This window comes from Rhizobium binxianense, assembly GCF_028994275.1.
Taxonomy (GTDB): domain Bacteria; phylum Pseudomonadota; class Alphaproteobacteria; order Rhizobiales; family Rhizobiaceae; genus Rhizobium; species Rhizobium binxianense.
Genome location: NZ_CP118713.1, coordinates 3,480,841 through 3,538,511 on the forward strand (window position 1 = coordinate 3,480,841; position 57,671 = coordinate 3,538,511).

Here is a 57,671-nt window from a genome sequence, read left to right on the forward strand (position 1 = left end):
CATCTGCTCGACACGACGGTCGATGAAGTTCTTCTCCATCTTGAAATCGGGAATGCCGTAGCGGAGCAGGCCGCCGGGCTTGGTCTCGCGCTCGTAGAGATGAACGTCATGGCCGGCGCGGCCGAGCTGCTGGGCAGCCGCCATGCCGGCAGGGCCGGAGCCGATGACGGCAACCTTCTTGCCGGTATGGACCGTGGCCGGCTGCGGCCGGATGAAGCCGAGCTCATAGGCCTTGTCGGCGATCGCCTGTTCGACCGTCTTGATGGCGACCGGCGCGTCCTCGAGATTCAAAGTGCAGGCTTCCTCGCAAGGAGCCGGGCAGACGCGGCCGGTGAACTCGGGGAAGTTGTTGGTCGAATGCAGGTTCTGGATCGCCGCTTCCCAATTGTTGTTGTAGACGAGGTCGTTCCAGTCGGGAATCTGGTTGTGAACCGGGCAGCCGGTCGGGCCGTGGCAATAGGGAATGCCACAGTCCATGCAGCGTGCGGCCTGTTTCTGCACTTCCGGGTCCGACATCGGGATCGTGAACTCGCGGAAATGCCGGATGCGATCCGACGCCGGCTGGTACTTCGCCACCTGCCGGTCGATTTCCAGAAACCCTGTTACCTTGCCCATGTCTTCGTCCCTTACCCTCATGACCGCCTCACCGCGGCCAGTTGTCTGTCGTCAGTCCCCGGTGTTCCGGGCGGGTTGCTTGTCTTGACCGTCATTGGAACAGATCTCCTGAAGGACACCGCGCGATCCGGACGGTCCATCGCCGTCGTCATGTTCGTCACGAGTCATCGAGATGTTTCCGTCATCCGCCATCTGCGGTCGGCAGATGGCGAATGCTCCGGTTCAAATCATTCCGCGGCGATGCCCATCCGGCTGCGCTCCATTTCCTCAAGCGCACGCCGGTATTCCACCGGCATGACCTTGCGGAACTTCGGACGATAATCGGCCCAGTTGTCCAGAATCTGCTTGGCACGGGCCGAACCCGTATAGTGCAGATGGTTGGAAATCAGCTGGTAGAGACGCTCCTCGTCATGACGCGTCATGTCACCCGAGACGTCGACGCGTCCCTTGTGCATGAGATCGCCGCCGTGATGATGCAGCTTCTCCAGCATGTCGTCCTCTTCGGGCACCGGCTCGAGCTCGACCATCGCCATGTTGCAGCGGCTGGCGAAATCGCCGGTTTCGTCGAGCACGTAGGCGACGCCGCCGGACATGCCGGCCGCGAAGTTACGGCCCGTGGCGCCAAGCACGACGACAACACCGCCGGTCATATATTCGCAGCCATGGTCGCCGACACCTTCGACGATGGCGATCGCACCCGAATTGCGCACGGCGAACCGTTCGCCCGCCACGCCGCGGAAATAGCATTCGCCCTCGGTCGCACCGTAAAGCACGGTGTTGCCGACGATGATCGAGTTTTCGGCGACGATCCGCGAATTCTCCGGCGGCCGGATGATGATCTTGCCGCCCGAAAGCCCCTTGCCGACATAGTCGTTACCATCGCCGATCAGGTTGAAGGTGACGCCGCGCGCCAGGAAGGCGCCGAAGCTCTGACCTGCCGTGCCGCGAAGCGTCACATTGATCGTGTCTTCCTTCAGCCCGCGATGACGGTAACGCTTGGCGACCTCGCCGGACAGCATCGCGCCCGCCGAACGGTCGACGTTCTTGATGTCGACCTCGAAGGCGACGGGCGTCTTGGCGGTCAGCGCCGGCTGTGCCTGCTCGATCAGCACGCGGTCGAGAATATCGTCGATCGGGTGCTGCTGCCGGCTCGTCCAGAAGGTCTCCTCCTTGGGAGCGTCGACCTTGTGGAAGATGCGGCTGAAGTCGAGGCCCTTGGCCTTCCAATGCGCCAGCATTTCATCCTTCTCCAGCAGCTCGGAAGCGCCGATGATCTCGTCGAGCCGGGTGAATCCGAGCGAGGCGAGGATTTCGCGCACTTCGTTGGCCACGAAGAAGAAGTAGTTGATGACGTGCTCCGGTGTGCCCTTGAAGCGCTTGCGCAGCACCGGATCCTGCGTCGCCACGCCGACCGGACAGGTGTTGAGATGGCACTTGCGCATCATGATGCAGCCGGCCGCGATCAGCGGTGCGGTGGCGAAACCGAACTCGTCGGCGCCGAGCAGCGCCCCGATGATGACGTCACGGCCGGTCTTCAGACCACCATCCACCTGCAGCGCGACGCGCGAACGCAAGCCGTTCAGCACCAGCGTCTGCTGGGTTTCGGCGAGGCCGATCTCCCAGGGGCTGCCGGCATGCTTGAGCGAGGTCAGCGGCGACGCGCCCGTGCCGCCGTCGAAGCCGGCAACCGTGATGTGGTCGGCGCGCGCCTTGGCGACACCGGCGGCAACCGTGCCGACGCCGACTTCGGAGACCAGCTTGACCGACACATCCGAGGTCGGGTTGACGTTCTTCAGATCGTAGATCAGCTGCGCCAGATCTTCGATCGAATAGATGTCGTGGTGCGGCGGCGGCGAAATCAGGCCGACGCCCGGCGTCGAGTGGCGGGTCTTGGCGACCGTCGCGTCGACCTTGTGTCCGGGCAGCTGGCCGCCTTCGCCGGGCTTTGCGCCCTGCGCCACCTTGATCTGCAGCACGTCGGCATTGACGAGATATTCGGTGGTGACGCCGAAACGGCCCGACGCGATCTGCTTGATCGCCGAACGTTCCGGGTTCATCGAACCATCGGCGAGCGGCATGTAGCGGTCGGATTCCTCGCCGCCCTCGCCGGTGTTCGACTTGCCGCCGATCCGGTTCATGGCGATCGCCAGCGTCGTATGCGCCTCGCGGGAGATCGAGCCGAAGGACATTGCCCCCGTCGAGAAACGCCTGACGATATCGGCCGCCGGCTCGACCTCGTCGATCGATACCGGCTTGCGGCCGAGCGCCTCGGCGCTTTTGACGTTGAACAGCCCGCGGATGGTGTTCATGCGCAGCGCCGAATTGTTCACCATCTCGGCGAATTCGCGGTAGCGATCCTCGGCATTGCCGCGCACGGCGTGCTGAAGCGCCGCAACCGCATCCGGCGTCCAGGCATGGCTTTCGCCGCGCATGCGGTAGGCATATTCGCCGCCGATATCGAGCGTCGTCGCCAGCAGCGGATCCGTGCCGAAGGCCGCATTATGGCGGGCAACGGTCTCTTCGGCGATTGCTTCGAGGCCGATGCCTTCGATCATCGTCGCGGTCCCGAAGAAATACTTGTCGATGAGTTCGGACGACAGGCCGATCGCATCGAAAATCTGTGCCCCGCAATAGGACTGGTAGGTCGAGATGCCCATCTTCGACATGACCTTGAGGATGCCTTTGCCGACCGCCTTGATGTAGCGGTAGACGACTTCGGAAGCATCCACTTCCTTGGGGAATTCGCCCTTGGCATGCATGTCGAGCAGCGTATCGAAGGCGAGATAGGGGTTGATCGCCTCGGCGCCATAGCCGGCGAGCAGGCAGAAATGGTGCACTTCGCGCGGTTCGCCGGTCTCGACGACGAGACCGACCGAGGTGCGAAGCCCCTTGCGGATCAGGTGATGGTGGACGGCGGCCGTCGCCAGCAACGCGGGAATGGCGATTCTATCCGGCCCGATCTGGCGGTCGGAGAGCACGATGATGTTGTAGCCGCCCTTGACGGCCGCTTCCGCACGGTCGCAGAGCCGGTCGAGCATTTCGGGCATGCCTTCGGCGCCGCGCTCGATATCATAGGTGAAATCGAGCGTCTTGGTGTCGAAACGGTCCTCCGTATGGCCAATCGAACGGATCTTTTCGAGATCGCCGTTGGTCAGGATCGGCTGGCGAACCTCGAGCCGCTTGGCGTTTGCCGCGCCCTCATGATCGAGAATGTTCGGCCGCGGCCCGATGAAGGAAACGAGGCTCATGACCAGTTCCTCGCGGATCGGGTCGATCGGCGGGTTCGTCACCTGCGCGAAGTTCTGCTTGAAATAGGTATAGAGCAGCTTCGGCTTTTCCGACATGGCCGAGATCGGCGTATCCGTGCCCATCGAGCCGATCGCTTCCTGGCCGGTCGTCGCCATCGGCGACATCAGGATACGCGTATCCTCGAGCGTATAGCCGAAGGCCTGCTGGCGGTCGAGCAGCGACACGTCGCGGCGCAGCGCCCGCGGCTCCACCGGCTTCAGCTCTTCGAGGATAAGCTGGGTACGGTCGAGCCAGCTGCGATAGGGATGCGCCGTCGCTAGCTGTGACTTCACCTCGTCGTCGGAGATGATGCGGCCTTCTTCCATGTCGATCAGCAGCATTTTTCCTGGCTGCAAACGCCACTTCTGGATGATCCTCTCCTCCGGGACCGGCAGCACGCCGGCTTCCGACGCCATGATAACCCGGTCGTCATCGGTGACGAGGTAGCGCGCCGGCCTGAGGCCGTTGCGGTCGAGCGTCGCGCCGATCTGCTTGCCATCGGTAAAGGCAACGGCAGCCGGCCCGTCCCACGGCTCCATCAGCGCCGCATGATATTCGTAGAAGGCCTTGCGTTCGGCCGCCATCGACTGGTTGCCGGCCCAGGCTTCCGGGATCAGCATCATCACCGCATGCGCCATTGAATAACCGCCGCGCACTAGGAATTCGAGTGCGTTGTCGAAGCAGGCCGTATCCGACTGGCCCTCATAGGAAATCGGCCAGAGCTTGGAGATGTCCTCGCCGAACAGCGGCGAGGAGACCGACGCCTGCCGCGCCGCCATCCAGTTGACGTTGCCTCGCAGCGTGTTGATCTCGCCGTTATGGGCGACCATGCGATAGGGATGCGCGAGCTTCCACGACGGGAAGGTATTGGTCGAAAAGCGCTGGTGTACGAGAGCGACCGCACTTTCGAAACGCGGATCCGACAGGTCCTTGTAATAGACGCCGACCTGATAGGCCAGGAACATGCCCTTGTAGACCACCGTCGCAGACGACAGCGACACCGGATAGAAATTGCTCTCCTCGCCGTCGAACTCGTCATAGATGCGGTTGGAGATCACCTTGCGCAGCGTGAACAGCCGGCGCTCGAACTCGTCGTTGTTTTCGGCATCCTCGCCGGCGCCGATAAAGACCTGCACGTGATGCGGCTCGGTGGCAGCGATGTCAGGCGCTTTGGAGAGCGACGAATTATCGACCGGCACGTCGCGGAAACCGATGAAGACCTGGCCCTCTTCGGTGATGACGTCGCTGATCACCTTCTTGAAATGCTCGATCTGCTTTTCATCGCGCGGCATGAAGATATGGCCGACGCCATATTCGCCGGCCGGCGGCAGGGTAATGCCCTGCTTGGCCATTTCCTCGCGGAAGAAGCGGTCGGGGATCTGCACCAGGATGCCGGCGCCGTCACCCATCAGCGGATCGGCGCCGACGGCGCCGCGATGCGTCAGGTTCTCGAGTATGAAGAGGCCGTCCTTGACGATCTGGTGCGACTTTTGGCCCTTCATATGCGCGACGAAGCCGACGCCGCAGGCATCATGCTCGTTGCGAGGATCGTAGAGGCCCTGTTTTTTCGGCAGGCCGGAGGCGGATTTGGACGTATTGGCCGTGGCGCGCACCTTAGCAGCAGCAAACCGGTCAAATTCCATGGATGGCGTCTTCGTCATCATCTTTCCTCCTGTCGAAGCCCGCGGGGCCGCGGGCGGCTTTTCGTCTCGCGCCGCAACCAGAATAGGTTCGGCGCATGACAGCGCTGTTGCATTGTGAAGATCGGCCGCAGACATCTGCTTCTTCGGGAAAGCAAACCGTCGCGTTCCGCGCCTGCCATTTGCCCCCGCACGCCGCCCGTCCACGGGGTTCGACGCTCGCAAGAACTATAGCGTGAAAGCCCGTCTGTTCCAGGGTTTTCGGCACCTCTTCGGCCGCAAGGGCCAAAATAGGACAGCAACGCTGTCCTAATTCATCTGTTCTATGCCAGAAAGCATTCGGCTCCGCAAGAGCGCGCCTTCAAAAAACGACAATTTGCGACGGAAGATTACGGGATCGGTCGCCGCCGCGAAATAAAATTACGCACCAAGGCATTATTTTGTTTATTGATTGCGTAGTTCAATTTTTGTGATGCGTCAGGGGCAGCAGCCTTGATCCTGTGAAGCTTTGGCGTAATCTCCCGCCTCGGCCCTGCCAAACCCTTCCTTCCCAGGTTCCCTCATGTTCTTTGCTTCCGATAACTGGGCCGGCGCCCATAGATCCATTGCCGAACGTCTGCTGGCGGAATCGGCCGGTTTTGCTCCAGCCTATGGCGCCGGCGATCTCGACAAGAAGGTCGAGGCCCGCTTCTCCGAGATCTTCGAGCGTGAGGTTTCGGTTTTCTTCGTCGCCACCGGCACCGCCGCCAACTCCCTGGCGCTGGCGAGCGTCCAGCGCCCCGGCGGCATTACCTTCTGCCATTCGGAAGCCCATGTAATCGAGGATGAATGCGGCGCGCCGGAATTCTTCTCCGGCTCCGCCCGCCTCGTTGCCGTCGACGGCGAAGCCGGCAAGATCGATCCCGCCGGACTCTCGGCAAAGATCGCGCATTATCCCGAAGACGCCCTCCGTCATGGCCGCGCCAGCGCGGTGACGATCACCCAGGCAACCGAGATCGGCACCGTCTATTCGCTGCCGGAGATCGGCGAGATCGCCGCCATATCAAAAAAACGCAATCTGCCGCTCCATATGGATGGCGCCCGCTTCGCCAATGCGCTGATCGCGCTCGACGCCACTCCGGCCGAAATGACCTGGAAGCGCGGCGTCGACATGCTCTCCTTCGGCGGCACCAAGAACGGCTGCTGGTGTGCGGAGGCGATCGTCTTCTTCAATCCTGATCAGGCTCGGGAAATGCCCTTCATCCGCAAGCGCGCCGCCCAGCTCTTCTCCAAGTCGCGTTTCATCGCCGCCCAGTTCGATGCCTATTTCGAAAACGGCCTCTGGCTCGATCTCGCCCGCCATTCGAACGGCATGGCCGACCGCCTGCGCGCCGGGATCAGAGACAATGCCGCCGCCCGCCTCGCCTGGCCGACCGCCTCCAACGAAGTCTTCGCCGTCGTCGGCAAGAATGCAGCAAAGGCCGCGGAGGAAAGGGGCGCAAAATTCTACGAATGGCCGGTGCCGGCGGCAACGCCCGAGCTCGTTTCCGAAAACGAGATCCTGATCCGCCTCGTCACCAGCTTTGCGACGACGGAAGCGGAGGTGGATGGTTTCCTGAAGTGCCTGGCCGCCTGAGCGCGGGAAGGCCGGCCTCCGGCGGGCCTTTTGGTGACGGCCGTGGCTTACGCCGACCTCAGCCTCCTCACCTTTTGCAGAATATCGTCCGAAAGGGCGGCGACCAGCGCCTGATCCGCGCCCTTGCGCGGCACCAGCACGAATTCCACATCTTCCAGCACCGGAAGTTTTGTCACGGCGATCTCTTTCAGCCCCGAGGGCGCCATGCTGCGCGGCTGCACCAGCACGCCCATCCCGGCCCGCGCCGCCGCCGTCAATCCGCTGAGGCTCCCGCAGGTGCAGACGATCCGCCACGCCACGCCGTTCCGTGCCAGCGCCTCGAGCGCGATCGCCCGCGTGACGCTCGGCGGCGGAAAGGCGATCAGCGGCAAGAGGCCGGAGGCGAGCACATGCTCCGGATCGCGCGCCAGCCAGACGAGCGGTTCGCGATAGACGAGTTTTCCGCGTGCATCGCCGAGCCGCCGCTTGGCGAGCACCAGATCGACTTCGCCATTGTCCTGCATCTCGTAGAGAACGCCCGATAATGCCACCGTCAGCTCCAAGTCGACGGAGGGATGTGACCGAACGAAATCCTCCAGCACCGCCGGTAACTGGCTGGTGACGAAATCCTCCGACACCCCAAGCCGGAGGCTGCCGCGCAGGCTGTTGCTCCGAAACAGTGACTGTACCTGCCCCTCGATCGACAGCATGCTGCGCGCATGCGACAGCAACGCCTCGCCATCGCCGGTCAGTATGACCTTATGCGTATCACGCGCCAGCAGCTTGCGCCCGAGGGCCGCCTCCAGCCGCTGGATGTGCTGGCTGACCGTCGACTGGCCGAGGCCGAGTCTTTCCGCGGCGAGCGTGAAACTGCCCATCTGCTCGACGGCAACGAAGCTACGCAATTGCGAGAGGTCCAGCATGAAGATCCAGTTTCTTAATAACTGTTATTCCTTGCATCCTGGATCATAATGCACGACAAAACAACGACTGTTTTATCACGCCGCGAGACTGCCATGCGTAAATTTCTGCCTGACACCTTCACGATCCTGCTCGTCTGCACCGTCATTCTCGCCTCGCTGCTGCCGGCGCGCGGCACCTTCGCGGGGTATTTCGGCATCGCCACCGATCTTGCCATCGCGCTGTTGTTCTTTCTGCATGGCGCCCGGCTCTCGCGCGACGTCGTCGTCGCCGGCCTGTTGCACTGGCGCCTGCATCTCGCCATCCTGCTGACGACCTTCGGCATCTTCCCCTTGCTTGGCCTGGGGCTCGGAATGATCCCCGACACGATCCTGCCGCAGCCGCTTTATCTCGGCATCCTCTTCCTCTGCGTGCTGCCGTCGACGGTGCAGTCGTCGATCGCCTTCACCTCGATGGCGGGCGGCAACGTGCCTGCCGCCATCTGCTCGGCCTCGGCGTCCAACATCTTCGGCATGTTCCTGACGCCGCTGCTCGTCGGCCTGCTGTTTTCCGTCGGCGGCCATGGCGGCTTCTCCTTCGACGCGCTGGAGCAAATCCTGCTGCAGCTGCTGGCCCCCTTCATCATCGGCCAGATCCTGCAGCCCTGGATCGGCGACTGGATCCGCGCCAAGAAGAAGATCCTGATGCCGGTCGACCGCGGCTCGATCCTGATGGTCGTCTATCTGGCCTTTTCGACGGCTGTGGTCGAGGGCCTGTGGCATACCTTCTCGATCGCCGATATCGCCGTCGTCATCGTCGCCGATATGGTCCTTCTGGGCATCGTGCTTGTTTCGACGATGTTCGGCAGCCGCTGGCTGGGCTTCGACAAGGCCGATGAGATCACCATCACCTTCTGCGGCTCGAAGAAGAGCCTGGCAAGCGGCGTGCCGATGGCAAACGTCATCTTCGCCGGCCAGTCGATCGGTGCGATCGTTCTGCCGCTGATGCTCTTCCACCAGATCCAGCTGATGGTTTGCGCCGTCATCGCCCAGAAATACGCCGCCGCCGCGGCCCGCCGCGCAACAGAAAAAGAGATAGAGGAAGCCGCCAGCCCGGCCTGAGCCGCAAAAAAACGGCGCCCCGATCGGAGCGCCGTCCATTTACCCATAAGGGATCAATCAGCCGTTGATGATCTGCGCCTCGATGGCCTTCGGAGCCTCGACCGGTTCTGCCGCAATCGCGATCTTGCGGGGCTTCATGGCCTCGGGAATATTGCGCAGAAGGTCGATATGCAGCAGGCCGTTCTTCAGCGAAGCGGCAGTTACCTCGACATGGTCGGCAAGCTGGAAGCGGCGCTCGAAGGCACGCTTGGCAATGCCGCGGTAGAGGAATTCGCCGCCTTCGGCAGGCTCTTCGTTCTTTTCACCCTTCACGGACAGCACATGGGCATGGGCTTCGATCGAAAGTTCGGTCTCGTCGAAACCGGCAACCGCCATGGTGATGCGATAGGTGTTTTCACCCGTGCGCTCGATATTATAGGGCGGATAGGTCGGCGCCTGCTCCGGCTGGGCAAGGCTGTCGAGCATGGTGAAGAGCCGGTCGAAACCGACGGTGGAACGATAAAGGGGAGAGAAGTCTACGTGACGCATGATGTCCTCCTGTGGAAGCGACGTGTTGCGATGGAATGCCCCTGAAACCCCATTTTTGGCGGCCTCGGGACGGTTGCGCGGGCCCTTTTCGGCGCCCGCAAAAAGGAGATGGTGATGGGATTTGACGAGTTCAAGACCTTTCCGGAATCGCCTTGATCGGCCCGTGAACCCCGCATGAACGACCGGTTCGGAGCGCGTTCAGGCGCATCCGCTAGAGATTGCAGCGTCGGGTGAATCTGGTCCCGATGGCTGAAGTGCATCGTCCCTTCTTCTTCAGTCTCAACTTCGGCCGGCCGCGAGCACCCTCATGCTCCTGCCGGCCCTTTTCCCCACCGCTTTCCAATCCGGATGCCGTGCGCTATCCCTGAAGGCGAAGCAGTCAACAGCGGCGCATTGGCAAAGTCATGGATCAGGTTCTCTATTCGACGCCCGACAATCCCGCCCCGGAAAACCGCTCGGCGGGGTTCTTTGAAACCCATGACGGCCACCAGTTGCGTTACGCCGTCTTCCGCTCGAGTGCTCAGGTTGCCAGAGGCACGGTCGTCATCCTGCATGGCCGCAACGAATATATCGAGAAATACTTCGAAACGATCCGCGACCTGACGGCCAGAGGCCTCTGGGTCGCCACCTTCGACATGCGCGGCCAGGGCGGTTCGCCGCGGCTCCTGAAGCGCCGCAACCACGGCCACATCCGCCGCTTTGCCGATTACGAACGCGACCTCGACACCTTCCTCGAAAAGGTGGTGCTGCCGGATACCCGCCTGCCATTCTACCTGCTCGCCCATTCCACAGGCGGGCTGATCGCGTTGTCCGCCGCTCCCTATCTCACCACCCGTATTGATCGCATGGTGCTGTCGGCGCCCTTCATCGGCCTGACCGGCCAGGCGGCTTCGCCCCGCGTCATCCGCGCTCTGGCAGGCACGCTGACGGCCCTCGGCCTCGGCTTCCTGCCGCTGACGTCGAAACTGAAGGAGCCGGATTTCCTCGACAACCCGCTGACCTCGGACGAACACCGCTTCGAGCGCAATGTCGCGATGATGAAGGCCCATCCGGAACTGACGCTTGGGCCGCCGACAGCCCGCTGGCTGATCGAGGCTTTTCGGACGATGGACCGGGTCACCTCGCCCTACCATCTCTTCTCGATCACCATCCCGACCATCGTCATCGCCCCGACGCGAGACGGTGTCGTGCCCTACACGGCGCAGGAACGGCTCTCGCGTTATTTCCGCGCAGGCCAGCTGGTGCCGATCAACGGCGCCCGCCATGAGATCTTCCAGGAACGGGATACCTACCGCGCCGCCGCCCTTGCCGCCTTCCACGCCTTCATTCCCGGCAGCGATGCCGAGGAGAACCAGGACGTCGCCGCCCTCGGCACGTGATATCGGAGCAGATTGCTGACCGAGGGATCGCTGGTGGCCGAGGGATTAGCGTTGCAGGACGGCGATCGCCTGCTCGTAGACCGCCCGGCTGCCGGCGGCGATAATCGAGCCGCCGTTTTCCGGCCGCCCTCCGTCCCAGGTGGTGATGATGCCACCCGCCCCCTCGATGACGGGAATGATCCCGCCGACATCATAGGGCTTCAAGCTGTTTTCGATGACGAGATCGATATGGCCGGCGGCAAGCAGCGCATAGGCGTAGCAGTCGCAGCCGTAGCGGAAGAGCCGCACTTGGCTCTCGATCTCACGGTATTTCTCCATCTCCTCGCCGACGAAGAGATGTGGTGAAGTGGTGAACAGGATGGCGTTCGAAAGCGCGTCGCATTGCCGTGTCTTAAGCCGCCGTTCCCCCTCCGGCCCGGTATAGATCGAGCCGTTCTGGTCGGCGAAATAGCGCTCGCCGGTAAAGGGCTGCTCGATCATGCCCATGATCGCCCTGCCCTCTTTCTGCAGGCCGATCAACGTTCCCCACACCGGCACGCCGGAGATGAAGGCGCGCGTGCCGTCGATCGGATCGATCACCCAGACATAGTCCCGGTCGAGCCCGACATTGCCGTGTTCCTCGCCGAGAATGCCATGGCCGGGGAAACTCTCCTCGATCAGCGCCCGGATGGCGAGTTCGGCGGCCCGGTCACCCTCCGTCACCGGGTCGAAACCGGAGGAAAGCTTGTTGGTGACATCGAGGCCGGAGCGGAAGCGCGGCAGCGTCTCGGCCCTGGCGGCCTCCGCCAGACGATTGAAGAACGAGCGGTCAGGAAGCATGATCAATCCGTTTGGCTGGCGAGAATGGTGCTTTTCATAGCGAAAAGCAGCGGGAATGCAAACGCAGCAGGCAATTCCAGCGACGCTGCCCAAAGATGTCGCAGCGCAATATATTGCTTGACATTTGTGCAATGCAATAGTAGCGTCCTTCTTACAGTCTTCTGACTGTAAATACCCTCCTTGGGTGTTTCCTCCCTAGACTTAGGCCGCCTCACGGCGGTCTTTTTTTGGCCGGGAAGACGACGGCCAGGCGTCAGCGAAATCGAAAAAGAGATTTATTCGGCTGCCAGCGCTCGATCGCCGGAGAATTTCTCGACGTAATCCGCCATCTGCTGCATGAAGGCGGTGACGGCATCGGCCACCGCGGCAAAATCCGCGCGTTTGTCCAGCGTCACTTCATCGACATAGATCGCCCGGTTCACCTCGATCTGCAGCGCATGCAGGCCGCGCGAAGGCCGACCGTAATGTTCGGTGATGAAGCCGCCGGCATAGGGCTTGTTGCGGATCGCCGCGAAGCCCATTTCCTCGAGGATGGCGATGGCCGCCCGAGACAGTTCGGCCGACGCGCTGGTGCCGTAGCGATCGCCGATGATGAAATCGGGCCGCGCGGTGCTGCCGGCGACGCGCACATTGCCGGGCATCGAATGGCAGTCGATCAGCACGCCGAAGCCGAACTGCACATGCGTTCGCGCGATCAGCCGGCGCAGCGTCGCATGATAGGGCTTGTAGACCGCTTCGACCCGATCGAGTCCCTCCTGCACCGGCAGGCGCCGCGCATAGATCTCCATGTTCTCGGCAACGATGCGCGGAATGGTGCCGAGCCCGCCTGCCACCCTCAGCGAATTGACATTGGCATAGGGCGGCAGCAACCCGTCGAACATGCGCGGGTCGAGCTCGTAGGGCTCGCGATTGACGTCGAGATAGGCGCGCGGAAAGTTGGCCGCCAAGAGCGGTGCGCCGAGTGCGACCGCCGAACCGAAGAGCTCGTCGACGTAATGATCCTCCGAACGGCGGATGGCGATGCCCTCGAGCCTGGACTGGGCGATAAATTCCGGTGGATAAATGCGGCCGCTATGAGGGGAGTTGTAGACGAAGGGAATGGTCTGCGACACGGGCTCATGAACCTCAAAAAGCTCGTATTCGCGTATTTCCGGCACTTTCGGCCCTCTTTACCATGTCATGAACTGGCTGCTTTGCACATGTTGCCAGTTGCCCGGCCTCAAGTCCATACTATGTGGAAGGGATGGCGGTCGCGTACAGGCAATTCACCGGTTGTTTACCGGGTAAAGACTAGTGTAAACGGCGGGCAGCCCACCAAAAACTTATTGATCAGCGGTCTGGATTGATGACTCAGAAGATACTTCTCGCCGAAGACGACAACGACATGCGCCGCTTCCTGGTGAAAGCGCTCGAAAAGGCCGGTTACAAGGTCCTTTCCTATGACAATGGCGCCAGCGCCTATGACCGGCTGCGCGAGGAACCGTTTTCCCTGCTGCTGACCGATATCGTCATGCCCGAGATGGACGGCATCGAGCTGGCGCGCCGCGCCACCGAGCTCGACCCCGACCTGAAGGTGATGTTCATCACCGGTTTCGCCGCCGTGGCGCTGAACCCTGATTCGAAGGCGCCGAAGGATGCCAAGGTCCTTTCCAAGCCTTTCCACCTGCGTGATCTCGTCGACGAGGTCAACAAAATGCTTGCCGCGTAAGGCTTGCCGGGCGGCATGTCACAAAACTGAAAAAAGCCTATTGACGGCTCCAAAGGTTTTGTGATCTATGCGCCGCCATCGGATGGGCGTGTAGCTCAGCGGGAGAGCACTACGTTGACATCGTAGGGGTCACAGGTTCAATCCCTGTCACGCCCACCATCCGATCCCCCTGGCATCGTTGATAAATCCCCGACCTGGGGTTTTCGTTTGCCGAGATGGGCACGCGCCGCGATATTCGCGGTTGGCGTAGCGATCCTCTGGGACGATTTCAAAAATCCGGGATCAAACACCTAGCGAGGCGATTGCTGTTCCCGTTTGAGCGTGTCGCCATCGGTCAGCATGTCCGGGCAACCTGGTTGCCTCGCCCTCTCCGACTCGTGCAGATGGCAGCTACGGCGTGTTTGCATATGAGGACGCACTCATTCGAGCGTCAATTGCATCCCTCCTGCTAAGCGCTCAGCCCCTCGTTGCACACCCATTCGGAAGCGCGTTTTTGTGACGAACAGATGACGGGTTTATGACAAAACGCGTGTTATTTCAGCAACATAGCTGCGCCAGCCTGCTGTCATGGTCGAGATCATTATTGCGGCGCAACATCCCCTGTGTAAGTTCCGCGGCGAGGCAGGCACCGAGCCAAAAAGGTGCCGCTTCGGTCACACGGGTTGAAGATCGTAGGGACTGCCGATGGCAACGGTCTTCATCCTCTTGCATCTGAACTGGAGGTTATTCCATGAACATCAAGAGCCTTCTTCTCGGCTCCGCTGCTGCTCTCGCAGCAGTATCCGGCGCCCAGGCTGCTGACGCTATCGTTGCTGCCGAGCCGGAACCGGTTGAATACGTCCGCGTCTGCGACGCCTACGGCACCGGCTACTTCTACATCCCGGGCACCGAAACCTGCCTCAAGATCAACGGTTACATCCGTTTCCAGGTTGACGTTGCTCCGAACGCCAGCTCGATCGGCGCTGCCGGCGGCGGTTCTGTCGCCAACGACTCGGATTGGGACGCACGTACGCGCGGCCAGGTTCAGTTCACCGCCAAGAGCGACACCGAGTACGGTCCGCTGACCGGCGTCATCGTCATGCAGTTCAATGCTGACAACGCTACGGCTCAAAAGGCCCAGCTCGACTCGGCTTACATCGACATCGCCGGCTTCCGCGCTGGTCTGTTCTACAGCTGGTGGGACGACGGCCTCTCCGGCGAAACCGACGATATCGGTTCTCCGGTCACGCTGCATAACTCGCTGCGTTATCAGTACGAAACCGACGCCTTCTACGCCGGCATCAGCGTTGACGAGCTGGAAGACAGCCCGTTCTTCAATGGCGAAACCGCCAACAACGTCGGCGTTGCCGTCGGCCTCGGCGGCAAGGCTGGTGCATTCAGCTACCAGATCACTGGCGGTTACGACACCGACAACGAAGAAGGCGCCGTCCGTGCTATGGGTACGGTTGCTGTTGGTCCGGGCACGCTCGGCCTCGCAGTTGTCTACGCCAGCAACCCGAACGCCTACTACAACAAGGCTGAATGGGCGATTGCTGCTGAATACGCCATCAAGGCGACCGACAAGCTGAAGATCACCCCGGCTGTTCAGTACTACGACAACTTCGGCATCACTGCCGGCGAGTTCAACGATGACGTCAACGCCTGGAAGGCCGGCGTGACGATCGACTACCAGATCGTTGACAACTTCTCCGCAAAGGTTTCGGTTCAGTACCTCGATCCGGACAATGCGACAGACGTAACCTCGGGCTACTTCCGCCTGCAGCGCTCGTTCTAATAAGAGGCTGCCGGCAATCAAATACCACAGCGCCCTTTGTGCATCTGAAGAGACGCGCGGCGCCGTGGGCCGGCGGCCACAAATTCCTGATCTGACTTGACCTCCGATCGGGAAAGAATGGGCCTGGACTTCCCTGCCTGGGCCCATTCCCCTTGACCAGAAGTGCGTCGAACCCGGAACTACGTTCAAGACGGCAGGCGCTCGATGAGCGCCTGCCGCCGTCATGTCACATCGGTTCGTTGTCGATGTCGGCATCCCAAGCCATCCGGGCCTTGTATCCAGTCAGTTCAAAAAACCTTCCGCTCATTCGCCACCGATCGCCGATCCGGCCGTCGACGAAATCGTGATGCCGTCGATAACAGAGCCAAATTCGGACACAGAACCATGCCATGGCGAACCGAGGCTGAGGCACTGATTCGCTTCGCCAGAATATGGCGCCAGGACGTGGCGTCACGACATGGGGTTTGAGATCGAAATGAAATTATCCGCGCTTGTTGCCGCCGCAATTTTTTCCACCGCCCTTGCCTTGCCGGCCTCGGCAGCGCCGGCTGCTCCTGCCGAGACGTTCCCCGGCGCGCCGGGCGTCATTACGCTTTCCGGCAAATGCGCCAAGCTTGTTGTCGCCAAGTTCGACGCCACCAAGGGCTGCAAGAACGAGCTTGCCAGCGTCACGCTGGCCAACGGCCTGGTCACCTTCATCTTCACCTCGGATGGCAAGGCGCTCGGCTTCCAGGGCGATGGCAGCGGCATCAAGCCCGCTTCCAACGGCAATGCCCGCCTGCCGCTCAGCCTCGTCACCACGGGTGTCGGCAACAAGATGACCGGGGAGGTCAAGGTCGCCGGCTTCTGCACCTTCGGCAATCCCTATTCCGGCAAGCCGATCGCGATCGAATGCACGGCCGAAAGCAAGGATTCCTCCTTTACCGGCAGCTTCCGCACCGGCGGCAAGCTGGTGAAAAAGGGCAAATAGCCACCGTCCCTCAGGCGCACCAGGCGCCGCCGGCAGCCCCCGGTTTGCGTGCCAGCCCCTCATTGATCAGCTGCGCGCCGAAAGAGCGCCCGTCACGCGAGACGACGCGCGGTGCGCCCGAGGAATCGGTCTTGCCCGCCGCATTCATGGTGAAGGGGCCGGCGTTCAGAAGCCCGAGCAGACGCGACTTGGCGGCAAAGGCGACCCGGCGCTCGCCGTCACAGCGCGCCTGGTCGACGACAGGGCTTGCCATATCGGCGATGACGATCTTCTCGCCTTTGTACCAGAAGACGCCGCCGTCGCCGACGCAATTGATATGCGCGCCCTGCCCGCAATAGCCGAAGGCCGCCGTCCCCGTTTCCGCAGCGCCTGTGGAGGCCGGAGCCACCGCCTTGACCGGCTGGATGGTCGGCGTCGGGATCGTCGCCGGCGGCAGCAGCTGCGACTGTGGCACCGGCTGTACGGCTTTCGGCATGGGTGTGGCCAGCGCCACCTGCTCCGTCGGCACGTCCTTCCTGAGGGGAGGTTTCGGCTCCGCCGTTTCCTGCATGACCGGCGCCGATTGCCTTGCAAGCATCGGCTGGATCTTCTTCCAGTTGTCGTGGGCAACGATGCCGCCGATTGCGGCAATGCCGATCACCGCCCAGGGCAATAATCCACCACCGCTGCTGCGGGCTTTGCTCTTTCCTCTCGCCGGCGCCTTGCGGCGGCCGCGTGTCGCTGTCTTGGCCATCTGTCCGATTCCCGTGAGGCCGCAATTATCGCCGCCCAATCCTTTCTGAAAGGTTGGCGCCGCAACAGGATGATGCTTGATCCCCGATCTTTGGTTCGATGACATGCAATCGCCGGGGCTGCGTCGAAAAAGTCGCGCAACGCTGGAGCGCAACGACCCACGTCCTTGAGTGAAAAAAGCTGAACAAATTCCGCGCCCATACGTTAGCCAGCGAAAAATTCCGTATGTTCTGGGGAGAAATCCATGGATCTGATCATCGCCGACATGATACCGGCGTCGCGTATCCACTATCCCGTCATCTTCGCCCGCCTGCTCGGCGCCATCGTCTTCGGCGGGCTGATCGGCTTCGAGCGTGAGGCCCGCGACCGCCCGGCAGGCTTCCGGACCCATATCCTGATCAGTCTTGCCGCGGCCCTCTTCGCCATCATTTCGATCGAGGCCGTGCACATGCCGGGTTTTTCCGATGACGAGCAGGTGCGCATCGATCCGCTGCGCGTCATCGAAGCCGTAACCGCCGGCGTCGCCTTCCTTGCTGCCGGCATGATCGTCTTTGCAAGAGGCCGGGTGCACGGGCTGACGACGGGGGCCGGCATGTGGCTTTCCGGCGCGATCGGCCTCGCCATGGGCTTCGGTTATTGGCCGATCGCCTTCTTCACGACGCTGGCGGCCATCTGCGTGCTCTTCGCCTTCGGTAAGCTCGAACAACGGTTCGGCTACAATTCCGGACAGCGTGTCGATCGGGACAAAGGCCAATAAAACGGCGCCCGGCATCGTGCCGGGCGCCCCTATCGGCGTTAATCTCTGTTGCTCACTCGGAGCATGCGACCGAAGGATCGCTTCTTCCAGCCGCTGCCGTGCCGTCCATGGACGCGGCAAGCGGTTTCTGGCGTTTGCCGATATTGATGCGCTCGTCCGCCGCCTCGCGGACCGCCTGCCATTCATTTTCGTGCCGGATGAAAATCTCGCGGGGCACAAAGTTGATCGTCATATGTTTCTCACCCTTCAAATTTAGCGTCGGCGCGTCAAAGAGGCTTCCCGAATGCTGGTCATTTCTTGGTCTCTGTATTGCCTTTGATGTCGGGACCACCCTTGGAAAGATCTGCACCGCTAACGTGGGCCGGCACGTGAATGTCGTGATAGACGCCGGGCGTCAGCGTCAGGTCGACATGATGCGGCGGCAGTACCTGCGCCTTCTGCATGCGGTTCGGCTTTGCCCGCTTCATGCGGTCGGACGCCTCCGTGCGTTTGTCGGGAATATGGGTCGAAGTGTGCATCATCGGCCTCCTTTTTTAAGCTCAACCAGAGCCTAACGGGCAGGCACCGAGATGGTTCCCAAAAAAATCACCTGATGTCGAAGGGCGGCCGGCCTTGACTGGCTGGGGAAGTTCATTACCTAGGGCCTATCCCGCAGCCTTCCAGACATCGGCTGACGGGGAACTTTGGTGCCGGGCCCCTCTGGCGAGAGTTTTAACGGCGCTCTCGTGATGTCGGTACCGCCTGCAGCTTAGCCGGCGGATTTTTCATCGATGAACAAGCTCACCATGCCTGACCCGCATGCCCGTGGTGGCGTGCCGCGTCTTTCCAGCATAGCCACCCTCGTCAACACGATTTGCGGCCGCGAGGTGCGGCCATGAACCAGCCCGCGACCCCATCCTCGCTCAGCTATTTCCGCTGGGCCTTCATCGTCACTGCCCTCGGCCTCGTTCTTGGCGCCGTGCTCGGTTGGCAGACCACAGGCACGATCGGCGGGATGGCGACCGTCTTCTTCATCTGCACCGTGCTTGCGGTGCTGGAGATTTCGCTGTCCTTCGACAATGCCATCGTCAATGCCAACAAGCTGAAGGAGATGACGCCGGTCTGGCAGAAGCGCTTCCTCACCTGGGGCATCATCATCGCCGTCTTCGGCATGCGCATCGTCTTCCCGCTGGCGATCGTCGCCATTGCGGCACAGATCGGCCCCTGGGATGCTCTGGTGCTTGCCGCCCGCGAGCCGGCCGAATATGCCCGCATCATGAACGATGCGCATCTGCCGATCGCAGCCTTCGGCGGCACCTTCCTGATGATGGTCGGCCTCAACTACTTCTTCGACCACAAGAAGGAAATCCACTGGCTTCCGGGCCTGGAAAGGGTGATGGCGCGTTCGGCCACCATCAAGGGCATCGAGATCGCCTTCGTGCTGGCGCTGATGCTGGTTTTCTCCTGGCTGATCGGCGGTGAGGAAGCCACCGTCTTCGTCCATTGCGCCATCTACGGCCTGCTCACCTTCCTCGCGGTCGAAGTGGTCGGCGGACTGCTCGATGCCTCGCAAAAGACGATGAGCGCTGCCGCCAAGGGCGGTCTCGGCGCCTTCATCTATCTCGAGGTGCTGGATGCCAGCTTCTCCTTCGACGGCGTCATCGGCGCCTTTGCGCTGACACAGAACCTCTTCGTCATCGCCATCGGCCTCGGCATCGGCGCCATGTATGTGCGCTCGATGACGATCATGCTGGTGGAAAAGGGAACGCTTGCCGAATACCGCTATCTCGAGCATGGCGCCTTCTACGCCATCCTGATCCTCTCGGTGATCATGTATGCGCAGACCCTGGTGCACATCCCCGAGGTGATCACCGGCCTCGGCGGCGCGGCGCTGATCGGCTTGTCGCTCTGGTCGTCCATCCGCCACAACAAGCGTGAGCGGGTGGAAGATCAAGCCGCCGGACAGGAAGAGCTTCACGCCTGATTTTACGGGCCGCGGTGCTCGGCACTACGGCACCCTTTCAGAAAAATAAAGCCCGCGACCATCCGGTTGCGGGCTAATTCATTCATGCATGGCTGGAAGGTCTAGCGGATGACCTGACCGAAGGAGACCGGATCAATGCCGAGTTCCTTAAGGTCGCGGGCACGCGGACGGCGGCCGGCTTCGACGGCGGCGCTGACGGCATTTGCGGCGCCGAGCGCAGCAAATGCGCGGCCAAGGAAACCGGTATGGATTGAACTGCGGGTAGCGGACATTGTCTTCTTCTCTCACTCTATGATTGACCATTCATAGGTGGGCACCCGAGCGCGCCGCAACAATGCACGTAAAATCACCGCAGCCATGCAAAAAGAAGAGGCCGGCGCATGTCTCCATGGCCGGCCGCGAGGCAGGGGTAAGGTCGTCTTTTTAGTCTTCGTTTGCCGCCAGCTGCGACAGCACCTGGCCGCGGCCGCGCAGCCGCAGGATCAGCGGGATGAGGAAGGCCGCCGCCGCAACGATGAGCAGACCCGCCGCGATCGGCGACATGACAAGCATCGTCACATCGCCCTGGCTGATCGCCAGCGCCCGGCGCAGCTGCTGCTCGGCAAGCGGCCCGAGGATCAGGCCGACGACGGTGGGAGCGATCGGATAGCCGAAGAGCCGCATCACATAGCCGAGCAAGCCAAAGGTGAGCAGCATGCCGAGCTCGAACACCGATGGATTGGCACCGATCGTTCCAAGCGTCGCAAACAGCAGGATGCCCGCATAGAGCCATGGCTTGGGAATGGTCAGCAACCGCACCCAGAGCCCGATCATCGGCAGGTTCAGCACCAACAGCATCGCATTGGCGATGAGCAGGCTGGCGATCAGTCCCCAGACGAGTTGCGGATTGGTGGCAAACAGCAGCGGCCCCGGCTGCAAGCCGTATTGCTGGAAGCCGGCCAGCATGATCGCCGCCGTCGCCGTCGTCGGCAGGCCAAGTGTCAGAAGCGGCACCAGCGTGCCGGCGGCCGACGCGTTGTTCGCTGCCTCGGGACCGGCCACGCCTTCGATCGCGCCATGGCCGAATTCCTCCGGGTTCTTCGCCAGCCGCTTTTCGGTCGCATAGGAGAGGAAGGTGCCGATTTCGGCGCCGCCCGCCGGCATCGCGCCGATCGGGAAACCGATCAGCGTGCCGCGCAGCCAGGGCTTCCACGAGCGCGCCCAGTCCTCAGCGGTCATCCAGAGCGAACCCTTGACCGCCTCGACCTTCTCGGCGATCCGGTTGCCCTGCGCGGCGATATAAAGCGTCTCGCCGATCGCAAACATCGCCACGGCAAGCGTCGTCACCTCGACACCGTCGAGCAGGTCGGGAATACCGAAGGACAGCCGCGCCTGCCCGGTCTGCTGGTCGATGCCGACCATGGCGAGCGCAAAACCGATAAACAGCGAGGTCAGCCCTCTCAATGCCGAATCGCCGAAGGCCGAGGAAACGGTGACGAAAGCAAGCACCATCAGCGCGAAATATTCGCGCGGCCCGAAGACCAGCGCCAGCTTGACGATATAGGGAGCGATGAAGGCAAGCCCGAGCGTGGCGATCAGGCCGGCGACGAAGGAGCCGATCGCCGCTGTCGCCAGGGCCGGTCCGCCACGCCCGGCGCGCGCCATCTTGTTGCCCTCGAGCGCGGTGACGATCGAGGCGCTTTCACCCGGCGTGTTGAGCAGGATCGAGGTCGTCGAACCGCCATACATGCCGCCGTAATAGATGCCGGCGAACATGATCAGCGAACCGCCGGGATCGAGCTTGTAGGTGACCGGCAACAGCAGCGCCACGGTGAGTGCCGGGCCGATGCCGGGAAGCACGCCGACGGCGGTGCCGAGCGTCACGCCGACCAGCGCATAAACCAGGTTCATCGGCTGCATCGCAACCAGGATACCCTGCCATAGGAATTCGAATGTGCTCATCTTGGTGTCCCAAGCGGCGTTCCCGACCATCCGATTTCGGGGTCAGGCGCCGCGCAAAATCAAAAGAGCTGACAGCGCGTCCGCGCGGTCAGAAGAACAGATGTTCGAGCGGGCCGGCGGGCAGCGTCAGTTGCAACAGCTGCGAGAAGATTGCCCAGACGGCGAAGCTGAAGACGATGCCAAGCGGCAGCGAGATCCAGAGCTTGCGTTTGCCGAAGCCGCGTGCCGTCAGCGCGAAGAGGATGCCGGTCGCGATCGAGAAGCCGGCGACGCGCAAAAGCAGCATCTGGCCGGCAAGACCGGCGACGATCCAGATGACGGGTGCGACTTCCTGGCGGTCACGTTCCGGAAAATCGCCGCGCCAGGCTTCGAAGGCGGTCCAGATCCCGAGACAGAAGAGGCCGAACGCCACCACTTGCGGCACGGTCGCCGGACCGATGCGGTCGTACTGCGCAATGGTTTTCAGATGCAGGGCATCCCAGGCCATCACGCCGGCGACGACGAAGAGGAAAACGGCAATGATGAACGCCGCCCAATCAGGGCGGCGCTCGGTTGCCGAGGATGTGTTATCCTCGCTCATTGAACAAGTCCGATATCTTTGAGAATGCCTTCAGTGGCGGAGACATCCTTCTCGAGCTGCGCCTTGAAGGCGTCGCCGGACAGATAGGTGTCGGCCCAGCCCTTGGTCTTCAAGGTTTCCTGCCAGGTGGCGGAGCTATGCAGCTTCTCGAAATCGGCGGTGATGCTTGCCACCTGCTCGGCCGACAGGCCGGGCGCAGCGGCAACCATGCGCCAGTTCTGGATGGTGACGTCGGTGCCGGCTTCCTTCAGCGTCGGGGCATCGACGCCGTCGATACGCTTGTCGCTCGATACGGCGAGAAGACGGAGCGTGCCGGATTTCACCTGCGATTCGAACTCGCTGTAGCTCGAGACGCCTGCTGTGACCTGGCCGCCGAGAATGGCGGCGAGCGCCTCACCGCCGCCGGAGAAGGCGACATAGTTGATCTTCGTCGGATCGACGCCGGAGGCCTTGGCGATCAGGCCGACCGTGATGTGGTCGGTACCGCCGGCCGAACCGCCGCCCCAGGAAACCGAACCCGGATCCTTCTTCAGCGCCGCGACCAGATCGGCCATGGTCTTGATCTCGGAAGAAGCGGGAACGACGACGGCTTCATATTCGCCGGTCAGGCGGGCGATCGGCGTAACGTCCTTGAGCGTCACCGGCGATTTGTTGGTGAGAATTGCGCCGACCATGACATAGCCGCCGACGATCAGCGAGTTCGGATTGCCGGCAGCCTGGCTGCTGAACTGTGCAAGGCCGATGGTGCCGCCGGCGCCCGGAACGTTCTGGACCTGCACGTTGCCGGAGATTTTCTCCTGCTGCAATGCGGTCTGCAGCGAACGGGCCGTCTGGTCCCAGCCGCCGCCCGGAGCGGCAGGCGCGATGATGGTGTAGTCGGCCGCATAGGCCGGCAGCGCGATGGTCGCGGCAAGAAGGGTTGCGATGAATGTATGCTTCACGATGTGTCCTCCGTGGGCGGCTGAGCAAACCGCCTGTTATTCTCCAGGGAATCGGGAGGAATGGCTGATCAGCGGACACAAATGTCCTGAATGACGAGCGGAAAACCTCCCAAAGCTTCAGCTCTCCGCCTCCACGGAGAAGAAGTAGCCAAAGCGACCACAACAAGCTGTCATTTAGCTGACATCGGCGAGATATCCAGAAGCACAGGACACTTTTTTGCCGTAATTGGGGGGTGGCGGTCCAATTTCCGGTTTAAAGTAAACGGTTGCAAGCTGACATCTTCACTGCGCCCGCAGGACCTCGTTCCAGTGCGCAATCAGCCGTGCCCGTTTAACCTGGTCGAGATAGACCATCAGCCCGGGGCTGACCGGCACCGGCCGAAGTTGGGCGCCGAGCAGTTCCTGCAGCGTATTGGCGGTATTTTCCCCCGCCACCTCGGGACTGACGGCCGGGATCTGCAGCTCGCGGGCCATGATCGTCTGCCCTTCCCTCGACATGAAGAAGGCGAGATAACGCCGCCCGAGTTCCGGCTCGGCGGCCGCCTGCGGCACCAGGCCGATCCGCGACATCACCACCGTATAATCCTTCGGCAGCACGATGCCGACATCCGGATAGCGTGATGCCCAGTCGGCCGCATAGGAGCCGAGAATATTGTAGCCGAGCACGAAGCGCCCGTCGGCAACACGCTCGAGGATCGCCGAACTCGTCGAATAGAGCTTGACGCCGGCAGCCCCCATCGCCCCGATCACCGACCAGATGTCGCCGAATTGCTCCTGGTCACGCGCCATGAACAGAAAGCCGACCCCGGAGCGCTCGATATCGTAGGTGCTGATCCGGCCATAAACCGCATTGCCCTTGCGTTTCAGATAGTCGACGAATTCCGCCCGCGAACGCGGCACCGGCTCATGCGCAAAGCTCGGCTTGTGATAGACGAACACCGCCGGCTCGAAGGTCAGCGCATAGGCGGTGTTGCGCCAGTTCGCCCATTTCGGCCATGCCGCACTCATCGGCAGATTGCTGACCTGCGCATACCCATCGTTGGACAGCTTCACCTGCAGATCCATCGCCGAGGAAAAGGCGAAATCCGCCGTCTTGTTGCCGGCATCCGTCTCCTTGACGATCCGGTCGTAGATATCGCCAGTCAGCATGTCTTCGTATTTGACCGCGATGTCGGGATTGGCCTCCTGGAAACCCCGGATCATCGGCTGCGCCAACGGTTCGTCAAGCGAGGAATAAACCGTCAGCACCGCCGCATCGGCATTGCCCGACTTTGCCGGATAAAAGGTCTGATCGGCGAGCGCAAAGCCCGGCCAGAACGCCAGCAGCAAGATGAAAACTCTCCTCATGTCGCAACAATGCCTGAGCATGCCGGGAGGAGCAACCGGATCTAGAGCCTTTCCGGGTTAGATTGCGGCATTCTGCCGGAGCAGGTTTTCGTCAGGGCAGAGGCGATTGGCGAAGGGCATACCCCCAGGTACGTCCGAGCCGATCGCCTTTGATCCTGGCGGAAAGATGCCCGGCCCTTCGGGTTGGCTGAAACGGGCCGGCTGATCGACCGGCCGGCTTGGCCGTAGAACTGGGCTACGACGCGCGCCGGCCGGTCGACCATCCGACTCCGTTTGAGCCAACAGAATGCTGCAATCTAACCCGGAAAGGCTCTAGGCAATGACCCACTCCATCAGCGCATTTTGCGCATGGAGCAGAAAGGCCTTGGCGGCGCGGCTTTGGCAGCACGGATGCTCCATCGCTTCGGCCGTCACCTCCTCGCCGCGCCTGACCGGCGGGCATGGCAGGAAGATCGCATCCTCCGACAAACGATCGAGCACATCGGCGCCGATCCGGTAGCTGGCAAGCGCCTCCGAGGCGGCATCGCCCGGCCATGAATCGGTGATGACGATGTCGGCATCCAGTAACTCGCCCATATCGGTGCTCACGCGAAAACGCCTGTTGCGCAGCGCGGCGTCACTGATATGCCAGCTTTCGGGAAAGACTTGCACCACCTCGATCGGCAATGCGATCGACGCTTCGACCCAGGAGCGCAGGATATTTGCGTCCGCCGCCACGCCAACGACCTTCAACCTGTCGATCGAGCCCCGCCGGCTGTTGATATAGGCAAGGTCGCCGAGCGTCTCGCAAGGGTGGTTGGAGCGTGTGCGCGCATTGATGACAGGCACCGGCGAGGCTGCCGCCACTGCCTTCAATGTCGCAAGCTCTTTCGTGCGGATCACCAGCATGTCGAACCAGTTGCCGAGATAACCCGCAAGATCACCGGTCTCCTCCCTGACATTGAAGCCGATCGGCACATGCGCGCAGATACCGCCCATCGCCTGGATGCCGAGATCGAAGGCGCTCGTATTGCGCCAGCCACCATCGTCGGCAATCAGCGCGACGCGTTTGCCCGCAAGGCTCTGCGGCATGGCGCGCTCATCCCAGGCTTTGGCAAGCGCACCGGCACGCGCGACAATCGATCGAAGCCCGGCCTCCGAAATATCGTGAAACTCCAGAAAATTGCGGGCCGAACCGGTCATCCAAAATCTCCTTGGCGCATGAACGTCGCCACGATAACCGGCGCCGGCCTGACAGCAACCGCGAATCACCCTCCATACGGTGCTGCATATCCCTCACGATCGTCTTCCAAGCGATGCATTGGGTCCGGTTCACGCCCCAACCGATCGACAGCTACTTCTCTAATGCCGATCTTGAAGCATCTCCGAAGAAGATCCCTTCTCTTTCTCCGATTAGAATCGTCATTTCATCACAAAGGATTAGCGCTGAAGGCCATCCTTCACCCATTCAGAGTATTGATGAAGATCGGCGACGATATATGGTCGCGCTGCCGTGTCATAACGTCGAATCCTCCAGAATTTTTATTCAGGGGGCGACTCTACACGACAAAAACTCTATAAAAAGCTGGACTAAACTGGGAAGATCCTGGGAGGGGTCATGGAACGACGACTGAGCGCTATTCTTGCTGCGGATGTCGTCGGCTACAGCCGACTGATGGGCATCGATGAGTCAGGCACGCTGCAGGCTCTGAACCGTCATCGCTGCGAGCTGGTCGACATTCGTATCTCGGATTACAAGGGCCGGATCGTCAAACTCACCGGCGACGGCATCCTTGCCGAATTCCAGAGTGTGGTGAACGCGGTCGCCTGCGCCGCCGAAATCCAGCGCAGCATGGCGGCCCGCAACGAGAGCGTGCCCAAGGACGAGCGCGTCGAATTCCGCATCGGCATCAATCTCGGCGACGTCGTGGTCGAGAATGGAGACATATTCGGCGATGGCGTCAATCTCGCCGCCAGACTCGAGCGTATCGCAGCGCCCGGCGGCATCGCCGTGTCCGCCTCGGTGCGCGATCAGGTCGGCTCGCGCCTCAATCTCGGCTTCGAATTCATCGGCGAACATACGTTGAAGAACATCCGGCAGCCGGTACAGGTCTATACCGTCACCCTGGCGCCGCCCTCCTCAGCCAGGTTGGTCGCACAGAACCGCAATACCTGCTTCATCGCGGTGCTGCCCTTCACCAATATGAGCGGCGATGCCGACCAGGATTATTTCTCCGACGGCATTACCGAAGACATCATCACCGATCTCTCCAAGATCTCCAGCCTGAACGTTGTGCCGCGCAACACCATCTTCACCTATAAGGGCATATCGGTGAAGGTGAAACGGCTCGCCCAGGAACTTGGTGTGCGCTACGTGCTCGAGGGAAGTGTGCGCATCTTCGGCAATCGCGTGCGCATTTCCGGCCAGCTGATCGACACCGCCAACGGCGACCATCTCTGGGCCGAGCGCTACGACCGCGACCTCACGGACATCTTCGCCATCCAGGACGAGATCACCCATGCGATCGTCGGCCAGTTGAAGGTGCGTCTGCTGCCGGAAGAAAAGAAGGCGATCACCACTGAGCCGACCGCCAATGTCGAGGCCTATACCTATTATCTCCGGGGCCGCCAGCTCTCCCACACCTGGACAAAATCCTATCTGCAGCTCGCCAGGCGCATGTTCTGCAAGGCGGTGGAGCTCGATCCGGATTATGCCCGCGCCTATGCCGGTATTGCCGATTGCGACGCGGCGATCCGCGATTGGGCCCCTGACGACGTGCCGCTGCGGCGCATCCTCGACATGAGCGCCCGCGCGCTCGCGCTTGATCCCGACCTTCCCGAGGCTCACGCCTCTCATGGTCTCGCCCTGCATCAGAGCGGCTTTGACGACAGGGCGGCGGCGGCCTTCGAACGTGCCTTGGCGCTCGACCCGAACCTCTTCGAGGCGAATTTCCATTATGCCCGGTTCTTCTTCATGCACGGCAACTTTGCCGAATCGGTTCAATATTTCACCCGCGCCGCCGAGATCCGCCCCGACGATTACGTCTCGCCGATCCATCTGATGTCTGCCTATCGCTCGCTCGGCCGTCTGCTGGATACGGAAAACTGGGCGCGCCTCGGCCTGCTGCGCGCCGAACGCGCGCTGAACCTCAATCCGGAAAATTCCGGCCCCGCCCATCGCGGCGCGCTGGCGCTTGCCCATATGGGCGATGTGACGAGAGCACGCCATTGGGCCGCCCGTGCGATCGCCATCGATCCCGACGACATCGTCGCGCAGTATAATCTCGCCTGTGTCTATTCCGTCCTCGGCGATGTCGATGAGGCGATCGATCTCTTGCAGAAGCTGCTGCCGAACAGCTCCGTCTACCATATCAAATGGTTCAATAACGATTCCGATCTCGACAATATCCGCGACGATCCCCGCTTCCAGCAACTCCTCACCGCCGCAATGACGCAGCGTGAACGGGTCGAAAGGACCGGCAGCTAAAGCGCCTTTTCACGGCGCCGTTCACCCATTCCGGAAAATCGCTGTGACATCAGATCGGCACCTCTGTAAGCTCGCTGAAAAACAGGGGAACCATCCGTGCGTATTCTGCTCACCGAAGACAATATCGCGCTGGCCGACGGCCTGTCGGCGATCTTGCGCGGTACGGGCCATGCCGTCGATGTCGTCCATGACGGCGCATCCGCCAATGCGGTCATCGCCGCGGAAAATTTCGATCTTGTCATTCTCGACCTCAACCTGCCCGAGATGGACGGGCTCGACGTACTGCGCGCCATGCGCGCCCGGCAGAACCAGGCAGCCGTCCTCATCCTGACGGCACGCGGCACGCCGGAAGAACGGGTGAAAGGTCTCGATCTCGGCGCCGACGATTATCTGATCAAACCCTTCGACATCGCCGAATTCGAGGCCCGCGTGCGCGTGCTTCTGCGCCGCCAGGCCGGGCTGCGTTCGGCGACCGTCGGCTTCGGCGGCATCTCCTTCGACCTCAACTCCCGCACCTTTTCATCAGGCGCGACACCCCTCGATATTCCCGCCCGCGAGCTTGGGTTGCTCGAAATCCTGTTCATGCGGGCCGGCAAGGTCGTCGCCAAGGAAGCGATCATCCAGTCGCTGACGGCCTTCGACGACGACATTTCAGCCAATGCCATCGAGCAATATGTCAGCCGCCTGAGGAAACGCCTCTCGCCGCACGGCCTGACGGTCAAGACCGCCCGCGGCATCGGCTATTATCTCGACAAGCTGCCCGAGGCCTCATGAAAGCCGCCTATTCCCTCAGGCGCCGGCTGCTCTTCTGGCTGCTCGTCTCCACCGCCGTGATCGGCACGCTGGCGCTCGCAGACACCTATCGCGAGGCCGTCCAGACCTCGAACATCGTCTCCGACCGCGTGCTTGCCGGCTCCGCGCTGGCTATCGCCGAACGCGTCGTCGTCGCCGAGGACGGCACTTTGCAGGTCGACATTCCCTATGTCGCGCTTGAAATGCTGACCTCGGCCGCCCAGGACCGCGTCTTCTACCGCGTCGACGGGCCGCCGGGCCAATTCATCACCGGCTACCAGTCGCTGCCGGTCCTGAAAAAGACGCCGCCCAATGCCGCCGCCTTCGCCGACGACACCTTCCGCGGCGAGCCGATCCGCGTCGCCACCCTCGAACGCTCCGCCTCGACAGGCATCCGCTCCGTGCCCTTCGTGGTGACGGTCGCCGAAACCACCATCGCCCGCCGCCAGCTGGCGCGGGCGATCCTCATTCGCTCGGCGCTGCGTCTCGCCTTCATGATCGCGGGTGCGGCCGTCATCGTCTGGATCTCGGTCACGGTCGCTCTGCGCCCGCTCTATAAGCTCGGCGACGCCATCGGCGAACGCAGCCCCGATGACCTGCATCCGATCGAAGAGATCGTGCCGAGCGAGGTCGAGCCGCTTGTGGATACAGTGAATTCCTTCATGGTCCGCCTGCAATCGGCGCTCGATGCGCTGCGCCATTTCACCGGCAATGCCAGCCATCAGCTGCGCACGCCGCTGGCGATCATCCGCACCCAGCTTGCCCTCTCCGCCCGCGCCGGCTCGCTTGACGAGGCGCAGGCGGCAGCGCTGAAGGGCGACCAGGCCGTGGCGCATGCCGAGCGCATCCTCGCCCAGCTGCTGCTGATGGCAAAGATCGACGCTGCCACCGCCAAGGAAGCGCTGACCGCGTCTGCCATCGATCTCGCCGCCATCGCCCAGGAAATCACCGGTGAGCAGATCCCGACGGCTGCCGTCGCCGGCATTGATCTCGGCTTCGAGGGCGAGAGCCCGGCGATGATCCGCGCCGAGCCGCTGCTGATCGGCGAAATGCTGCGCAACCTTGCCGGAAATGCCATCGCCTATGCCGGCGAGGGGGCCGAGGTCACCGTCCGCATCATCGCAGCATCAGAGACGATCCGCCTCGAAGTCGAGGACAACGGCCCCGGCATTCCACGCAACAAGCTGGAGGCGGTGCGGGGGCGTTTTTCGCGCGGCAACGAAACAGGTGCGCCGGGCGCCGGCCTCGGCCTGCCGATCGTCGAAGAAATCGCCAATCTGTTCAATGCCGACCTGACGCTGGAGCCGGGGCCGAACGGCAAGGGCCTGAAGGCGGCCGTCACTTTCGCCAAGTCGGCGTAAAAGCTTCAACCCTCCTTGCTTTCTCTCGCTGCATTGCACACACTGATTTTGGGAACAGCAAGCCGCACGACGATGCGCGCCGGATAAAAAGAGAAATATGTCGATCAAAGCCAGCATCTATCATCTGACCCACTACACTTATGACAAGCCAGTCCGCCTCGGTCCCCAGATCATCCGGCTGAAACCGGCCTCGCATTCGAAGACACGGGTGCTCAGCCACTCACTGAAGGTCACGCCCTCCAACCATTTCGTCAACCTGCAGCAAGACCCTTACGGCAATTACCTCGCCCGCTACGTCTTTCCGGATCCGGTGACGGAGTTCAAGATCGAAGTCGATCTCGTCGCCGACATGACGGTCTACAATCCCTTCGACTTCTTCGTCGAGGAAGAGGCGACCAAGTGGCCGTTCGGATACCCTGAAACGATCCAGGAGGATCTGTCGATCTACATGACGCCGGAGCCGGCCGGTCCGCGCTTGAAGGCGCTGCTTCCGACGCTCGACTGGTCGCCCGGCCAGCCGACGGTCGATATGGTCGTCGGCCTCAATGCCCGCCTGCAGCGGCAGATCGGCTACGTCATCCGCCTGGAAACCGGCGTGCAGACACCGGAGGAAACCCTGGAAAGCGCCAAGGGCTCCTGCCGCGACACCAGCTGGCTGCTCGTCCAGATCCTTCGTCATCTCGGCCTGGCCGCCCGCTTCGTCTCCGGCTATCTCATCCAGCTGACGCCTGATCTGAAGGCGCTCGACGGCCCCTCCGGCACCGAAGTCGATTTCACCGACCTGCATGCCTGGGCGGAGGTCTATCTGCCCGGCGCCGGCTGGGTCGGCCTCGATCCGACCTCGGGCCTCTTGACCGGCGAAAGCCATATCCCGCTGGCCGCCACGCCGCATTACCGCAACGCCGCGCCGATCTCCGGCGGCTATTTCGGCGAGGCCGAAACCGAATTCGCCTTCGACATGAAGGTCTCGCGCGTCGCCGAACATCCGCGCATCACCAAGCCCTTCTCCGATGAAAGTTGGGACGAACTCAACGAACTCGGCGAGAAGGTCGATCGCGTCCTCGAAGCCGAGGACGTGCATCTGACGATGGGCGGCGAGCCGACCTTCGTTTCGATCGACGATTTCCAGTCCGAGGAATGGAACACCGCCGCCGTCGGCCCGACCAAGCGCGAAAAGGCAGACAGCCTGATCCGCCGGCTGCAGGAACGCTTCGCCCCCGGCGGCTTCCTGCATTACGGCCAGGGCAAATGGTATCCGGGTGAAAGCCTGCCGCGCTGGACCTTCTCGCTCTACTGGCGCCGCGACGGCAAACCCATCTGGCAGAACCTTGATCTGGTGGCCGCCGAAGGCAAGGATACCGGCGTTGCGGCCGAGGATGCCGAGAAGCTCCTGACGGCGATCGCAAAAGAGCTGGCAATCAAGCCTGAGATGGTGCAGCCGGCCTATGAGGATACTGCCGACTGGATCATCAAAGAGGGCAATCTTCCCGAAAACGTCGATCCGTCGAATTCGAAACTGAAGGATCCCGAGGAACGCAACCGCATCGCCCGCGTTTTCGATCGCGGTCTCACCGTCCCCACGGGTTACATCCTTCCGGTCCAGGCATGGAACGCCAAGGCGGCTGAAGCCCGGGTCTGGGTCAGCGAGAAATGGCGCACCCGCCGCGGCAAGATCTTCCTCGTTCCGGGTGACAGCCCGATCGGTTACCGCCTGCCGCTCGGCACGCTGCCCTATGTCCCCCCGGCACGTTACCCCTATATCCACCCCGCCGATCCGACCATCCCGCGTCAACCGCTGCCCGATGTCTTCGTACCGGCCGGCCGCGCCATGCCGGAAGCCTCCTTCCACGCCGACGAGAACCATCGCGGCCGAATTGAACAGACGCTCGGCGACATCGGCGGCGCCGTGCGCACCGCCATGTCGGTCGAGCCGCGCGACGGCAGGCTCTGCGTCTTCATGCCGCCGGTCGAGCGCATCGAGGATTATCTCGAGCTGATCGCCGCCGCCGAAAACGCCGCCGCCGAGCTTAAGCTTGCCGTCCACATCGAAGGTTACCCGCCGCCGCAGGACGAACGCATCAACGTCATCCGCGTCGCCCCGGATCCCGGCGTCATCGAGGTCAACATCCATCCGGCCTCGAACTGGAAGGAATGCGTCGACATCACCACGGCGATCTACGAGGAGGCGCGCGCCACCCGGCTCGGTGCCGACAAATTCATGATCGACGGCCGCCACACCGGCACCGGCGGCGGCAACCATGTCGTCGTCGGCAGCGCCAATCCGAACAACAGCCCCTTCCTGCGCCGTCCCGATCTCCTGAAGAGCACCGTCCTCCACTGGCAGCGCCACCCCTCGCTCTCCTACCTCTTCTCCGGCATGTTCATCGGCCCGACCAGCCAGGCGCCGCGCATCGACGAGGCTCGTCACGACAGCTTGTACGAGCTGGAGATCGCCATGGCGCAGATCGCTGCCCCCGGCCGCGGCCAGCAACCGCTGCCCTGGCTCGTCGACCGCCTGTTCCGCAATCTGTTGACCGATGTCACCGGCAATACCCACCGCGCCGAGATCTGCATCGACAAGCTGTTCTCGCCCGACGGCCCGACCGGACGGCTCGGTCTGATCGAGTTTCGCGGCTTCGAAATGCCGCCGAACGCGCGGATGTCGCTTGCCCAGCAATTGCTGGTGCGTGCGCTGATTGCCCGCTTCTGGATCAACCCGGTCGACGGCAAATTCGTCCGCTGGGGCACGACCCTGCACGACCGTTTCATGCTGCCGCATTTCGTCTGGGCCGATTTCCTCGACGTACTTGCCGACCTCCGCGAAAGCGGCTTCGATCTCAGCCCGGAATGGTTCAAGGCCCAGCTCGAATTCCGCTTCCCCTTCTGCGGCGAGGTCGAATACGAGGGCTCGAAGCTCGAATTGCGCCAGGCGCTGGAGCCTTGGCATGTCATGGGCGAGGAAGGCGCGCCGGGCGGCACGGTGCGCTACGTCGACAGCTCCGTCGAGCGCCTTCAGGTCCGGCTCGAAACCAGCAATACGGCGCGCTACACCGTCACCTGCAATGGCCGCATGCTGCCGCTGACGCCGACCGGCACGTCGGGCGTGTCGGTCGCCGGCGTCCGTTACAAGGCATGGCAGCCGGCCTCCGGCCTGCATCCCGTCCTGCCGATCAACACACCTTTGACTTTTGACATTTATGATACATGGTCGAAGCGTTCGATCGGCGGCTGCATCTATCATGTTGCCCATCCGGGCGGCCGGACCTATGACACCTTCCCGGTCAACGGCAACGAGGCGGAAGCAAGGCGGCTCGCCCGCTTCGAGCCGTGGGGACATACGGCAGGCGGGTATATCCCGCGCGTCGAAACGGGTTCGCTTGAATTCCCGCTGACGCTGGATCTGCGGCGGCCCGCCGGAATTTAAGGCCTCGGGTGAGGCTGAGGTTAAGGCCGGGGGTTTAAGGCTTGGGTTTTGATGGGTAAGAGGCCGGCAGTTGAGCGCAGGGGAGAGGCAGAGGACCGCATCGGCAAGGATGCGGCCTTCGACTATGCGCCGATTCCTGGCATCGCCGACGAGATGGTCGACAATAAAGGCGTCGTCCGCCCGGTCTGGCAGCGTTTCCTCTCGCATCTCGGCGTAATGCCGGAAAAGGATCTCGCCGAACGTTTCGCCCGCGCCGACCGTTATCTCAGGGATGCCGGCGTCTTCTACCGCGCCTACGGCAGCAAGGGCACCGGTGAACGCGCCTGGCCGATCTCGCATATCCCGGTGCTGATCGACGAGCGTGAATGGCAGACGCTTTCGGCGGGCCTCGTCCAGCGCGCCGACCTGCTGGAGGCGATCGTCGCCGATATCTACTGCGCCAACCGGCTGGTGGAAGAAGGGGTGCTGCCGCCGGCGCTGATCGCCGCCAATCCCGAATTCCAGCGCCCGCTGACCGGCATCCGGCCGGCCTCCGGCCACTATCTGCATTTCTGCGCCTTCGAGATCGGCCGCGGGCCCGATGGCAATTGGTGGGTGCTGGCCGACAGGACGCAGGCGCCGTCAGGCGCCGGTTTCGCGCTGGAAAACCGCGTCGCCACGACCCGCGCCTTCTCGGATATCTACGCCGAAACCCCCGTCCATCGCCTCGCCTCCTTCTTCGGCGCCTTCCGCGACGCGCTGCAGGGCATGAAACATTCGGGCGACGACCGCATCGCCGTGTTGACGCCGGGGCCGGCCAACGAGACCTATTACGAGCACGCCTACATCGCCCGTTATCTCGGCTTCATGCTGCTCGAGGGCGAGGACCTCACCGTCGTCAAGGGCCGCGTCATGGTGCGCACCGTCGCCGGCCTGAAGCCGATCGGCGTGCTCTGGCGCCGCCTCGATTCGGCCTTTGCCGACCCGCTGGAACTGAACCAGAATTCGCATATCGGCACGCCCGGCCTCGTCGAAGCGCTGCGCGCCGAAAGCGTCACCATCGTCAATGCGCTCGGCACCGGGGTTCTCGAGACCCGGGCGCTTCTGGCCTTCATGCCGACGATCTGTCGCCGTTTGTTGGGGCAGGATCTGCAACTGCCTTCGATCGCCACCTGGTGGTGCGGCCAGAAGGAAGAGCGCGAGCACGTCGCAAAGAATATCGAGAAGATGGTGATCGGCCCGGCCTATTCCCGAGCCCCCTTCTTTGACGACAACGGCGAATCCGTGCTCGGCGCGTCGCTGCGCGCGACCGCCAAGGATTCCATTACCGATTGGCTGCGTTCGGACGGCCCGAAACTTGTGGGACAGGAGGTCGTGACGCTCTCGACGACGCCGGCCTGGGTGGACGGCAAGCTCGTGCCGCGGCCGATGTCGCTGCGCGTCTTCGCCGCCCGCACGGCAAACGGCTGGCAGATCATGCCCGGCGGTTTTGCCCGCATCGGCTCGGGCGCCGATGTCGCGGCGATCGCCATGCAGTCGGGCGGAGCCGCCGCCGACGTCTGGATCGTCAGCGACAAGCCGGTCGAGCGCCACACGCTGCTGCCGGCTGAGGGCAGCTTCACCCGCAACATGCCGGGCAGCCTGCCGAGCCGGGCGGCCGACAACCTGTTCTGGCTCGGCCGCTATATCGAGCGCGCCGAGGGGGCCCTGCGCATCCTGCGCGCCTGGCATGCACGTTTCGCCGAAGCCGCCGATCCGAGCCAGCCGCTGCTCGCCGACGTCTCCGAATATCTCGCGGCCGTCGATATCGATACCGCCGAACCCGTGCCGGAAAGGCTCCTGCGCAACATCGACAGCGCCGTTTATTCGGCGAGCAATATTCGCGACCGTTTCTCGCCGGACGGCTGGCTGGCGCTCAACGATCTCGCCAAGACCGCCCGCCGCTTCCACGTCAGCGTCTCTGCCGGCGATGACGCCAGCCACGCAATGACGATCCTTCTGCGCAAGCTCGCGGGCTTCGCCGGCCTCGTGCACGAAAACATGTACCGTTTCATGGGCTGGCGCTTTCTCTCGCTCGGCCGCTACATCGAGCGCGGCCTGCATATGACCCGGCTGCTCGGCCACATGTCCGGCCCGGAAGCGCCCGACGGCGCGCTCGACATGCTGCTCGAGATCGGCGACAGCGTCATGACCCACCGCCGCCGCTACAACGTCAACACGGCCCGGCTGACCGTCACCGACTTGCTGGCGCTCGATCCCCTCAACCCCCGCTCGGTGCTCTTCCAGGTGAACGAGATCCATCACGAGGTCGAACAGCTGCCGAATGCCCTGATCAATGGCCAGATGTCGCCCTTTTATCGCGAGGCGATGCGGCTCCATTCCGGTCTGGCGGTGATGACGCCGGAGGGCATGGGGGTCGAGGTCTATCAACGGCTCGAACGGGAATTGGAACAGCTTTCCGATCTGCTCGCCCAGACCTATCTCGGGTGACATCAATGCTCTACGATCTCACTCTCCGCATGGGTTACAGCTACGATGTGCCGGCCTCCGGCGCCCGCCACATCATGCGCCTGATGCCGCTGTCGCTGACCAACCGACAACGCCTGGTGGCCGGCTCGATCACCATTTCCCCGACGCCGGACGAGCAGTCGCATTTCGTCGATTTCTTCGATCATCCCGCCACCTCGTTCATGCTGCGCGCGCCGCACGAGACGCTCGACATTCGCATGCAGGCCCGCGTGCAGGTGGAAAGCCAGCCGATCGCCGCCGATTTCTCGCCGCTGCTTGCCGATCTGCCGGAGGAGATTTCAGGCATCTGGTCGCTGGCGCCGGATTCGCCGCATCACTTCCTCGGCGACAGCCCGCGCCTGGTGCAAGCGCGCGAGATCAGCGACTATGCCCGAAGCTGCGCCGTGCCCGGTCTGACGGCGATGCAGATCGCCCATGCGCTCTGCGCCCGCATCAACAAGGACTTCACCTACGACCCCGAGGCGACGACGGTGGACACGACGCCGCTCGAAGCGTTCAGGCTGAAACGCGGCGTCTGCCAGGATTTCACCCACATCATGATCCTGGCGCTCAGAAGCCTCGGCATTCCGGCCGGTTATGTCTCCGGTTTCCTGCGCACCATCCCGCCACCGGGCAAGGAACGGCTGGAAGGGGCTGATGCCATGCATGCCTGGGTCAGGATCTGGTGCGGTGAAACGATCGGCTGGATCGAGCTGGACCCGACCAACAACATCCCCGCCGGCACGGACCACATCGTCGTCGCCTATGGCCGGGACTATTCCGACGTCGTGCCCGTCATCGGCGTGTTGAAAAGCTATGGCGGCCAGCGCGCCGTTCAGGCGGTCGATGTGATCCCGCTGAAATAATCCCAAAACTGGAAAAATCCGCCGATTCGTTAGAATTGAATGGACGCCGTAAGGACGGCGTAAAGAAGTAGCGATACCTAATGTAACCCACTGGGTCCATTTCGGGTGAACATGATGAGCACCTCCTCTTTGCATCCCTGCCTGCGTCGCATGTTGCGCGACCGTGGCGGCAATTTCGGCATGATGACGGCTATCCTGCTGCCCGTTCTTTTCGGTGCAGCCGGCATGGCGATCCAGGTAGGCGATATGCTGCTCTCGAAGCAGCAGTTGCAAGAAGCCGCTGATTCGGCGGCGCTCGCCACCGCTACAGCGCTAGCGAACGGCACGATCTCAACTGCTGAGGCCGAAACGTTTGCACGGAATTTCGTCGCGGGGCAGATGGCGAACTATCTGCAGAGCGGCACCGATATCAAGAGCTCAACGGGCGTGAATGTCCAAACAACGACATCGGGCAAGTCGACATCCTATCAGGTGACGGTTTCACCGAGTTACGACCTCACGGTCAACCCGCTGATGCAGGCGGTCGGCTTCAGGACGCAGCATCTCTCGACGTCAGGCACGACGGTCGGTGGTCACTCACAGACCCAAGGCTCGATCTCTATGTTCCTCGCACTCGATAAGTCGGGGTCGATGGGAGAGGATACCGCGACCCTCACGACGGAATCATACACCTACAAATGCAACCCTCACCCCAACAAAAACGGTAAGACAATCTACGACACCTGCACCGGCACGCGTACGCGTTATTACACAAAGATAGAAGCGCTGAAGCTCGCCGCCGACAAACTCTTTGGTCAGCTCGATAGCGCGGATCCCAATGCCGAATATGTGCGCACAGGCGCGGTATCCTATGATATTGTTGAATACCCCGCCAGCAGCCTCGCCTGGGGAACTGCCGCTGTCACGAGCTATGTCAACGCGCTTCAGTCGGGAGGTGGCACGAATTCCAGCGGCGCAGTGAACACGGCTTACACGTCTCTCACCGCCAAGAACGCCGCGGGCAATGACGCCGAGGACGCCGCCCACCGGCAGAAGACCGGGCAAGTGCCCAAGAAGTACATCGTCTTTATGACGGACGGCGACAATAACAATGATAGCAGCGGCGGCCGTTCCTACGACACCGCGACGAAGAAGACATGCGACGACGCGAAATCTAAAGGCATCGAAATCTATACGATTGCCTTTATGGCACCCCCAGGCGGACAGGCGCTGTTGCATTATTGCGCCTCCGATGACTCCCATTATTTCCAGGCTGAAAAAATGGAAGACCTCCTTGCGGCCTTTCAGGCGATCGGTGCGAAAGCCTCCGCTCAGCTGACACGTCTGACGAACTGAGCATACAGCTACGAAAAAGGGTAAAGGAAAAGCCGCTCCGGAACAAACCGGCGCGGCTTTTCGTTATCGCTGTCCCACGCATCAGATCGGGAAAAGTGATTGTAATCAATCCCCTCGAACCCGCTGATTATGAAGGTTTCGCAAATTTTTCGTTTGTCCAAATCCCTTGTTGCAAGTGCTTACTAACGATGCATAAACTGTCGCTGACACACGCGACAAATCGATTAGATCAGGCTTAACAGCCTGAAACCAAATTAAAATTGGCGAGATCTGACCATGAATACCGTTTCCAAGCCAGTTATCCCTTCTCCCGCCCCGCGCAGCTCAAGGCCGGAAATTCTCGCCGAGGAAATCATCGAACGCCTGACCTACCGCATCGGCAAGGATGCCAAGGTGGCAAAGCCGCATGACTGGCTGACGGCGACGATCCTGGTGGTCCGCGACCGCATCATCGATCGGTGGATGGCCTCCACCCGCGAGGTTTATGCAACCGGCGCCAAGCGCGTCTATTATCTTTCCCTCGAATTCCTGATCGGCCGCCTGATGCGCGACGCCGTCTCGAACCTCGGCCTGATGGAAGAGGTGCGCGATGCGCTTGCCTCGCTCGGCGTCGACGTCAACGTCATCGCCGGTCTTGAGCCGGATGCCGCGCTCGGCAATGGCGGCCTCGGCCGCCTGGCCGCCTGTTTCATGGAAAGCATGGCAACCGTCGACGTTCCGGCCTATGGCTACGGCATCCGCTATGTCCACGGCCTGTTCCGCCAGCAGATGGCCGACGGCTGGCAGGTGGAGCTGCCGGAGAACTGGCTCGCCCACGGCAATCCCTGGGAGTTCGAGCGCCGCGAGAGTTCCTATGAAATCGGCTTCGGTGGCGCCGTCGAATTCGTCACCACCCATGACGATCAGCCGCGCTACGTCTGGAAGCCGGCCGAGCGCGTCATTGCCGCCGCCTTCGACACACCGGCCGTCGGCTGGCGCGGCAAGCGCGTCAACACGCTACGCCTCTGGTCGGCGCAGCCGATCGATCCGATCCTGCTCGATGCCTTCAACGCCGGCGACCACATCGGCGCGCTGCGCGAAAGCAACAAGGCCGAAAGCCTGACCCGGGTTCTCTACCCCGCCGACGCCACGCCTGCGGGCCAGGAGTTGCGTCTACGCCAGGAGTTCTTCTTCTCGTCGGCCTCGCTGCAGGATATCCTTCGCCGCCATCTGCAGCAATATGACGATTTCACCTCGTTGCCTGATAAGGTGGCGATCCAGCTGAACGACACCCATCCCGCGGTCGCGGTCGCCGAACTCGTGCGCCTGCTCTGTGACGTACACGGCATGGATTTCGACCAGGCCTGGGACATCACCCGCCGCACCTTCTCCTACACCAACCACACGCTTCTGCCCGAAGCGCTGGAAAGCTGGCCGGTGCCGCTGTTCGAGCGCCTGCTGCCGCGCCACATGCAGATCGTCTACGCGATCAACGCCAAGATCCTGATCGATGCCCGCAAGGGCAAGAATTTCTCCGATGGGGAAATCCGCTCGATCTCGCTGATCGACGAAAGCGGCGATCGCCGCGTGCGCATGGGCAACCTCGCCTTCGTCGGCTCGCACTCGATCAACGGCGTCTCGGCGCTGCACACCGACCTGATGAAGGTCACGGTTTTTGCCGACCTGCACAAGCTCTATCCCGATCGCATCAACAACAAGACCAACGGCATCACGCCACGCCGCTGGCTGCAGCAATGCAATCCCGGTCTCACCGGCCTGATCCGCGAGGCGATCGGCGACGAATTCCTTGACGATGCCGAGAAGCTGACGCCGCTCGACAAGTTCGCCTCCGACCCGACCTTCCAGCAGAAATTCGCTGCGGTGAAGCGCGCCAACAAGGTGGCGCTCTCCAATCTCGTCGCCAGCCGCATGGGCGTCAAGCTTGATCCCTCGGCGATGTTCGACATCCAGATCAAGCGCATCCACGAATACAAGCGCCAGTTGCTGAACATTATCGAGGCCGTCGCGCTCTATGACCAAATCCGCTCGCATCCCGAGCTCGACTGGGTGCCGCGCGTCAAGCTCTTCGCCGGCAAAGCGGCGCCGAGTTATTACAATGCCAAGCTGATCATCAAGCTGATCAACGACGTCGCCCGCACGATCAACAACGACCCGTCGGTCCGCGGCCTGCTGAAGGTCGTCTTCGTGCCGAACTATAACGTCTCGCTCGCCGAAGTTATGGTTCCGGCCGCCGACCTCTCCGAGCAGATCTCGACCGCCGGCATGGAAGCATCCGGCACCGGCAACATGAAGTTCGGCCTCAACGGCGCGCTGACGATCGGCACGCTCGACGGCGCCAATGTCGAGATGCGCGACAATGTCGGCGAGGACAACATCGTCATCTTCGGCCTCAAGGCCGACGAGGTGTCGAAGGTCCGCAGCGACGGCCACAACCCCCGCGCCATCATCGAGGGGTCGCGCGAACTCGCGCAGGCGCTCGCCGCCATCGGCTCCGGCGTCTTCTCGCCCGATGACCGCAATCGCTACACGGCGCTGATCGACGGCATCTATTCGCATGACTGGTTCATGGTCGCCGCCGATTTCGACGCCTACGCCCAGGCTCAGCGCGAAGTCGACCAGATCTGGACCAACCAGTCCGCCTGGTACACCAAGACGATCAACAATACGGCGCGGATGGGCTGGTTCTCTTCCGACCGTACGATCAGGCAATATGCAGACGAAATCTGGAGAGCCGGATGAAAACGCCGAAAACCGTCCCTGAAGTAAAGCTTTCCTGGGAAATTTCGGCAGATGAAATCGCGGCGATCCTTGCCGGCTCGCATTCCAATCCCTTTGCCGTCCTCGGTGTGCACCAGGCCGGCGACGCCTTCGTCGCCCGCTGTTTCATTCCGGGCGCAGAGGAAGTGACCGCCATGACGCTCGACGGCGGCGTCATCGGTGAGCTGAAACAGCTCCATGCCGACGGCGTCTTCGCCGGCCCGGTTTCCCTCGTAAAGCTCCAGCCGGTGCGTTACCGCGCCCGGCGTGGCGATGCCGAATGGGCTGTTACCGACCCCTACAGCTTCGGTCCGGTACTCGGGCCGATGGACGATTATTTTGCCCGTGAGGGCTCGGACCTGCGCCTGTTCGACAAGATGGGCGCCCACCTCATCAAGCATGACGGCGCCCAGGGCATCCATTTCGCCGTCTGGGCCCCGAATGCGCAGCGCGTCTCCGTCGTCGGTGATTTCAACAATTGGGACGGCCGCCGCCACGTCATGCGCTTCCGCGCCGACAGCGGCATCTGGGAAATCTTTGCCCCTGATGTGCCGGTCGGCGTCGCCTACAAGTTCGAGATCCGCGGCAAGGATGGCGTATTGCTGCCGCTGAAGGCCGATCCATTCGCCCGCCGCAGCGAGCTGCGGCCGAAGACGGCCTCCATCACCGCTGCCGATCTGATACAGGACTGGGAGGACGAAGCCCATCTGAAGCACTGGCGCGAGACCGATAAGCGCCGCCAGCCTATCTCGATCTACGAGGTGCATGCCGCCTCATGGCAGCGCCGGCAGGACGGCACGATGCTTTCCTGGGACGAGCTTGCCTCCAGCCTCATCCCCTATTGCGCCGACATGGGCTTCACCCATATCGAATTCCTGCCGATCACCGAGCATCCCTATGACCCCTCCTGGGGTTACCAGACGACAGGCCTTTACGCACCGACCGCTCGTTTCGGCGAGCCGGAAGGCTTTGCCCGTTTCGTCAACGGCTGCCACAAGGTCGGCATCGGCGTCATCCTCGACTGGGTGCCGGCGCATTTCCCGACCGACGAGCACGGCCTCGGCTGGTTCGACGGCACGGCGCTCTACGAGCACGAAGACCCGCGCAAGGGATTCCACCCCGACTGGAGCACGGCGATCTACAATTTCGGCCGTACCGAGGTCGTTTCCTATCTCGTCAACAACGCGCTCTACTGGGCCGAGAAATTCCATCTCGACGGTCTGCGCGTCGATGCCGTCGCCTCGATGCTCTATCTCGACTATTCCCGCAAGCACGGCGAATGGATCCCGAACGAATATGGCGGCAACGAGAACCTCGAGGCGGTCCGCTTTCTCCAGGATCTCAATATCCGCATCTACGGCAATCATTCCAACGTCATGACCATCGCCGAGGAATCGACCTCCTGGCCGAAGGTCTCGCAGCCCGTGCATGAAGGCGGCCTCGGCTTCGGCTTCAAGTGGAACATGGGGTTCATGCATGACACGCTGAGCTATATGAAGCGCGATCCCATATACCGCGGACACCATCACAACGAGCTCACCTTCGGCCTGCTCTACGCCTATTCGGAAAATTTCGTGCTGCCGCTCTCGCATGACGAGGTCGTCCACGGAAAAGGCTCGCTGATTGCCAAGATGCCGGGCGACGACTGGCAGAAATTCGCCAATCTGCGCGCCTATTACGCCTATATGTGGGGCTATCCCGGCAAGAAGCTCTTGTTCATGGGCCAGGAATTCGCCCAGTGGAGCGAGTGGAGCGAGGAGAAGGCGCTCGACTGGAACCTGCTTCAGTATCGCATGCACGAGGGCATGCGGCGCCTGGTCCGCGACCTCAATTTCACCTATCGCAGCAAGCCGGCGCTGCATGAACGTGACTGCGAGGGCGAAGGCTTCGAATGGCTGGTCGCCGACGACCACCAGAATTCCGTCTTTGCCTGGCTGCGCAAGGCGCCGGGCCAGAAGCCGGTCGCCGTCATCACCAATTTCACCCCTGTCTACCGCGAGAACTACTCGATCCGCCTGCCGTCCGCAGGCCGCTGGCGGGAAATCCTGAACACCGATGCCGACATCTATGGCGGCAGCGGCAAGGGCAATGGCGGGCGCGTGCAGGCCGTCGATGCCGGCGGCAACATCACCTGCTCGATCACCTTGCCGCCCTTGGCGACAATCATGCTTGAACCTGAAAATTAGTGACTGGTGGGAGGAGAAAATGGTAGAAAAACGCGTTCAGCCACTTGCCCGCGATGCAATGGCTTATGTTCTGGCGGGCGGCAGGGGAAGCCGTCTCAAGGAACTCACCGACCGGCGTGCCAAGCCCGCCGTCTATTTCGGCGGCAAGGCCCGCATCATCGATTTCGCCCTATCGAACGCCCTGAATTCCGGCATCCGCCGCATCGGCGTCGCCACGCAATACAAGGCGCATTCGCTGATCCGCCACATGCAGCGCGGCTGGAACTTCTTCCGCCCCGAGCGCAACGAGAGCTTCGACATCCTGCCCGCCAGCCAGCGCGTCTCCGAGACGCAATGGTATGAAGGCACCGCCGACGCCGTCTATCAGAACATCGACATCATCGAGGATTACGGTGTCGAATACATGGTCATTCTCGCCGGCGACCACGTCTACAAGATGGACTATGAATGGATGCTGCAGCAGCACGTCGATTCCGGCGCCGACGTCACCATCGGCTGCCTGGAAGTGCCGCGCATGGAAGCGACCGGATTCGGCGTCATGCATGTCAACGACAAGGACGAGATCATCGCCTTCGTCGAGAAGCCGGCCGATCCGCCGCCCATTCCCGACAAGCCGGATTTCGCCCTCGCCTCGATGGGCATCTACGTCTTCCACACCAAGTTCCTGCTCGATGCGCTGCGCCGCGACGCCGCCGACCCGACATCGAGCCGCGATTTCGGCAAGGACATCATCCCCTATATCGTCGAACACGGTAAGGCGGTCGCCCACCGCTTCGCCAAGTCCTGCGTCCGTTCCGATTTCGAGCACGAGCCCTACTGGCGCGACGTCGGCACGATCGACGCCTATTGGCAGGCCAATATCGACCTGACGGCGATCGTTCCGGAGCTCGACATCTACGACAAGTCCTGGCCGATCTGGACCTATGCCGAGATCACCCCGCCGGCGAAATTCGTCCATGACGACGAGGATCGCCGCGGCTCGGCCACCTCCTCCGTCGTGTCGGGCGACTGCATCATCTCGGGCGCCAGCCTCAACAACAGCCTGCTCTTTACCGGTGTCAGGGCCAACTCCTTCTCCAAATTGGAAGGAGCGGTCATCCTGCCGAACGTGAAGATCGGGCGGCGCGCGCAGCTCAAGAATGTCGTGATTGACCATGGCGTCGTCATTCCGGAAGGCCTTGTTGTCGGCGAGGATGCCGAGCTCGACGCCAAGCGTTTCCGGCGGACGGAAAGCGGCATCTGCCTGATCACCCAACCGATGATCGACAAGCTGGATATCTGACTTATGAAAGTTCTTTCGGTTTCGTCCGAAGTCTTCCCTCTGATCAAGACAGGGGGCCTGGCCGATGTCTCAGGCGCCCTGCCGATTACCCTGAAAGCCTTCGGGGTCGAGACCAAGACCCTTCTGCCCGGCTATCCCGGCGTCATGAAGGTCATTCGCGACCCCGTCGTCAGGCTCGAATTCCCCGACCTGCTCGGTGAGCGGGCGACCGTGCTGGAAGTTGAGCACGAGGGCCTCGATCTGCTCATCCTCGATGCGCCGGCCTATTACGACAGGCCGGGCGGTCCCTATCTCGATCCGCTCGGCAAGGACTATCCCGACAACTGGCGGCGTTTCGCCGCGCTATCGCTCGCCGCCTCCGAGATCGCTGCCGGTCTGCTGCCCGGCTGGCGGCCGGATCTCGTCCACACCCACGACTGGCAGGCGGCGCTGACCTCGGTCTATATGCGCTATTATCCGACGCCGGAACTGCCGAGCGTGCTGACCATCCACAACATCGCCTTCCAGGGCCAGTTCGGTTCCGAGATCTTTCCCGGCCTGCGGCTGCCCGCCCACGCCTTTTCCACTGAAAGCATCGAATATTACGGCACTGTCGGCTTCCTCAAGGGCGGCCTGAAGACCGCCCATGCGATCACCACGGTCAGTCCGACCTATGCCGACGAGATCCTGACGCCGGAATTCGGCATGGGGCTCGAGGGCGTCATCGCCAGCCGCATCGACGATCTGCACGGCATCGTCAACGGCATCGACACCGATATCTGGAACCCGGCGACCGATCCTGTGGTCCACACCCATTATGGTGCGACGACGCTGAAGAGCCGTGAGGAGAACCGACGCTCGATCGCCGAATTCTTCCATCTCGACAATGACGATGCCCCGATCTTCTGCGTCATCAGCCGTCTCACCTGGCAGAAGGGCATGGATATCGTCGCCAACGTCGCTGACGAAATCGTCGCCATGGGCGGCAAGCTCGTCGTGCTCGGCTCCGGCGAAGCAGCACTTGAAGGCGCGCTGCTCGCCTCCGCCAGCCGCCATCCCGGCCGCATCGGCGTCTCGATCGGCTATAACGAGCCGATGTCGCATCTGATGCAGGCCGGCTGCGACGCGATCATCATTCCGTCGCGCTTCGAACCCTGCGGCCTGACCCAGCTCTACGGCCTGCGTTACGGCTGCGTGCCGATCGTCGCCCGCACCGGCGGGCTGAACGACACGGTGATCGACGCCAATCACGCCGCACTTGCGGCGAAAGTGGCAACCGGCATACAATTCTCACCCGTGACGGAAACGGGCATGCTACAGGCAATCCGCCGTGCGATGCATTTTTACGCGGACCGAAAACTCTGGACCCAATTGCAAAAGCAAGGCATGAAATCGGATGTCTCCTGGGAGAAGAGCGCCGAACGCTACGCTGCCCTCTATTCAAGCCTCGTCTCGAAAGGCATGTGACCTAAAATGATCAAGTCCGTACCCACCACGCCCTATCTGGACCAGAAACCCGGCACGTCGGGACTGCGCAAGAAGGTTCCGGTCTTTCAGCAGCCGAACTATGCCGAGAACTTCATCCAGTCGATCTTCGATTCGCTGGAAGGTTATCAGGGCAAGTGCCTCGTCATCGGCGGCGACGGACGTTACTACAATCGCGAAGTCATCCAGAAGGCGATCAAGATGGCCGCCGCCAACGGCTTCGGCAAGGTCATGGTCGGCAAGGGCGGCATTCTGTCGACGCCGGCCGCCTCCCACATCATCCGCAAATACAAGGCTTTCGGCGGCATCATCCTCTCCGCAAGCCACAATCCCGGCGGCCCGACCGAAGATTTCGGCATCAAATACAACATCAACAATGGCGGCCCGGCGCCGGAAAAGATCACCGACGCGATGTATGCGCGTTCCAAGACGATCGACAGCTACAAGATCGCCGATTTCGCCGACGTCAACCTCGATCGCATCGGCAAGGACGAACTTCCCGGCGGCATGATCCTCTCGGTCATCGACCCGGTCGAGGACTATGCCGCACTGATGGAGGAACTGTTCGATTTCGGCGCCATCCGCAATCTGATCAGCCTCGGCTTCCGCATTGCCTTCGATGGAATGAGCGCCGTCACCGGTCCCTATGCCAAGGAAATCTTCGAAAATCGTCTCGGCGCTCCCTTGGGCTCGGTGCGCAACTTCATGCCGCTGCCGGATTTCGGCGGTCATCATCCCGACCCGAACCCGGTTCACTGCAAGGAACTCTTCGATGAGATGATGGGCGATGACGCGCCCGATTTCGGCGCCGCGTCCGACGGCGACGGCGACCGCAACCTGATTATCGGCCGCGACATCTTCGTCACCCCCTCCGACAGCCTGGCGATTCTTGCCGCCAACGCCAATCTCGCCCCCGGCTATTCCGGCGGTCTCGCCGGCATAGCCCGTTCGATGCCGACATCGGGTGCGGCCGACCGCGTCGCCGAAAAACGCGGCATCGGCATGTACGAGACGCCGACCGGCTGGAAGTTCTTCGGCAATCTGCTCGACGCCGGCATGGCGACGATCTGCGGCGAAGAAAGCTCCGGCACCGGCTCCAGTCACGTCCGCGAAAAGGACGGCCTCTGGGCGGTGCTGCTGTGGCTGAACATTCTTGCCGTGCGCGGCGAGAGCGTCGTCGATATCGTCACCCAGCACTGGCAGACCTATGGCCGCAACTATTATTCGCGCCACGATTACGAAGGCCTCGACACCGATGCGGCGAACGGTCTTGTGGACAATCTCCGCAGCCAGCTTTCCACCCTGCCCGGCAAGAGCTTCGGCAGCCTGAAGGTCGAGAAGGCCGACGACTTCGCCTATCACGATCCGATCGACAAATCGGTGAGCGAGCATCAAGGCATCCGCATCCTGTTCGAAGGCGGTTCCCGCGTTGTCTTCCGCCTGTCCGGCACCGGCACGTCTGGCGCAACCTTGCGCGTCTATATCGAGCGTTACGAGCCGGATTCGACTCGCCACAACATCGAAACGCAGGAAGCGCTCGCCGATCTGATCGCGGCCGCCGAAAGCATTGCCAGCATTCGGGAACGCACGGGACGCAACGCGCCAACCGTGATCACCTGATCCGGGGGGAACATGCGGGGGTCCAGTTCGGCGCAAAGCGGCGCGATCGTCTTCGAGACCGGCGTCGAATTTGCCGTGTGGTCGCATGATGCCGCACAGATCGAACTCTGCCTCTTCGACGATGACGGCAACAGGGAATTCGCGCGCCTGCCGATGGCGTGCGACAGCAACCACACCCATCGTCTCTTCGTCGACGGGCTGAAGCAGGGCGCGCGCTACGGCTATCGCGCCGACGGTATCTACGCGCCGGACAACGGCCTCTGGTTTGACCCCTCCAAACTGCTGATCGACCCCTACGCCAAAGAGATCGACCGGCCGTTCCGCTACGATCCCCGTCTCGGCATCTATGGCGAGGACAGCAAGGATCTGATGCCGAAGGCGATCGTCACCACCGATACCCCAGCCGCAATCGGCAAGCCGCTCTTCAAACCGGGCGGCTTTATTTATGAGGTGGCGGTACGGCCCTTCACCATTCTCCATTCCGATGCGCCGGAGGCAGAGCGCGGCACGGTCGCAGCCCTTGCCCATCCCTCCGTCGTCGCTCACCTGAAGCGGATCGGTGTCGACGCCGTCGAACTGATGCCGATCACCGCCTGGATCGACGAGCGCCACTTGCCGCCGCTCGGCCTCACCAACGGCTGGGGCTACAATCCGGTCGCCTTCATGGCGCTCGATCCGCGGCTGGCGCCGGGCGGCATGGAGGAACTGCGAAAAACGGTCGCCGCTCTCCACGCCGAAGGCATCGCCGTCATCCTCGATCTCGTCTTCAACCATACCGGCGAGAGCGACCGTTACGGAACGACGCTGTCGCTGCGCGGTCTCGACAACCTGCATTATTACCGCCACGCCCAGAATGGGCCGGGTGAACTCGTCAACGACACCGGCACCGGCAACACGCTCGCCTGCGATCATCCTCAGGTCCGACGTCTGATCATCGACAGCCTGCGCCATTTCGTGCTGAACGCCGGCGTCGACGGCTTTCGCTTCGATCTCGCCCCGGTGCTCGGCCGCACCGCGACTGGCTTCGAACGCGACGGCGGAACGCTTGCCGCGATCCTGGCCGACGACGTGCTTGCCGACCGGATCATGATCGCCGAGCCCTGGGATATCGGCCCGGGCGGCTACCAGCTCGGCAATTTCCCCAGTGCCTTCCTCGAATGGAACGACCGGGTTCGCGACGATCTGCGCTGCTACTGGCGCGGCGACGACTGGAAGACCGGCGCGCTGGCCACCGCCCTTGCCGGCTCCTCCGACATCTTCTCCCGCAACGACGGCCGAGAGACGCGCAGCGTCAATTTCCTCGCCGCCCATGACGGCTTCACGCTGACCGATCTCGTCTCCTACGCCGGAAAGCACAATGACGCCAATGGGGAGTACAATCGTGACGGCCACAACGAGAACCATTCCTGGAACAACGGTGTCGAAGGGGAAACCGTCTATCCCTCGATCCGCAAGCGTCGCAAAGACGACGTGATGGCGCTGATATCGACGCTCTTTGCCACCCGCGGCAGCATCATGCTGACGGCGGGCGACGAGGGCGGCCGCAGCCAGCACGGCAACAACAATGCTTATTGCCAGGACAACGAGATCACCTGGCTGGAGTGGAAGGCATTGGACGAGGATCTCGTTGCCCATACCGCCTTCGTCGCAGGACTGCGCCGCCGCTTCACGGTCTTCTCCGAAACGGGCTTCCTGTCAGGAAATGGCGATGTCGAATGGATTTCGCTCTCCGGCGAGCCGATGACCGTTGCCGAATGGGAGACGCCGTCGCTTTCCACCCTCGGCATGCTGCTGTCAACCGGCGACCGTGCCTCGCGTGGCAGGCAGACCCGGCTCGGCGTGCTCGTCAACCGTTCGGGCGACCGCCAATTTTTCACCCTCCCATCCGGGGCTGAGACCGGCTGGCGCCAGCTGGCACCGGATGGAGCGAAGGAAATCGGCGACCGCGCGACCGTCGAGCCACGTTCCGTCGCATTTTTTGTAGAAAATTGACTGCCTCCCCTCGCTGGCGCAAATCCTTGTCGCAATCGTCACAAATGCACGATAAGGCTTGGCCGCGGCGGCTTGTTTCACGAGGAATGCATGGGCACGGAAATTTCACTCTCCGACGTGCGGGGATTGATCGGCATGGAAACGGGCCTTTCGGATTGGGTCACCGTCGACCAGACAATGATCGACGCCTTCGCGGCGGCGACCGACGACCATCAATTCATTCACGTTGATCCCGCACGCGCGGCGGCCGAGAGTCCGTTCGGCGGCACCATCGCCCACGGCTTCCTGACATTGTCTCTGCTGTCGACGATGAACTACAACTGCCTGCCGAAAGTGCGCGAGCAGACCATGGGCATCAACTACGGTTTCGACCGAGTCCGCTTCATGACGCCGGTGAAAAGCGGCGCCCGCGTCCGCGGCCGCTTCCTGCTCTCCGACGCCCGATTCCGCGGCGCCGGCATGTTGATGACCACCTATGACGTGACCATCGAAATCGAAAACGAGAAGAAGCCGGCGCTGACGGCAAAATGGATCACCATCATCCAATTCGACCCGAAGGACCGCCCGGAGGACGTGTAAGCACAACGCTGCTCTTATTGCTCCGGCGAATTGAAGACCGCTTCAAGAGCGTGTCCGTCCGGATCGATGACGAAGGCGGCATAATAATGCTCGCCGTAATGGGGCCGCAGACCGGGACCGCCGTTGTCACGGCCGCCATGCGCGATGGCCGCCGCATGAAATCGATCGACCGCCGCTCGGCTTGGCGCGGCAATGGCCAGATGAAAGCCCGGACCGGGCGGACATTGGCCCTCCGGCCGATGCTTGATCGCCAGCTTGTCTCCGCCGCCGGGAGGCCCGTAGCCGACCGCCTGCCCTGTTTGCCCCGGCCGGATATCGTCCCAGACCCTGACATAACCGAGCGCGGCGAAGGCAGCATCGTAAAATGCCGCCGATCGCTCGATATCGGAAACGCCGAGGGAAGCATGATGCAGCATCCACTTATCCCTTGAACAGACGACTATGCAGGAATTGCCCCGGCCTCAATGTCCCGCATCACCGGCCGCTTCGGCCAGCAGCCCGAAGACATAGTCGGAAAACGACCGCCAGCATTCCACCCGGAACGTATCCTCCTCCGTGCGGAGAAGGACGATCTCCGCCTTGCCGAGAATGGTGCGCGACGCGGCGCCGACCGGAAAGGAAGAAAGCGACAGATCCTGCGGGCAGCCGGCCGCAAGTGTGGTTTCGGCGCCCGGTCCCGAGACGATGATCGCGACATTGCGGTGGGAAACGTCGGTCGCCGAATGCAGCGCTCCGGCGCCGGCAAATACTGCCATCAGGTCGGCGCCGGCCTCATCGATGACAAGCCACTCATCCGGCCCGATCCAGAGCGCCGATCGGGCACCGGCCCGGCCCGATGTCTTCGGGGCGGTCGGCACGGACAAGCCGAGAGCGGAGGAAAGTGCTGCAAGCGATTCCGCCGGCGCGCGCAGCGCCACCCGGCTGGCAGCGGGTGCGGTCGTCAGTCGCACCGTTGCGGAGCCGCCGAGACGGCCGGCAAGCGCCGGTTTGCGAATTGCGACATCAGCCATGGATGCGGCCCCCTTCCTTGTCAAAGAATACCAGATCCGTCACTTCGACGGCGATCGTCCGATCCGGCATCGGTACATACAGCGTCTCGCCCATCCGCGCCCGGCCGCCGGCGACCAGCGCAAAGGCGATCGACCTGTCGCAATTGTCCGACCAATAGGCTGACGTGACGTGGCCGAGCATGGTCATCGGCTTCGGCTCGTTCGGGTTCGCGACAATCTGCGCGCCTTCTTCGAGCACCAGCTTTGGATCCTTGGTGACGAGGCCGACCAGCTGCTTGCGCCCGTCCTTGACGAGATCCGGCCGCTTCAGCCCGCGAATGCCGACGAAATCGGTCTTTTTCTTCGAAACCGCCCAGGAAAGTCCGGCGTCATCGGGGGTTACGGTTCCATCGGTATCCTGCCCGACGATGATGTAACCCTTCTCGGCGCGAAGCACGTGCATCGTCTCCGTACCGTAGACGCAGGCGCCGAGCGGTTCGGCATTGGCCCAGACCGCTTCGAGCACCGACTGACCGTAATCGGCCGGCACGTTGATTTCGAAGCCGGTCTCGCCGGTGAAGGAGACGCGGAAGAGCCGCGCCGGCACGCCACAGACCGTGCACTCGGCAACGCTCATATGCGGGAAGGCCTCGTTCGAAAGATCGAGCCCTTCGACAAGCGGCGCAACGATCTCGCGCGCCTTCGGTCCCTGCACGGCGATGACGGCCCATTGTTCGGTCACCGAGGTCAGCCAGACCTTCAGATCCGGGAATTCCGTCTGCAGGTAGTCTTCCATGTGATGCAGAACGCGCGGCGCGCCGCCGGTCGTCGTCGTCACATGGAAACGGTCGTCCGCCAGGCGTCCGACGACGCCGTCGTCATAAACGAAGCCGTCCTCGCGGGTCATGATGCCGTAGCGGGCTTTGCCGGGCTTCAACGTGTCCCAGGCATTGGTGTAGATGAGGTTGAGGAACTTCGCCGCATCCGGACCCACCACCTCGATCTTGCCGAGCGTCGAGGCGTCGAAGATGCCGGCCGACTCGCGTGCCGTCCGGCATTCGCGGGCAACCGCCTGATGCATGGTCTCGCCGGCCCGCGGATAGAACCAGGCGCGCTTCCAGTTGCCGACATCCTCGAAAACAGCGCCATGGGCTTCTTCCCAATCATGCAGCGGCGTCTTGCGTGTCGGATCGAACAGCTCTCCGCGCGAGTGGCCGATCAGCGTGCCGTAGGTGACCGGCGTATAGGGCGCACGGAAAGTGGTGAGCCCGACCTGCGGGATTTCCTTGCCGAGCATTTCGGCGGCAATCGCCAGGCCGTGCATATTGGACAGCTTGCCCTGGTCCGAGGCCATGCCGTTGGTCGTGAAGCGCTTGATATGCTCGATCGAATGCATGCCCTCGCGCACGGCAAGGCGGATATCCTTGGCACAGACGTCGTGCTGGAAATCGATGAAGGCCTTGGCGTTGGTCTTCGGGCCGGCGCCCTCGGCGGCACCGATCATGCCGCCCGTCCAGTCATAGGCTTGCTCGGCCGAAATTGCGATCTTCTCGCCACCGCTTTTGCCGGTGGCCTGCGCCATCAGCTCGCCGGCAGCAAGCGATTCCTCGATCGTCCGCTGGAGGTCGTCGGTGCCGTTGCAGGCGCCGACCGAGAGGCAGTCCTGCGCATAGGAGCCGGGCAGGAAGCGCTGGCTTTCGGCATCGAAGGCCACTTTGCCGCGCGACTGCGAGAACAGATGCACGGACGGCGTCCAGCCGGCCGAAACCAGCAGCGCATCGACCGCAATCTTGCGCAGCGAGCCGCCGCCGTTGCGCGCCACCGTCATCGATGAGATGCGCAGCCGCCCCGCCGTGTTGACGACCGACTGGCCTGTGAGAACATCAATGCCAAGCGCACGCGCCTCTTCCAGCACCGCCGCTCCCGGCGCCTGCCGGCTATCGACGATGGCGGCGATCGAAACACCGGCTCGTTTCAGATCGAAAGCCGCTTCATAGGCCGAGTCATGCGCCGTGTAGATGCCGACCTTGGTCCCGACCGCGACGCCGTAATGATTGAGATACATCCGTCCTGCCGAGGCGAGCATGATGCCGGGCCGGTCGTTGTTCGGAAATACCATGTGCCGCTCGATCGCGCCGGTGGCGAGGATCACCCGCTTGGCCCGGACCTGCCACAAGCGCTCGCGCGGCAGATCGTGGGAAGGCTTGGCGATATGATCGGTGACGCGCTCGGCAAGACCGACGAAATTGTGGTTGTAGTAGCCGAAGGCGGTCGTGCGGGTGAGCACGTCGACATTGTCCATCGCCTTCAACTGCGCCACGGCCTTCTGTGCCCAGGTATAGCCGTCCTGTCCGTCGATCGTCACGCCGGCATCGTAGCGCAATGCGCCGCCCGCTTCCGCCTGCTCGTCGCAGAGGATCACCTTGGCGCCGGTCCCGGCCGCGGCCAGCGCTGCCGAAAGCCCGGCAATACCGGCGCCGACCACCAGCACGTCACAATGGGCGTAGCGGCTGGCATAATGGTCGGGATCCTCCTCCGTCGGCGCAACGCCGAGGCCGGCGGCGCGACGGATGATCGGTTCGTAGACGTGTTTCCAGGCGGCACGCGGCCACATGAAGGTCTTGTAATAGAAGCCGGCGGCGAAGAACGGCGACATCAGATTGTTGACCGCGCCGATATCGAAGGCCAGCGACGGCCAGCGATTCTGCGAGCTGACGATCATGCCGTCGAAGACTTCCTGCACCGTGGCGCGCACGTTCGGCTGCTTGCGCGCCGTATCGCGGGCGACGTCGATCAGCGCGTTCGGCTCCTCGGCCCCCGCCGACAGGATGCCGCGGGCCCGGTGATATTTGAACGAACGCCCCACAAGGTGCACGCCATTGGCGATCAGCGCCGAAGCGACGGTGTCGCCTTCGAGCGCCGTATAGGTCTGGCCGTCGAAGCTGAAGCGCGCGGTCCTGGCCGGGGTCAGGCGCCCCTTGCCGACGATACGATTTGCGCCGCTCATTGCGCCTCTCCTTCCACGGCTTCATATGTCTCGACAGGCCCATGCTGCTGGGCTGCAGCCCCGATCTCCGGCTTCGGCTCACCCGCCTCGTAGGTCATGATGAACTTGTCGGTCACGGTATCGCGCGCCGCATTGAAGAAGCGTCCGCAGCCGTGAATATGCCGCCACCGTTCGAAGATCAGCCCCTTCGGATTGTCGCGCAAAAAGAAATAGGCTTCGAATTCCTCGTCCGAGATCGAGGCGATATCGGTGGGCCGCGCGATATGCGCGTCACCCGCGCCACGGAATTCGAGCTCGGAGCGCTCTTCCTGACAGTATGGGCAATGGATCAGCAGCATGTAAGTCTCCCGGCGCATAGGGTCGGTGCAACGGGGAACGTAACGCTCCCCCACAAAATCTCGGCCATAATGAACGTCATCAGTGCGCCACCGCCGCCGCCGCCGCTTCGTCGATCAGCCGGCCGGTGCGGAAACGCTCCAGCGTCAGCCCGGCATTGAACTTGTGCGGCTCGTCGCGGGCGATCAGATGCGCGAAGAGATTGGCCGAGCCCGGCGTCGCCTTAAAGCCGCCGGTGCCCCAGCCGCAATTGACGTAAAGCCCGGGAACCGGTGTCTTCGACTGGATCGCCGAACGGTCCGGCGTATTGTCGACGATGCCGCCCCATTGCCGCATCATCTTGACGCGCCGGAACATCGGGAAGAGTTCGCAGATAGCGTCGAGCGTGTGCGTGATGATCTGCAGCCCGCCCGTCTGGGAATAGGAATTATACTGGTCGGTGCCGGCGCCGATGACGAGCTCTCCCTTGTCGGACTGGGAGATATAGGCATGCACCGTGTTCGACATGACGACGCAGGGAAAGATCGGCTTCAGCGGCTCGGAGACCAGCGCCTGCAGCGGGCTCGACTGCAGCGGCACGCGCACGTCGGCCATGTTCATGATGGTCGTCGTATGGCCGGCTGCCGACACGGCGACCTTTTTAGCGCCGATGAAGCCGCGCGAGGTCTCGACCCCGGTCACCCGTCCGTCGGGGCCGCGGCGGATGCCGGTCACTTCGCAATTCTGGATAATGTGCACCCCGCGGTCCGAGGCCGCCCGCGCATAACCCCAGGCGACCGCGTCATGCCGCGCCGTGCCGCCGCGCCGCTGCAGTGCCGCCCCGTTGATCGGGTAGCGCGCGCTGGCCGAGATGTCGAGCGGTGGACAATAGGCCTTCGCCTGCTCCGGCGTCAGCCATTCATTGTCGATGCCGTAGAGCCGGTTGGCATGGATATGCCGCTTGAAGGACTGCTGGTCGTGAATATTGTGCGAGAGCATCATCACGCCGCGCGGCGAATACATCACATTGTAATTGAGCTCCTGGGAAAGCCCTTCCCAGAGCTTCATCGAATGCTCGTAAATGTGCATGCTCTCTTCGTAGAGATAATTCGAGCGGATGATGGTGGTGTTGCGGCCGGTATTGCCGCCGCCGAGCCAGCCCTTTTCGATCACCGCCACATTGGTGATGCCGTGCTCCTTGGCGAGATAATAGGCAGCACCCAGCCCGTGGCCGCCGGCGCCGACGATAACGACGTCGTATTCGGCGCGTGGCTCCGGCGAAGTCCACTGCTTCTCCCAGCCCTTGTGGCCACGAAGGGCCTCCCTCGCCACGGCAAAAACCGAATATTTCCGCATCCGCCTTCTTCTCCTTCGGGAAAGGGCTGTTCTCCGTGCCCATACAAATCGCAAATCCAAATGCGGCACAACGGCTCTTTTGCGACGCGTAAGAGCTTTGCTTTTGACACTAAACGACATGCCGCCGAAAAGCGCGCGGTTTCGGGCGGCATCGTGCCGTGCCTCCGAAGGCCGTTCGCCAGGATGAGGCAACTGACCTTTCCCGGGCCGCCGACCCGCTCCTAGCCCAAGTGGGCGAGAAGACAAGCAGTTACTAAAATGTTAATCCACCCTATGTTCCCGGGGTTGTTGTATCATGTGGGGTCGGCGTTCATTACTCCAGGCGCTTTGCATAGTGGTGGGCGCGCAACCGGCACTTGCCGCCGAGCCGGTCGGCCAAGCCGTCCTGATCAAGACGGAGGTGACGGGACAGAGCGGCCCGATCGAGGTCGACACCAGCGTTCATCGCAACGAGCGCATCAAGACATCCCCATCCGGGCTTGGCCAGTTCCTGTTTCGTGACGGCACGAAGCTTGCGGTCGGCTGGGGTTCATCGGTCGTGATCGACAAATATGTCTTCGATGATTCCCAATCGGTCAAGAAGCTCACCATCAGGGCGGCAAAGGGGACATTCCGCTGGGTGAGCGGCAGTTCCAACTCCTCGGCCTACCAGATCCTCACGCCCGCCGGCACGATCGGCGTGCGCGGCACCGCTTTCGATTTTTACGTCGGTCCGGATGGCACGACCGCCGTCGTTCTGTTGAATGGCGCGGCCCAGTTTTGCGGTCCTGGCGGCTGCCGGCAGTTGCAGCAGCGCTGCGATTGCGTGGTGGCCAAGCCGAACGGCAATATGTCGGCAGCACGCCGGGTCGATCCCAGTGTTCTCGAGACGCTCGGGAATCCCCGCGCCCTCCCTTTCCTCTCCGGCAATCAGCGGCTTGCAGGCGGTATCGGCATGCTCGGCGGCTGTAATATGGCGTCAGTCGCGCCGGAAAGAAAAGACAGACAACGGCCTCCGCCGGCGATTGCGCCCGCTCCGCAAAGGCAGGACCCGCCACAGAAGCAGGCCGAGCCGCAAAAGGAGCGGCCGACCAAGCCCGACAAGCCGCATCACGATAGGCCGCATCACGATAGGCCGTATCATGACACGCCGGATAGGCCTGACAAGCATGAGGGCCATGGCCGCCATGACGATGACGGAAAGCCGGGAAATCACGGCGAGGATCATCGCGGCCACGACCGCGACCATCATGGACATCGCGATCGCGATCATGACAACGATCGGAGCCACGACATGGGGCGGAATTTCAACCGCGGCCGTTGAGGCCTATCAGTCGGCGGCGCTCTTCTCGATCACCTCCGGCACCTCGCGGAAATGATCGGTCCTGCCGGATATGCGCTGGTAGAATTCCGTCAGAGCGCCGGTCACCTGCACCGCCCTCAGCTTTGCCGTACCGATAAGCTTCCGGCTGTTCCGCGAATGCGATTGCAGGGCCTGCATCAACTGTCGATGAATGACTTCGAGCGCGGCGAATTCCTGGGATGCCGCCACCCGTTCATCGCCGACAACAGCAAGGATCTGCGTCCGGCTGCTCTTCCCCTTGAGCGGAAGGGCTCCCGCCTCGATCAGCGCCATTCCCCGCACTGACCGTGCCGTGCTGTCGGAGATGAGGATATCGAAGCCGACTTCCTTGCAGCATGACTCGATGCGGGCCGCGATGTTGACGGCATCGCCGACCGCCGAATAGTTGAAGCGGGTCTTGGCGCCCATATTGCCGACGCAGGCAAGGCCGGTATGGATGCCGATGCCGATGCCA

General features: G+C 62.4%; 44 protein-coding genes and 1 tRNA gene (2 of these 45 only partly in view). 24 read left to right on the plus strand and 21 right to left on the minus strand.

Annotated elements, in window-relative coordinates:
- Positions 1-615, minus strand: the start of a protein-coding gene (locus PO860_RS17175) for a glutamate synthase subunit beta (RefSeq protein WP_183609659.1). 840 nt of this gene lie to the left of the window's left edge; only the first 615 of its 1,455 coding nucleotides appear in the window; its start codon is at positions 613-615; the stop codon falls past the left edge of the window.
- Positions 616-842: 227 nt separating this feature from the next.
- A complete protein-coding gene (gene gltB / locus PO860_RS17180; protein WP_273884933.1) occupies positions 843-5,567 on the minus strand; it encodes a glutamate synthase large subunit in 4,725 nt (1,574 codons plus the stop codon).
- 538 nt (positions 5,568-6,105) lie between these two features.
- On the opposite strand from gltB, the gene PO860_RS17185 reads away from it, so the two are divergent.
- A complete protein-coding gene (locus tag PO860_RS17185; protein WP_272783879.1) occupies positions 6,106-7,158 on the plus strand; it encodes a threonine aldolase family protein in 1,053 nt (350 codons plus the stop codon).
- A gap of 47 nt (positions 7,159-7,205) precedes the next feature.
- On the opposite strand, the gene PO860_RS17190 is transcribed toward PO860_RS17185, so the two are convergent.
- Entirely contained in the window at positions 7,206-8,060 is an 855-nt protein-coding gene (locus PO860_RS17190) for a LysR family transcriptional regulator (RefSeq protein WP_273884931.1), read from the minus strand.
- A 48-nt stretch (positions 8,061-8,108) separates the two neighbouring features.
- Between PO860_RS17190 and PO860_RS17195 the strand changes: the two genes are divergently transcribed.
- Positions 8,109-9,158, plus strand: coding sequence for a bile acid:sodium symporter family protein (locus PO860_RS17195; RefSeq protein ID WP_183609519.1), 1,050 nt, complete (start codon positions 8,109-8,111; stop codon positions 9,156-9,158).
- Positions 9,159-9,215: 57 nt separating this feature from the next.
- Here PO860_RS17195 and PO860_RS17200 read toward each other — a convergent pair whose 3' ends face one another.
- Positions 9,216-9,686, minus strand: a complete 471-nt coding sequence (locus tag PO860_RS17200) for an Hsp20 family protein (RefSeq protein ID WP_183609518.1) — start codon at positions 9,684-9,686, stop codon at positions 9,216-9,218.
- A gap of 404 nt (positions 9,687-10,090) precedes the next feature.
- On the opposite strand from PO860_RS17200, the gene PO860_RS17205 reads away from it, so the two are divergent.
- Positions 10,091-11,065, plus strand: a complete 975-nt coding sequence (locus PO860_RS17205; protein ID WP_183609517.1) for an alpha/beta fold hydrolase — start codon at positions 10,091-10,093, stop codon at positions 11,063-11,065.
- Between the two features lie 45 nt (positions 11,066-11,110).
- Here the strand turns inward: PO860_RS17205 and hisN are convergent, their stop codons facing one another.
- The gene (gene hisN, locus PO860_RS17210) at positions 11,111-11,884 is read right to left on the minus strand and encodes a histidinol-phosphatase (protein WP_183609516.1); all 774 of its coding nucleotides are present in this window, start codon (positions 11,882-11,884) and stop codon (positions 11,111-11,113) included.
- A gap of 275 nt (positions 11,885-12,159) precedes the next feature.
- Positions 12,160-13,041 carry an N-formylglutamate amidohydrolase gene (locus tag PO860_RS17215; RefSeq protein WP_183609515.1) on the minus strand — a complete coding sequence of 294 codons (882 nt, stop codon included), beginning with the start codon at positions 13,039-13,041 and terminating at the stop codon, positions 12,160-12,162.
- A 188-nt stretch (positions 13,042-13,229) separates the two neighbouring features.
- Between PO860_RS17215 and cpdR1 the strand changes: the two genes are divergently transcribed.
- From cpdR1 to PO860_RS17235, 4 genes are all read left to right on the plus strand, one after another.
- Complete coding sequence (gene cpdR1 / locus PO860_RS17220; protein WP_003542883.1) at positions 13,230-13,592, plus strand: response regulator CpdR1; 363 nt, start codon at positions 13,230-13,232, stop codon at positions 13,590-13,592.
- An 84-nt stretch (positions 13,593-13,676) separates the two neighbouring features.
- A tRNA-Val gene (locus tag PO860_RS17225) sits at positions 13,677-13,751 on the plus strand.
- Positions 13,752-14,322: 571 nt separating this feature from the next.
- Positions 14,323-15,366, plus strand: a complete 1,044-nt coding sequence (locus PO860_RS17230; protein WP_273884930.1) for a porin — start codon at positions 14,323-14,325, stop codon at positions 15,364-15,366.
- A gap of 475 nt (positions 15,367-15,841) precedes the next feature.
- A complete protein-coding gene (locus PO860_RS17235; protein ID WP_246718383.1) occupies positions 15,842-16,336 on the plus strand; it encodes a hypothetical protein in 495 nt (164 codons plus the stop codon).
- A 10-nt stretch (positions 16,337-16,346) separates the two neighbouring features.
- Here the strand turns inward: PO860_RS17235 and PO860_RS17240 are convergent, their stop codons facing one another.
- Positions 16,347-17,069 (minus strand): hypothetical protein, encoded by a 723-nt coding sequence (locus PO860_RS17240; RefSeq protein WP_272783876.1) that lies wholly within the window; start codon positions 17,067-17,069, stop codon positions 16,347-16,349.
- 243 nt (positions 17,070-17,312) lie between these two features.
- Between PO860_RS17240 and PO860_RS17245 the strand changes: the two genes are divergently transcribed.
- Positions 17,313-17,825 carry an MgtC/SapB family protein gene (locus tag PO860_RS17245; RefSeq protein ID WP_272783875.1) on the plus strand — a complete coding sequence of 171 codons (513 nt, stop codon included), beginning with the start codon at positions 17,313-17,315 and terminating at the stop codon, positions 17,823-17,825.
- Between the two features lie 52 nt (positions 17,826-17,877).
- Here PO860_RS17245 and PO860_RS17250 read toward each other — a convergent pair whose 3' ends face one another.
- Both PO860_RS17250 and PO860_RS17255 read right to left on the minus strand, forming a co-directional pair.
- A complete protein-coding gene (locus PO860_RS17250; protein WP_275037904.1) occupies positions 17,878-18,057 on the minus strand; it encodes a hypothetical protein in 180 nt (59 codons plus the stop codon).
- Positions 18,058-18,115: 58 nt separating this feature from the next.
- The gene (locus PO860_RS17255; RefSeq protein ID WP_097618241.1) at positions 18,116-18,346 is read right to left on the minus strand and encodes a hypothetical protein; all 231 of its coding nucleotides are present in this window, start codon (positions 18,344-18,346) and stop codon (positions 18,116-18,118) included.
- 353 nt (positions 18,347-18,699) lie between these two features.
- Here PO860_RS17255 and PO860_RS17260 point away from each other — a divergent pair, with 353 nt between their 5' ends.
- On the plus strand, positions 18,700-19,788 hold the full coding sequence (locus PO860_RS17260) for a DUF475 domain-containing protein (protein WP_272783873.1): 1,089 nt from the start codon (positions 18,700-18,702) through the stop codon (positions 19,786-19,788).
- Between the two features lie 101 nt (positions 19,789-19,889).
- Here PO860_RS17260 and PO860_RS17265 read toward each other — a convergent pair whose 3' ends face one another.
- The 6 genes from PO860_RS17265 to PO860_RS17290 all read right to left on the minus strand — a co-directional run bounded on the left by PO860_RS17265 (position 19,890) and on the right by PO860_RS17290 (position 25,779).
- Complete coding sequence (locus PO860_RS17265; protein ID WP_183609508.1) at positions 19,890-20,060, minus strand: hypothetical protein; 171 nt, start codon at positions 20,058-20,060, stop codon at positions 19,890-19,892.
- A 151-nt stretch (positions 20,061-20,211) separates the two neighbouring features.
- Complete coding sequence (locus PO860_RS17270) at positions 20,212-21,729, minus strand: tripartite tricarboxylate transporter permease (RefSeq protein ID WP_183609507.1); 1,518 nt, start codon at positions 21,727-21,729, stop codon at positions 20,212-20,214.
- Positions 21,730-21,817: 88 nt separating this feature from the next.
- Positions 21,818-22,309: a tripartite tricarboxylate transporter TctB family protein gene (locus tag PO860_RS17275; RefSeq protein ID WP_183609506.1), complete on the minus strand. Its 492-nt coding sequence runs from the start codon at positions 22,307-22,309 to the stop codon at positions 21,818-21,820.
- On the minus strand, positions 22,306-23,250 hold the full coding sequence (locus PO860_RS17280; RefSeq protein ID WP_272783872.1) for a Bug family tripartite tricarboxylate transporter substrate binding protein: 945 nt from the start codon (positions 23,248-23,250) through the stop codon (positions 22,306-22,308). The genes PO860_RS17275 and PO860_RS17280 overlap by 4 nt, the downstream gene beginning before the upstream one ends.
- A 282-nt stretch (positions 23,251-23,532) precedes the next feature.
- Positions 23,533-24,579 (minus strand): ABC transporter substrate-binding protein, encoded by a 1,047-nt coding sequence (locus PO860_RS17285; RefSeq protein WP_273884929.1) that lies wholly within the window; start codon positions 24,577-24,579, stop codon positions 23,533-23,535.
- Between the two features lie 330 nt (positions 24,580-24,909).
- Positions 24,910-25,779, minus strand: coding sequence for an ornithine carbamoyltransferase (locus PO860_RS17290; protein WP_273884928.1), 870 nt, complete (start codon positions 25,777-25,779; stop codon positions 24,910-24,912).
- 415 nt (positions 25,780-26,194) lie between these two features.
- Here PO860_RS17290 and PO860_RS17295 point away from each other — a divergent pair, with 415 nt between their 5' ends.
- The 14 genes from PO860_RS17295 to PO860_RS17360 all read left to right on the plus strand — a co-directional run bounded on the left by PO860_RS17295 (position 26,195) and on the right by PO860_RS17360 (position 50,208).
- The gene (locus PO860_RS17295) at positions 26,195-28,063 is read left to right on the plus strand and encodes an adenylate/guanylate cyclase domain-containing protein (protein WP_273884927.1); all 1,869 of its coding nucleotides are present in this window, start codon (positions 26,195-26,197) and stop codon (positions 28,061-28,063) included.
- 96 nt (positions 28,064-28,159) lie between these two features.
- Positions 28,160-28,837, plus strand: coding sequence for a response regulator (locus PO860_RS17300; protein WP_003542898.1), 678 nt, complete (start codon positions 28,160-28,162; stop codon positions 28,835-28,837).
- Complete coding sequence (locus PO860_RS17305) at positions 28,834-30,216, plus strand: sensor histidine kinase (RefSeq protein ID WP_272783868.1); 1,383 nt, start codon at positions 28,834-28,836, stop codon at positions 30,214-30,216. Before PO860_RS17300 ends, PO860_RS17305 begins: the two co-directional genes overlap by 4 nt.
- 97 nt (positions 30,217-30,313) lie before the next feature.
- Positions 30,314-33,640 carry a transglutaminase family protein gene (locus PO860_RS17310; RefSeq protein WP_272783867.1) on the plus strand — a complete coding sequence of 1,109 codons (3,327 nt, stop codon included), beginning with the start codon at positions 30,314-30,316 and terminating at the stop codon, positions 33,638-33,640.
- 51 nt (positions 33,641-33,691) lie between these two features.
- Complete coding sequence (locus PO860_RS17315) at positions 33,692-36,109, plus strand: circularly permuted type 2 ATP-grasp protein (protein ID WP_273884926.1); 2,418 nt, start codon at positions 33,692-33,694, stop codon at positions 36,107-36,109.
- Between the two features lie 5 nt (positions 36,110-36,114).
- Positions 36,115-36,993: a transglutaminase family protein gene (locus tag PO860_RS17320; protein ID WP_272783866.1), complete on the plus strand. Its 879-nt coding sequence runs from the start codon at positions 36,115-36,117 to the stop codon at positions 36,991-36,993.
- A gap of 114 nt (positions 36,994-37,107) precedes the next feature.
- Positions 37,108-38,328: a TadE/TadG family type IV pilus assembly protein gene (locus PO860_RS17325; protein WP_273884925.1), complete on the plus strand. Its 1,221-nt coding sequence runs from the start codon at positions 37,108-37,110 to the stop codon at positions 38,326-38,328.
- Between the two features lie 276 nt (positions 38,329-38,604).
- Positions 38,605-41,067, plus strand: coding sequence for a glycogen/starch/alpha-glucan phosphorylase (locus tag PO860_RS17330; RefSeq protein ID WP_183609496.1), 2,463 nt, complete (start codon positions 38,605-38,607; stop codon positions 41,065-41,067).
- Positions 41,064-43,271: a 1,4-alpha-glucan branching protein GlgB gene (glgB, locus tag PO860_RS17335; protein WP_183609495.1), complete on the plus strand. Its 2,208-nt coding sequence runs from the start codon at positions 41,064-41,066 to the stop codon at positions 43,269-43,271. Before PO860_RS17330 ends, glgB begins: the two co-directional genes overlap by 4 nt.
- A 19-nt stretch (positions 43,272-43,290) precedes the next feature.
- Positions 43,291-44,553 (plus strand): glucose-1-phosphate adenylyltransferase, encoded by a 1,263-nt coding sequence (gene glgC / locus PO860_RS17340; RefSeq protein WP_183609494.1) that lies wholly within the window; start codon positions 43,291-43,293, stop codon positions 44,551-44,553.
- Between the two features lie 3 nt (positions 44,554-44,556).
- Entirely contained in the window at positions 44,557-45,999 is a 1,443-nt protein-coding gene (gene glgA, locus PO860_RS17345) for a glycogen synthase GlgA (RefSeq protein WP_183609493.1), read from the plus strand.
- 6 nt (positions 46,000-46,005) lie between these two features.
- Positions 46,006-47,637 (plus strand): alpha-D-glucose phosphate-specific phosphoglucomutase, encoded by a 1,632-nt coding sequence (locus PO860_RS17350; RefSeq protein ID WP_183609492.1) that lies wholly within the window; start codon positions 46,006-46,008, stop codon positions 47,635-47,637.
- A gap of 12 nt (positions 47,638-47,649) precedes the next feature.
- A complete protein-coding gene (glgX, locus tag PO860_RS17355; protein ID WP_273884924.1) occupies positions 47,650-49,629 on the plus strand; it encodes a glycogen debranching protein GlgX in 1,980 nt (659 codons plus the stop codon).
- A 90-nt stretch (positions 49,630-49,719) separates the two neighbouring features.
- The gene (locus PO860_RS17360) at positions 49,720-50,208 is read left to right on the plus strand and encodes a MaoC family dehydratase (protein WP_183609490.1); all 489 of its coding nucleotides are present in this window, start codon (positions 49,720-49,722) and stop codon (positions 50,206-50,208) included.
- Positions 50,209-50,222: 14 nt separating this feature from the next.
- Here PO860_RS17360 and PO860_RS17365 read toward each other — a convergent pair whose 3' ends face one another.
- The 5 genes from PO860_RS17365 to PO860_RS17385 all read right to left on the minus strand — a co-directional run bounded on the left by PO860_RS17365 (position 50,223) and on the right by PO860_RS17385 (position 55,875).
- The gene (locus tag PO860_RS17365; RefSeq protein ID WP_183609489.1) at positions 50,223-50,624 is read right to left on the minus strand and encodes a VOC family protein; all 402 of its coding nucleotides are present in this window, start codon (positions 50,622-50,624) and stop codon (positions 50,223-50,225) included.
- 45 nt (positions 50,625-50,669) lie between these two features.
- The gene (locus PO860_RS17370; RefSeq protein ID WP_183609488.1) at positions 50,670-51,218 is read right to left on the minus strand and encodes a sarcosine oxidase subunit gamma; all 549 of its coding nucleotides are present in this window, start codon (positions 51,216-51,218) and stop codon (positions 50,670-50,672) included.
- A complete protein-coding gene (locus PO860_RS17375) occupies positions 51,211-54,204 on the minus strand; it encodes a sarcosine oxidase subunit alpha (RefSeq protein ID WP_273884923.1) in 2,994 nt (997 codons plus the stop codon). Before PO860_RS17375 ends, PO860_RS17370 begins: the two co-directional genes overlap by 8 nt.
- Entirely contained in the window at positions 54,201-54,542 is a 342-nt protein-coding gene (locus tag PO860_RS17380) for a sarcosine oxidase subunit delta (RefSeq protein ID WP_273884922.1), read from the minus strand. Before PO860_RS17380 ends, PO860_RS17375 begins: the two co-directional genes overlap by 4 nt.
- A 79-nt stretch (positions 54,543-54,621) precedes the next feature.
- Positions 54,622-55,875, minus strand: a complete 1,254-nt coding sequence (locus PO860_RS17385) for a sarcosine oxidase subunit beta family protein (protein ID WP_183609485.1) — start codon at positions 55,873-55,875, stop codon at positions 54,622-54,624.
- Positions 55,876-56,170: 295 nt separating this feature from the next.
- Here PO860_RS17385 and PO860_RS17390 point away from each other — a divergent pair, with 295 nt between their 5' ends.
- Positions 56,171-57,178, plus strand: a complete 1,008-nt coding sequence (locus tag PO860_RS17390) for a FecR family protein (RefSeq protein ID WP_273881724.1) — start codon at positions 56,171-56,173, stop codon at positions 57,176-57,178.
- Between the two features lie 6 nt (positions 57,179-57,184).
- Here PO860_RS17390 and PO860_RS17395 read toward each other — a convergent pair whose 3' ends face one another.
- Positions 57,185-57,671, minus strand: partial view of a CHASE2 domain-containing protein gene (locus tag PO860_RS17395; protein ID WP_275038337.1) — the end only. Its footprint extends 1,685 nt past the window's final position; 487 of the gene's 2,172 nt are visible here — the last part of the coding sequence; the start codon falls outside the window, past its right edge — the gene reads right to left on this strand; it ends in the stop codon at positions 57,185-57,187.

Coding starts and splice junctions, on each gene's coding strand:
- PO860_RS17245 (WP_272783875.1), top strand. CDS start 17,313: ATGGATCTGATCATCGCCGACATGATACCGGCGTCGCGTATCCACTAT.
- PO860_RS17375 (WP_273884923.1), bottom strand. CDS start 54,204: ATGAGCGGCGCAAATCGTATCGTCGGCAAGGGGCGCCTGACCCCGGCC.
- PO860_RS17305 (WP_272783868.1), top strand. CDS start 28,834: ATGAAAGCCGCCTATTCCCTCAGGCGCCGGCTGCTCTTCTGGCTGCTC.
- PO860_RS17295 (WP_273884927.1), top strand. CDS start 26,195: ATGGAACGACGACTGAGCGCTATTCTTGCTGCGGATGTCGTCGGCTAC.
- PO860_RS17205 (WP_183609517.1), top strand. CDS start 10,091: ATGGATCAGGTTCTCTATTCGACGCCCGACAATCCCGCCCCGGAAAAC.
- PO860_RS17290 (WP_273884928.1), bottom strand. CDS start 25,779: ATGACCGGTTCGGCCCGCAATTTTCTGGAGTTTCACGATATTTCGGAG.
- PO860_RS17200 (WP_183609518.1), bottom strand. CDS start 9,686: ATGCGTCACGTAGACTTCTCTCCCCTTTATCGTTCCACCGTCGGTTTC.
- glgX (WP_273884924.1), top strand. CDS start 47,650: ATGCGGGGGTCCAGTTCGGCGCAAAGCGGCGCGATCGTCTTCGAGACC.
- PO860_RS17270 (WP_183609507.1), bottom strand. CDS start 21,729: ATGAGCACATTCGAATTCCTATGGCAGGGTATCCTGGTTGCGATGCAG.
- PO860_RS17320 (WP_272783866.1), top strand. CDS start 36,115: ATGCTCTACGATCTCACTCTCCGCATGGGTTACAGCTACGATGTGCCG.
- cpdR1 (WP_003542883.1), top strand. CDS start 13,230: ATGACTCAGAAGATACTTCTCGCCGAAGACGACAACGACATGCGCCGC.
- PO860_RS17310 (WP_272783867.1), top strand. CDS start 30,314: ATGTCGATCAAAGCCAGCATCTATCATCTGACCCACTACACTTATGAC.
- glgB (WP_183609495.1), top strand. CDS start 41,064: ATGAAAACGCCGAAAACCGTCCCTGAAGTAAAGCTTTCCTGGGAAATT.
- PO860_RS17330 (WP_183609496.1), top strand. CDS start 38,605: ATGAATACCGTTTCCAAGCCAGTTATCCCTTCTCCCGCCCCGCGCAGC.
- PO860_RS17230 (WP_273884930.1), top strand. CDS start 14,323: ATGAACATCAAGAGCCTTCTTCTCGGCTCCGCTGCTGCTCTCGCAGCA.
- PO860_RS17325 (WP_273884925.1), top strand. CDS start 37,108: ATGAGCACCTCCTCTTTGCATCCCTGCCTGCGTCGCATGTTGCGCGAC.
- PO860_RS17350 (WP_183609492.1), top strand. CDS start 46,006: ATGATCAAGTCCGTACCCACCACGCCCTATCTGGACCAGAAACCCGGC.
- PO860_RS17265 (WP_183609508.1), bottom strand. CDS start 20,060: ATGTCCGCTACCCGCAGTTCAATCCATACCGGTTTCCTTGGCCGCGCA.
- gltB (WP_273884933.1), bottom strand. CDS start 5,567: ATGATGACGAAGACGCCATCCATGGAATTTGACCGGTTTGCTGCTGCT.
- PO860_RS17370 (WP_183609488.1), bottom strand. CDS start 51,218: ATGGCTGATGTCGCAATTCGCAAACCGGCGCTTGCCGGCCGTCTCGGC.
- PO860_RS17360 (WP_183609490.1), top strand. CDS start 49,720: ATGGGCACGGAAATTTCACTCTCCGACGTGCGGGGATTGATCGGCATG.
- PO860_RS17190 (WP_273884931.1), bottom strand. CDS start 8,060: ATGCTGGACCTCTCGCAATTGCGTAGCTTCGTTGCCGTCGAGCAGATG.
- PO860_RS17380 (WP_273884922.1), bottom strand. CDS start 54,542: ATGCTGCTGATCCATTGCCCATACTGTCAGGAAGAGCGCTCCGAGCTC.
- PO860_RS17365 (WP_183609489.1), bottom strand. CDS start 50,624: ATGCTGCATCATGCTTCCCTCGGCGTTTCCGATATCGAGCGATCGGCG.
- PO860_RS17250 (WP_275037904.1), bottom strand. CDS start 18,057: ATGACGATCAACTTTGTGCCCCGCGAGATTTTCATCCGGCACGAAAAT.
- PO860_RS17235 (WP_246718383.1), top strand. CDS start 15,842: ATGAAATTATCCGCGCTTGTTGCCGCCGCAATTTTTTCCACCGCCCTT.
- PO860_RS17240 (WP_272783876.1), bottom strand. CDS start 17,069: ATGGCCAAGACAGCGACACGCGGCCGCCGCAAGGCGCCGGCGAGAGGA.
- PO860_RS17390 (WP_273881724.1), top strand. CDS start 56,171: ATGTGGGGTCGGCGTTCATTACTCCAGGCGCTTTGCATAGTGGTGGGC.
- PO860_RS17315 (WP_273884926.1), top strand. CDS start 33,692: ATGGGTAAGAGGCCGGCAGTTGAGCGCAGGGGAGAGGCAGAGGACCGC.
- PO860_RS17275 (WP_183609506.1), bottom strand. CDS start 22,309: ATGAGCGAGGATAACACATCCTCGGCAACCGAGCGCCGCCCTGATTGG.
- glgC (WP_183609494.1), top strand. CDS start 43,291: ATGGTAGAAAAACGCGTTCAGCCACTTGCCCGCGATGCAATGGCTTAT.
- PO860_RS17195 (WP_183609519.1), top strand. CDS start 8,109: ATGCACGACAAAACAACGACTGTTTTATCACGCCGCGAGACTGCCATG.
- hisN (WP_183609516.1), bottom strand. CDS start 11,884: ATGCTTCCTGACCGCTCGTTCTTCAATCGTCTGGCGGAGGCCGCCAGG.
- PO860_RS17260 (WP_272783873.1), top strand. CDS start 18,700: ATGAACCAGCCCGCGACCCCATCCTCGCTCAGCTATTTCCGCTGGGCC.
- glgA (WP_183609493.1), top strand. CDS start 44,557: ATGAAAGTTCTTTCGGTTTCGTCCGAAGTCTTCCCTCTGATCAAGACA.
- PO860_RS17385 (WP_183609485.1), bottom strand. CDS start 55,875: ATGCGGAAATATTCGGTTTTTGCCGTGGCGAGGGAGGCCCTTCGTGGC.
- PO860_RS17255 (WP_097618241.1), bottom strand. CDS start 18,346: ATGATGCACACTTCGACCCATATTCCCGACAAACGCACGGAGGCGTCC.
- PO860_RS17185 (WP_272783879.1), top strand. CDS start 6,106: ATGTTCTTTGCTTCCGATAACTGGGCCGGCGCCCATAGATCCATTGCC.